The sequence below is a fragment of the Pseudomonas peli genome, from assembly GCF_900099645.1.
In the GTDB taxonomy this organism is placed as follows: domain Bacteria; phylum Pseudomonadota; class Gammaproteobacteria; order Pseudomonadales; family Pseudomonadaceae; genus Aquipseudomonas; species Aquipseudomonas peli.
Map to the genome: position 1 here is coordinate 528,236 of NZ_FMTL01000002.1, position 55,944 is coordinate 584,179.

General features: G+C 54.9%; 56 protein-coding genes, 2 tRNA genes and 2 pseudogenes (1 of these 60 running past the window's edge). 30 read left to right on the top strand and 30 right to left on the bottom strand.

Annotated features, from left to right (window positions below):
- On the bottom strand, positions 1-672 hold the 5' portion of the coding sequence (locus BLO50_RS11245) for an HD domain-containing phosphohydrolase (protein ID WP_090252595.1). 450 nt of this gene lie to the left of the window's left edge; 672 of the gene's 1,122 nt are visible here — the first part of the coding sequence; its start codon is at positions 670-672; its stop codon lies beyond the left edge, outside the window.
- Positions 673-963: 291 nt separating this feature from the next.
- Between BLO50_RS11245 and aspS the strand changes: the two genes are divergently transcribed.
- The 16 genes and pseudogenes from aspS (at position 964) to nadA (ending at position 14,244) form a co-directional block, all read left to right on the top strand.
- Positions 964-2,739 carry an aspartate--tRNA ligase gene (aspS, locus tag BLO50_RS11250; RefSeq protein ID WP_090252598.1) on the top strand — a complete coding sequence of 592 codons (1,776 nt, stop codon included), beginning with the start codon at positions 964-966 and terminating at the stop codon, positions 2,737-2,739.
- Positions 2,740-2,842: 103 nt separating this feature from the next.
- Positions 2,843-3,592 (top strand): YebC/PmpR family DNA-binding transcriptional regulator, encoded by a 750-nt coding sequence (locus BLO50_RS11255; RefSeq protein WP_090252601.1) that lies wholly within the window; start codon positions 2,843-2,845, stop codon positions 3,590-3,592.
- A gap of 242 nt (positions 3,593-3,834) precedes the next feature.
- Positions 3,835-4,359, top strand: a complete 525-nt coding sequence (gene ruvC, locus BLO50_RS11260; protein ID WP_090252604.1) for a crossover junction endodeoxyribonuclease RuvC — start codon at positions 3,835-3,837, stop codon at positions 4,357-4,359.
- Between the two features lie 23 nt (positions 4,360-4,382).
- Positions 4,383-4,988 (top strand): Holliday junction branch migration protein RuvA, encoded by a 606-nt coding sequence (gene ruvA / locus BLO50_RS11265; RefSeq protein WP_090252606.1) that lies wholly within the window; start codon positions 4,383-4,385, stop codon positions 4,986-4,988.
- On the top strand, positions 4,988-6,040 hold the full coding sequence (gene ruvB, locus BLO50_RS11270; protein WP_090252608.1) for a Holliday junction branch migration DNA helicase RuvB: 1,053 nt from the start codon (positions 4,988-4,990) through the stop codon (positions 6,038-6,040). Before ruvA ends, ruvB begins: the two co-directional genes overlap by 1 nt.
- Before the next feature lie 52 nt (positions 6,041-6,092).
- Positions 6,093-6,567, top strand: a pseudogene (gene ybgC, locus BLO50_RS11275) (tol-pal system-associated acyl-CoA thioesterase).
- Entirely contained in the window at positions 6,548-7,243 is a 696-nt protein-coding gene (tolQ, locus tag BLO50_RS11280) for a protein TolQ (RefSeq protein WP_090252616.1), read from the top strand. Before ybgC ends, tolQ begins: the two are co-directional and overlap by 20 nt.
- A 33-nt stretch (positions 7,244-7,276) precedes the next feature.
- A complete protein-coding gene (gene tolR / locus BLO50_RS11285) occupies positions 7,277-7,729 on the top strand; it encodes a protein TolR (protein ID WP_090252619.1) in 453 nt (150 codons plus the stop codon).
- A complete protein-coding gene (tolA, locus tag BLO50_RS11290; protein ID WP_090252621.1) occupies positions 7,729-8,679 on the top strand; it encodes a cell envelope integrity protein TolA in 951 nt (316 codons plus the stop codon). Before tolR ends, tolA begins: the two co-directional genes overlap by 1 nt.
- Positions 8,676-9,974: a Tol-Pal system beta propeller repeat protein TolB gene (gene tolB, locus BLO50_RS11295; protein WP_090252623.1), complete on the top strand. Its 1,299-nt coding sequence runs from the start codon at positions 8,676-8,678 to the stop codon at positions 9,972-9,974. The genes tolA and tolB overlap by 4 nt, the downstream gene beginning before the upstream one ends.
- A gap of 69 nt (positions 9,975-10,043) precedes the next feature.
- Positions 10,044-10,541, top strand: a complete 498-nt coding sequence (gene pal, locus BLO50_RS11300) for a peptidoglycan-associated lipoprotein Pal (RefSeq protein ID WP_090252626.1) — start codon at positions 10,044-10,046, stop codon at positions 10,539-10,541.
- 6 nt (positions 10,542-10,547) lie between these two features.
- Positions 10,548-11,369, top strand: a complete 822-nt coding sequence (gene ybgF / locus BLO50_RS11305) for a tol-pal system protein YbgF (RefSeq protein WP_090252628.1) — start codon at positions 10,548-10,550, stop codon at positions 11,367-11,369.
- A 192-nt stretch (positions 11,370-11,561) separates the two neighbouring features.
- Positions 11,562-12,209, top strand: a complete 648-nt coding sequence (gene queE / locus BLO50_RS11310; protein WP_090254077.1) for a 7-carboxy-7-deazaguanine synthase QueE — start codon at positions 11,562-11,564, stop codon at positions 12,207-12,209.
- 1 nt (position 12,210) lies between these two features.
- Positions 12,211-12,885, top strand: coding sequence for a 7-cyano-7-deazaguanine synthase QueC (queC, locus tag BLO50_RS11315; RefSeq protein WP_090252630.1), 675 nt, complete (start codon positions 12,211-12,213; stop codon positions 12,883-12,885).
- Between the two features lie 58 nt (positions 12,886-12,943).
- A tRNA-Lys gene (locus tag BLO50_RS11320) sits at positions 12,944-13,019 on the top strand.
- A gap of 166 nt (positions 13,020-13,185) precedes the next feature.
- Entirely contained in the window at positions 13,186-14,244 is a 1,059-nt protein-coding gene (gene nadA, locus BLO50_RS11325; RefSeq protein WP_090252632.1) for a quinolinate synthase NadA, read from the top strand.
- 60 nt (positions 14,245-14,304) lie between these two features.
- On the opposite strand, the gene BLO50_RS11330 is transcribed toward nadA, so the two are convergent.
- Positions 14,305-15,738, bottom strand: a complete 1,434-nt coding sequence (locus BLO50_RS11330) for a M48 family metalloprotease (protein WP_090252634.1) — start codon at positions 15,736-15,738, stop codon at positions 14,305-14,307.
- A gap of 106 nt (positions 15,739-15,844) precedes the next feature.
- Here BLO50_RS11330 and BLO50_RS11335 point away from each other — a divergent pair, with 106 nt between their 5' ends.
- Together BLO50_RS11335 and BLO50_RS11340 are read left to right on the top strand one after the other, a co-directional pair.
- Positions 15,845-16,096: a sulfurtransferase TusA family protein gene (locus BLO50_RS11335; protein ID WP_090252637.1), complete on the top strand. Its 252-nt coding sequence runs from the start codon at positions 15,845-15,847 to the stop codon at positions 16,094-16,096.
- 61 nt (positions 16,097-16,157) lie between these two features.
- Complete coding sequence (locus BLO50_RS11340; protein ID WP_090252639.1) at positions 16,158-17,222, top strand: AI-2E family transporter; 1,065 nt, start codon at positions 16,158-16,160, stop codon at positions 17,220-17,222.
- 52 nt (positions 17,223-17,274) lie between these two features.
- On the opposite strand, the gene BLO50_RS11345 is transcribed toward BLO50_RS11340, so the two are convergent.
- Positions 17,275-17,748 (bottom strand): peroxiredoxin, encoded by a 474-nt coding sequence (locus BLO50_RS11345; protein WP_090252642.1) that lies wholly within the window; start codon positions 17,746-17,748, stop codon positions 17,275-17,277.
- A gap of 14 nt (positions 17,749-17,762) precedes the next feature.
- Positions 17,763-18,320 (bottom strand): glycine cleavage system transcriptional repressor, encoded by a 558-nt coding sequence (locus tag BLO50_RS11350; RefSeq protein WP_090252644.1) that lies wholly within the window; start codon positions 18,318-18,320, stop codon positions 17,763-17,765.
- Between the two features lie 226 nt (positions 18,321-18,546).
- Here BLO50_RS11350 and dapA point away from each other — a divergent pair, with 226 nt between their 5' ends.
- From dapA to BLO50_RS11370, 4 genes are all read left to right on the top strand, one after another.
- Entirely contained in the window at positions 18,547-19,425 is an 879-nt protein-coding gene (gene dapA, locus BLO50_RS11355; protein WP_090252647.1) for a 4-hydroxy-tetrahydrodipicolinate synthase, read from the top strand.
- Positions 19,426-19,442: 17 nt separating this feature from the next.
- A complete protein-coding gene (bamC, locus tag BLO50_RS11360; protein ID WP_090252649.1) occupies positions 19,443-20,561 on the top strand; it encodes an outer membrane protein assembly factor BamC in 1,119 nt (372 codons plus the stop codon).
- Between the two features lie 87 nt (positions 20,562-20,648).
- Positions 20,649-21,518 (top strand): phosphoribosylaminoimidazolesuccinocarboxamide synthase, encoded by an 870-nt coding sequence (locus BLO50_RS11365; RefSeq protein ID WP_090252652.1) that lies wholly within the window; start codon positions 20,649-20,651, stop codon positions 21,516-21,518.
- Positions 21,519-21,714: 196 nt separating this feature from the next.
- Positions 21,715-21,804: transfer RNA gene (locus BLO50_RS11370), tRNA-Ser, on the top strand.
- A 97-nt stretch (positions 21,805-21,901) separates the two neighbouring features.
- Here BLO50_RS11370 and BLO50_RS11375 read toward each other — a convergent pair.
- Positions 21,902-22,186, bottom strand: coding sequence for a type II toxin-antitoxin system RelE/ParE family toxin (locus BLO50_RS11375; protein WP_090252654.1), 285 nt, complete (start codon positions 22,184-22,186; stop codon positions 21,902-21,904).
- Positions 22,186-22,461 (bottom strand): antitoxin of toxin-antitoxin stability system, encoded by a 276-nt coding sequence (locus BLO50_RS11380; RefSeq protein WP_090252658.1) that lies wholly within the window; start codon positions 22,459-22,461, stop codon positions 22,186-22,188. Before BLO50_RS11380 ends, BLO50_RS11375 begins: the two co-directional genes overlap by 1 nt.
- Positions 22,462-22,653: 192 nt before the next feature.
- Here BLO50_RS11380 and BLO50_RS11385 point away from each other — a divergent pair, with 192 nt between their 5' ends.
- Positions 22,654-22,944, top strand: a complete 291-nt coding sequence (locus tag BLO50_RS11385; RefSeq protein WP_167354453.1) for a carboxypeptidase-like regulatory domain-containing protein — start codon at positions 22,654-22,656, stop codon at positions 22,942-22,944.
- Positions 22,945-22,968: 24 nt separating this feature from the next.
- On the opposite strand, the gene BLO50_RS11390 is transcribed toward BLO50_RS11385, so the two are convergent.
- The 13 genes from BLO50_RS11390 to BLO50_RS11450 form a co-directional block, all read right to left on the bottom strand.
- Entirely contained in the window at positions 22,969-24,000 is a 1,032-nt protein-coding gene (locus tag BLO50_RS11390) for a phage integrase (protein ID WP_090252663.1), read from the bottom strand.
- Positions 24,000-25,277 (bottom strand): hypothetical protein, encoded by a 1,278-nt coding sequence (locus BLO50_RS11395; RefSeq protein ID WP_090252666.1) that lies wholly within the window; start codon positions 25,275-25,277, stop codon positions 24,000-24,002. Before BLO50_RS11395 ends, BLO50_RS11390 begins: the two co-directional genes overlap by 1 nt.
- Positions 25,278-25,419: 142 nt before the next feature.
- Positions 25,420-26,607 carry a zonular occludens toxin domain-containing protein gene (locus BLO50_RS11400; RefSeq protein WP_090252668.1) on the bottom strand — a complete coding sequence of 396 codons (1,188 nt, stop codon included), beginning with the start codon at positions 26,605-26,607 and terminating at the stop codon, positions 25,420-25,422.
- 12 nt (positions 26,608-26,619) lie between these two features.
- Positions 26,620-26,949 (bottom strand): DUF2523 domain-containing protein, encoded by a 330-nt coding sequence (locus tag BLO50_RS11405; RefSeq protein ID WP_090252671.1) that lies wholly within the window; start codon positions 26,947-26,949, stop codon positions 26,620-26,622.
- Positions 26,949-28,184 (bottom strand): virulence factor TspB C-terminal domain-related protein, encoded by a 1,236-nt coding sequence (locus tag BLO50_RS22055; RefSeq protein WP_186343914.1) that lies wholly within the window; start codon positions 28,182-28,184, stop codon positions 26,949-26,951. Before BLO50_RS22055 ends, BLO50_RS11405 begins: the two co-directional genes overlap by 1 nt.
- Before the next feature lie 132 nt (positions 28,185-28,316).
- A complete protein-coding gene (locus BLO50_RS11420; RefSeq protein ID WP_090252675.1) occupies positions 28,317-28,526 on the bottom strand; it encodes a major capsid protein in 210 nt (69 codons plus the stop codon).
- A gap of 17 nt (positions 28,527-28,543) precedes the next feature.
- Positions 28,544-28,753, bottom strand: coding sequence for a hypothetical protein (locus BLO50_RS11425; protein ID WP_090252678.1), 210 nt, complete (start codon positions 28,751-28,753; stop codon positions 28,544-28,546).
- A gap of 106 nt (positions 28,754-28,859) precedes the next feature.
- Complete coding sequence (locus tag BLO50_RS11430; protein WP_090252680.1) at positions 28,860-29,234, bottom strand: hypothetical protein; 375 nt, start codon at positions 29,232-29,234, stop codon at positions 28,860-28,862.
- A gap of 572 nt (positions 29,235-29,806) precedes the next feature.
- Positions 29,807-30,142, bottom strand: a complete 336-nt coding sequence (gene pflM / locus BLO50_RS11435) for a lysogeny maintenance protein PflM (RefSeq protein WP_090252683.1) — start codon at positions 30,140-30,142, stop codon at positions 29,807-29,809.
- A gap of 39 nt (positions 30,143-30,181) precedes the next feature.
- Positions 30,182-30,340 carry an Arc family DNA-binding protein gene (locus BLO50_RS11440; RefSeq protein ID WP_090252686.1) on the bottom strand — a complete coding sequence of 53 codons (159 nt, stop codon included), beginning with the start codon at positions 30,338-30,340 and terminating at the stop codon, positions 30,182-30,184.
- A complete protein-coding gene (locus tag BLO50_RS21825; protein ID WP_167354454.1) occupies positions 30,337-30,486 on the bottom strand; it encodes a hypothetical protein in 150 nt (49 codons plus the stop codon). Before BLO50_RS21825 ends, BLO50_RS11440 begins: the two co-directional genes overlap by 4 nt.
- Positions 30,483-30,704: a hypothetical protein gene (locus BLO50_RS11445; protein ID WP_090252688.1), complete on the bottom strand. Its 222-nt coding sequence runs from the start codon at positions 30,702-30,704 to the stop codon at positions 30,483-30,485. Before BLO50_RS11445 ends, BLO50_RS21825 begins: the two co-directional genes overlap by 4 nt.
- The gene (locus BLO50_RS11450; protein ID WP_090252690.1) at positions 30,701-30,916 is read right to left on the bottom strand and encodes a DNA-binding protein; all 216 of its coding nucleotides are present in this window, start codon (positions 30,914-30,916) and stop codon (positions 30,701-30,703) included. The genes BLO50_RS11445 and BLO50_RS11450 overlap by 4 nt, the downstream gene beginning before the upstream one ends.
- Positions 30,917-31,411: 495 nt before the next feature.
- On the opposite strand from BLO50_RS11450, the gene BLO50_RS21665 reads away from it, so the two are divergent.
- Positions 31,412-32,470, top strand: coding sequence for a hypothetical protein (locus BLO50_RS21665; RefSeq protein ID WP_143003815.1), 1,059 nt, complete (start codon positions 31,412-31,414; stop codon positions 32,468-32,470).
- A gap of 26 nt (positions 32,471-32,496) precedes the next feature.
- Positions 32,497-33,243, top strand: a complete 747-nt coding sequence (locus BLO50_RS11465) for a hypothetical protein (RefSeq protein ID WP_090252696.1) — start codon at positions 32,497-32,499, stop codon at positions 33,241-33,243.
- On the opposite strand, the gene BLO50_RS11470 is transcribed toward BLO50_RS11465, so the two are convergent.
- The 3 genes from BLO50_RS11470 to BLO50_RS22060 all read right to left on the bottom strand — a co-directional run bounded on the left by BLO50_RS11470 (position 33,244) and on the right by BLO50_RS22060 (position 36,396).
- Complete coding sequence (locus tag BLO50_RS11470; RefSeq protein WP_090252698.1) at positions 33,244-33,714, bottom strand: hypothetical protein; 471 nt, start codon at positions 33,712-33,714, stop codon at positions 33,244-33,246.
- Positions 33,715-34,975: 1,261 nt separating this feature from the next.
- A complete protein-coding gene (locus tag BLO50_RS11480; RefSeq protein ID WP_090252703.1) occupies positions 34,976-36,184 on the bottom strand; it encodes an Arm DNA-binding domain-containing protein in 1,209 nt (402 codons plus the stop codon).
- Positions 36,181-36,396, bottom strand: a complete 216-nt coding sequence (locus BLO50_RS22060; protein WP_244152876.1) for an excisionase family protein — start codon at positions 36,394-36,396, stop codon at positions 36,181-36,183. Before BLO50_RS22060 ends, BLO50_RS11480 begins: the two co-directional genes overlap by 4 nt.
- Positions 36,397-37,196: 800 nt before the next feature.
- Here BLO50_RS22060 and BLO50_RS11490 point away from each other — a divergent pair.
- Genes BLO50_RS11490 through BLO50_RS11500 form a run of 3 tightly spaced genes read left to right on the top strand, consistent with a single transcriptional unit; the run spans position 37,197 to position 43,175 of the window.
- Positions 37,197-39,689, top strand: coding sequence for a tellurite resistance TerB family protein (locus BLO50_RS11490; RefSeq protein ID WP_090252707.1), 2,493 nt, complete (start codon positions 37,197-37,199; stop codon positions 39,687-39,689).
- The gene (locus BLO50_RS11495; protein ID WP_090252711.1) at positions 39,686-40,981 is read left to right on the top strand and encodes an ATP-binding protein; all 1,296 of its coding nucleotides are present in this window, start codon (positions 39,686-39,688) and stop codon (positions 40,979-40,981) included. The genes BLO50_RS11490 and BLO50_RS11495 overlap by 4 nt, the downstream gene beginning before the upstream one ends.
- Positions 40,956-43,175: a DEAD/DEAH box helicase gene (locus tag BLO50_RS11500; protein WP_090254083.1), complete on the top strand. Its 2,220-nt coding sequence runs from the start codon at positions 40,956-40,958 to the stop codon at positions 43,173-43,175. The genes BLO50_RS11495 and BLO50_RS11500 overlap by 26 nt, the downstream gene beginning before the upstream one ends.
- 272 nt (positions 43,176-43,447) lie before the next feature.
- Here the strand turns inward: BLO50_RS11500 and BLO50_RS11505 are convergent, their stop codons facing one another.
- The 7 genes and pseudogenes from BLO50_RS11505 to BLO50_RS11535 form a co-directional block, all read right to left on the bottom strand.
- Positions 43,448-44,245, bottom strand: coding sequence for a hypothetical protein (locus BLO50_RS11505; RefSeq protein WP_143003816.1), 798 nt, complete (start codon positions 44,243-44,245; stop codon positions 43,448-43,450).
- A gap of 1,161 nt (positions 44,246-45,406) precedes the next feature.
- Positions 45,407-45,670, bottom strand: coding sequence for a hypothetical protein (locus tag BLO50_RS11510; protein ID WP_090252716.1), 264 nt, complete (start codon positions 45,668-45,670; stop codon positions 45,407-45,409).
- 143 nt (positions 45,671-45,813) lie between these two features.
- Positions 45,814-46,554, bottom strand: a complete 741-nt coding sequence (locus BLO50_RS11515) for a hypothetical protein (protein WP_143003817.1) — start codon at positions 46,552-46,554, stop codon at positions 45,814-45,816.
- A 502-nt stretch (positions 46,555-47,056) separates the two neighbouring features.
- On the bottom strand, positions 47,057-48,016 hold the full coding sequence (locus BLO50_RS11520) for a tyrosine-type recombinase/integrase (protein WP_090252720.1): 960 nt from the start codon (positions 48,014-48,016) through the stop codon (positions 47,057-47,059).
- 291 nt (positions 48,017-48,307) lie between these two features.
- Positions 48,308-48,676, bottom strand: coding sequence for a hypothetical protein (locus BLO50_RS11525; RefSeq protein WP_090252722.1), 369 nt, complete (start codon positions 48,674-48,676; stop codon positions 48,308-48,310).
- 415 nt (positions 48,677-49,091) lie between these two features.
- Positions 49,092-49,530: pseudogene (locus BLO50_RS11530) on the bottom strand (DDE-type integrase/transposase/recombinase); the annotation flags it as partial.
- An 8-nt stretch (positions 49,531-49,538) separates the two neighbouring features.
- Positions 49,539-51,107: a methyl-accepting chemotaxis protein gene (locus tag BLO50_RS11535; RefSeq protein ID WP_090252725.1), complete on the bottom strand. Its 1,569-nt coding sequence runs from the start codon at positions 51,105-51,107 to the stop codon at positions 49,539-49,541.
- 449 nt (positions 51,108-51,556) lie between these two features.
- On the opposite strand from BLO50_RS11535, the gene BLO50_RS11540 reads away from it, so the two are divergent.
- Together BLO50_RS11540 and BLO50_RS11545 are read left to right on the top strand one after the other, a co-directional pair.
- The gene (locus tag BLO50_RS11540; RefSeq protein ID WP_090252729.1) at positions 51,557-54,193 is read left to right on the top strand and encodes an EAL domain-containing protein; all 2,637 of its coding nucleotides are present in this window, start codon (positions 51,557-51,559) and stop codon (positions 54,191-54,193) included.
- Between the two features lie 101 nt (positions 54,194-54,294).
- Positions 54,295-54,915 (top strand): tyrosine-type recombinase/integrase, encoded by a 621-nt coding sequence (locus BLO50_RS11545; protein WP_090252732.1) that lies wholly within the window; start codon positions 54,295-54,297, stop codon positions 54,913-54,915.
- Positions 54,916-55,169: 254 nt separating this feature from the next.
- Here BLO50_RS11545 and BLO50_RS11550 read toward each other — a convergent pair whose 3' ends face one another.
- Positions 55,170-55,910, bottom strand: coding sequence for a substrate-binding periplasmic protein (locus BLO50_RS11550; RefSeq protein ID WP_090252734.1), 741 nt, complete (start codon positions 55,908-55,910; stop codon positions 55,170-55,172).
- Positions 55,911-55,944: the final 34 nt, after the last annotated feature.

The following is a 55,944-nucleotide window of genomic DNA, read 5'->3' on the forward strand; positions in this document are numbered from 1 at the left end:
TTCCGGTTTCCCGCCCATTTGGTTGATCGCCAGGGCCATGTCAAGCTGGCGCAGGCCGCGACCTTGCCAGAAGTGTGAGCGGCGTTCGCTGGCTTGCATCAGGTCGACAAAGAACAGCAGGTCAGCGTCGGGTTCGATGCCGTAGCGTCTAAGTAGGTCAGCGGCAGCTGGGTTGTCTGCAGCAACAACCTCAGGAGGTTTTGAGCTGGGGTCAAGCTCTTGCAGCAGTGCGCTGCGGATGCCGATTTGTTGACTTGTTGGCGCGATAGCCAGTGCGCTGAGAGAGCGGCTGAGTGCCTTGCTTTGAGCCGGACCAAGCTGTGGCGCTTGGCCCCCAAGTGCATGGCGGATCTGTTCTTTCAGGTGGTCGAGGGTCAGTAGCAGGATATCGCCGAGTAGGCTGTCGAAGTGCAACTGGCCTTCGCGCAGGCACGACAGCACATCTTCCATAGCCTGCGGCACACTCATCAGCGAATCCAGGCCGATATAGCCCAGGTTGCCCTTGAGGGTATGTACCAGGCGAAATAGCTCACGCAGGCGCTCGCGGCGGTCATCGGGGGCGTGCTCAAGCTCGATCAGTAATTGCTCGCAACGCTGGAATTGTTCGCTGGATTCCAGGCGAAAGTCAGCCAGCAAATCGCTGGGTATTTCAGCCAGGTTCGGTGTGGCCATAAGCCTCTCCACTTATCGACAGTTAAAGAGCTGCATGCCTGAGTATAGGAAGGGCTGACAAAAGCGCGTGGGGCGGCGGCTGCAAGTGGCGGCTTAACCATATATAATCCCGCGCTTTGCCGCTTTTGTCGGGCGAACAGTGGGCTGCGTATGCGCCGCTGATCGTTTCGCGCCCCTTAAAGGCAGCACAATTGCGGAAAATGGCGCCTGCGCCAGCCGGTTGACCGGCCCACGAGCGTCGCATTCATTGCGGCCCAACGAATTCAAGACTCAAGAGAAGCGACCACCACCATGATGCGCAGCCATTATTGCGGCCAACTGAACGAGAGCCTGGACGGCCAGGAAGTCACCCTTTGCGGTTGGGTACATCGCCGTCGTGACCATGGCGGGGTGATTTTCCTCGACATTCGTGACCGTGAAGGTCTGGCCCAGGTGGTATTCGACCCGGATCGCGCGGCGACCTTCGCCACCGCCGACAAGGTGCGCAGCGAATACGTGGTCAAGATCACCGGTAAGGTGCGTCTGCGTCCGGCCGGTGCCGGTAACGCCAACATGGCCTCCGGCGCTATCGAAGTGCTGGGTTATGAGCTGGAAGTGCTGAACGAAGCGGAAACCCCGCCGTTCCCGCTCAACGAATACACCGACGTGGGCGAAGAAACCCGCCTGCGCTACCGCTTTATCGACCTGCGTCGCCCGGAAATGGCGGCCAAGCTGAAACTGCGTTCGAGCATCACCAGCAGCATTCGTCGCTACCTGGACGACAACGGCTTCCTTGATGTGGAAACGCCGATCCTCACCCGTGCCACCCCTGAGGGCGCGCGTGATTATCTAGTGCCGAGCCGCACCCATGCCGGCAGCTTCTTCGCTCTGCCGCAATCGCCGCAGCTGTTCAAGCAACTGCTGATGGTTGCCGGCTTCGACCGTTACTACCAGATCGCCAAGTGCTTCCGCGACGAAGACCTGCGTGCTGACCGTCAGCCGGAATTCACCCAGATCGACATCGAAACCAGTTTCCTCGATGAAGCCGACATCATGGCCATCACCGAGAAGATGATTCGCCAGCTGTTCAAGGAAGTGCTTAACGTCGAGTTCGGCGAGCTGCCGCACATGACCCTGGCCGAAGCCATGCGCCGCTTTGGTTCTGACAAGCCAGACCTGCGCAACCCGCTGGAACTGGTGGATGTGGCCGACCAGCTGCAAGCAGTCGACTTCAAGGTGTTCAGCGGCCCGGCCAACGATCCGAAGTGCCGCGTGACCGCACTGCGCGTACCGGGCGGGGCGAGCATGCCGCGCAGCAAGATCGACGAGTACACCAAGTTTGTCGGCATCTACGGCGCCAAGGGCCTGGCTTACATCAAGGTCAATGAGCGCGCCAATGGTGCCGAAGGCCTGCAGTCGCCGATCGTCAAGAACATCCCGCTGGACAACATCAACGTGATCCTTGATCGCGTCGGTGCCGTGGATGGCGACATCGTGTTCTTCGGTGCCGACAAGGCCAAGATCGTCAGCGAGGCTCTGGGCGCGCTGCGCATCAAGCTGGGTCATGACCTCAACCTGCTGACCTGCGAGTGGGCGCCGCTGTGGGTCGTCGACTTCCCGATGTTCGAAGAGAACGACGACGGCAGCCTGACTGCCATGCACCACCCGTTCACTGCGCCAAAATGCAGCCCGGCTGAGCTGGAAGCCAATCCGGCGGCTGCGTTGTCGCGTGCTTACGACATGGTGCTCAACGGTACCGAGTTGGGCGGCGGTTCGATCCGTATCCACGACAAGTCCATGCAGCAGACCGTTTTCCGTGTGCTGGGCATCAGCGAAGACGAGCAGCAAGAGAAATTCGGCTTCCTCCTCGACGCCCTGAAATTCGGCGCGCCACCTCATGGCGGCTTGGCTTTCGGTCTTGATCGTCTGGTCATGCTGATGACCGGCGCCCAGTCGATTCGTGAAGTGATCGCCTTCCCGAAAACCCAAAGCGCGGCCTGCGTCATGACTCAGGCGCCGGGTGAGGTGGATAATAAGTCGCTGCGCGAATTGCACATTCGCCTGCGCGAGCAGCCGAAAGCGGAATAAAGCGTCACAAGAAGCCTGGTTTACCAGGCTTCTTCTTTATAGCGGCCTGAGAGACTCGAACTCTCCCGCCTCGAAATCGAATATGAAACAACCGGAGTGAGTTATGGCTGGTCATTCCAAGTGGGCCAACATCAAGCACCGCAAAGGGCGTCAGGACGCCAAGCGCGGCAAGATATTCACCAAGCTGATTCGTGAGTTAACAGTCGCTTCCAAGCATGGCGGTCCGATCCCGGCGGACAACCCGCGTCTGCGTCTGGCGGTGGACAAGGCGCTGACCAACAACATGTCGCGCGATGTAATCGACCGTGCCATCGCCCGTGGTGCCGGCAATAACGAAGCCGATAACGTGGTCGAGCTGAGCTACGAAGGCTACGCGCTTGGCGGCGTGGCGATCATCGTTGAAGCCATGACGGACAATCGTAATCGCACGGCGGCTGAAGTACGGCATGCCTTTACCAAGTGTGGTGGCAATCTGGGTACCGATGGTTCGGTGGCCTATATGTTTGATCGTAAGGGGCAAATCAGCTTTGCTGCAGGTGTGAGCGAAGATGCCTTGATGGAAGCCGCGCTGGAGGCCGGTGCCGATGACGTGGAAATGGCCGAAGACGGCTCGGCACTGGTGTCCACCAGCTTTTCTGATTTTCATGGGGTCAATGAGGCGCTCCGTGCGGCTGGCTTCAAGGCTGAAGAGGCAGAAATTGCCATGATCCCGTCGATCAGTGCACCGATTACCGACCTGGAAACTGCGCAGAAAGTCATCAAGCTGATCGACATGCTCGAAGACCTTGATGACGTGCAAGAGGTCTACCACAACGCTGAGATTCCTGACGAGATCATGGAGCAGCTTGGCTGAGTGTTTGTGGGTAGAGCAGAACCGGAGGTGTTCAGGTTGTTGGCCTGAGCACTCCGGTTTTTTTATGGCTGGTTGTCCAGGCTGCTAAGCGGCATGCCGCTGTGACCCGATATGAATGATGCGCGGTCATTTTTATAACCTGCGCCGGATGACGCGGGCTAAGGCGGGCTCTATACTCGCGAGCTGGATAAATAGACAGTGTGTCGGCCAAATTGGCAGGCGCCTTGAGTGGGCGGTAAGGCATGACCTTGATCCTTGGCATCGACCCCGGCTCGCGCATCACCGGTTACGGTGTGGTGCGTGATACTGGGCGCAACTGCGAATATGTCGCCTCGGGCTGCATTCGCACGGGCAATGGTTCGATGCCAGAGCGTCTCCAGGTCGTGTTTCGCGGTGTACGCGAGGTGATCGAAACCTACGGGCCAGTGACCATGGGCATCGAACAGGTGTTTATGGCGCGCAACCCGGATTCAGCGCTCAAGCTCGGTCAGGCGCGCGGTGTGGCCATCGTTGCGGGTATTGAGGCGGGGCTGGATATTGCCGAATACACCGCGACTCAGGTCAAACAGGCCATTGCCGGCACCGGTGGCGCGGATAAGGAGCAGGTGCAGATGATGGTCATGCACTTGCTCAAGCTGGTGCAGAAGCCACAGATCGATGCTTCTGACGCCTTGGCGATTGCCTTGTGTCATGCCCACCATCGGCAGAGTCTGATTCCCCATGGCCTGGTCGGTGCCAAGCGGCGCGCTGGTCGCCTTCGTTTGTAACGTCATTTTTAAGGAAAGTTGCGGTGATCGGACGTTTGCGTGGCACCTTGGCGGAAAAGCAGCCGCCGCATGTGATTATTGACATAAATGGTTTGGGTTATGAGCTGGAAGTGCCCATGACCACCCTGTACCGTTTGCCCGCAGTGGGCGAGCCGCTGACTCTGCACACCCATCTGGTGGTTCGCGAGGATGCGCATCTGCTGTATGGCTTTTTTGAGAAGCGCGAGCGTGAGTTGTTTCGCGAGCTGATTCGCCTCAATGGCGTCGGCCCGAAACTGGCTCTGGCCTTGATGTCCGGGCTGGAGGTCGATGAGTTGGTGCGTTGTGTGCAGGCGCAAGACACCTCGGTGCTGGTGAAGATTCCGGGTGTCGGTAAAAAAACCGCTGAGCGCCTGCTGGTTGAGCTAAAGGATCGCTTCAAAGCCTGGGAAACCGTGCCCGGCATGTCGCACCTGGTGGTGGAACCTCGTGGCGGCAGTGCAGTCTCAAGCGCGGAGAATGATGCGGTCAGCGCACTTATTTCACTCGGCTACAAACCCCAGGAAGCCAGTCGCGCCGTCTCAGCTATTAAGGAAGACGGTTTGAGCAGTGAAGATATGATTCGTCGAGCCCTGAAGGGAATGGTCTAGTGCTAGAAGCAGATCGCCTGATTACCGCAGCCCCGCGTGACCGTGATGAGCAGGTTGACCGTGCTATTCGCCCGCTGAAACTGGCCGAGTACATCGGTCAGCCGAGCGTGCGCGAGCAGATGGAGCTGTTTATCCAGGCCGCCCGTGGGCGCAGTGAAGCGCTTGATCACACCCTGATATTCGGCCCGCCCGGTCTGGGCAAGACCACCCTGGCCAATATCATTGCCCAGGAAATGAATGTTTCGATCAAGAGCACCTCCGGCCCCGTGCTGGAGCGGCCGGGTGATCTGGCGGCTTTGCTGACCAATCTTGAGCCGGGCGATGTGCTGTTTATCGATGAGATTCATCGGCTGTCGCCGATTGTCGAGGAAGTGCTGTACCCGGCAATGGAGGATTTTCAGCTCGACATCATGATCGGCGAAGGCCCTGCCGCGCGCTCAATCAAGCTCGATCTGCCGCCGTTTACCCTGGTCGGTGCGACCACGCGGGCTGGCATGCTGACCAATCCACTGCGCGACCGTTTTGGCATTGTGCAGCGTCTGGAGTTCTACAACACCGAAGACCTGGCGACCATCGTCATGCGCTCTGCGGGGATTCTCGGCTTGTCGATCGAGCCCCATGGCGCCTTCGAGATTGCCCGTCGCGCCCGCGGTACGCCGCGTATCGCCAACCGTCTGCTGCGCCGGGTGCGCGACTTTGCCGAAGTGCGCGCGCAGGGCGATATCACCCGCGAAATCGCCGACCTGGCGCTGAACCTGCTGGATGTCGATGAGCGTGGCTTCGACCACCAAGACCGACGTCTACTGCTGACCATGATCGAGAAGTTCGACGGTGGCCCGGTGGGTATCGATAACCTGGCCGCTGCCATCAGTGAAGAGCGCCACACCATCGAAGATGTGTTGGAACCCTATCTGATTCAGCAGGGCTATATCATGCGCACCCCACGTGGTCGCGTGGTGACCCGACATGCCTATCTGCACTTTGGCCTGAATGTACCCAAGCGCATGGGCGAACTTCCCACGGCTGACCTGTTCGGGGGTGATGATGATTAACAAAAAATACTTGTCGAAGACGATTGGCAAGATCAGGAGCTGGCACTAGAGTATGCGCGCGCAAAACGGAGTTACGCCGTTCACCCATCGCTGTCGGGTTTATTTCGAAGACACCGATGCAGGCGGCATCGTCTACTACGTCAATTACCTCAAATTTATGGAACGGGCTCGCACCGAGTGCCTGCGTGATCTGGGTTTTCTCCAGTCGACGTTGGCCGAGGAGGGCCTGTTGTTCGTTGTGCATTCGGCTGAAGCGCGCTACCACGCGCCAGCCAAGCTCGACGATGAGTTGCTGGTGAGCGCTGAAGTGAGTGAATTGAACCGTGCCAGCCTGCGTTTTCGTCAACAGGTTAGGCGAGCAACGGATGATGCTCTGCTTTGTGAAGGGCAGTTTATGGTGGCCTGTGTGCGCGCCGACAATTTGAAACCCCGGGCTATTCCCCAAGCTCTGCACACGGCCTTTGCCGGGCAGGGCGGCGCGGGTACATCTAGAGCAGGAGAGTAAGCGTGGAAGCCAACGCCGTTGACCACATGTCAATGTGGAGTCTGATCAGCAACGCCAGTCTGGTGGTGCAACTGGTAATGCTGACACTGGTGGCCGCATCGGTCATGTCCTGGGTCATGATTTTTCAGCGCACCGCGCTGCTGCGTGCAGCCAAGCGCGCCCTGGATAACTTCGAAGAGCGCTTCTGGTCGGGTATTGACCTGTCCAAACTATACCGCCAAGCGGGCAGCAACCCGGACCCGGACTCAGGTCTGGAGCAGATCTTTCGCGCTGGTTTTAAAGAATTCTCGCGCCTGCGTCAGCAGGCCGGTGTCGATCCGGATGCAGTGATGGACGCCGTAGCGCGTGCCATGCGTGTGGCCATCTCGCGTGAAGAAGAGAAGCTTGAGCAGAGCCTGCCGTTTCTCGCAACGGTTGGCTCCACCAGCCCGTACATCGGTCTGTTCGGTACCGTGTGGGGCATCATGAACTCCTTCCGTGGCCTGGCTCAGGTGCAGCAAGCGACGTTGGCTACTGTGGCGCCGGGTATTGCTGAGGCGCTGATTGCTACTGCTATTGGTTTGTTTGCCGCGATTCCTGCAGTTATTGCTTACAACCGTTTTGCTGCCCGTGGCGAAATGCTGATCGGTCGTTACTACACCTTCGCCGATGAGTTCCAGGCGATTCTGCACCGCAAAGTCCACACCAGCGACGACTAAGCCTTAGGCACTCTTTACGAAAGGTTTTAAGCCATGGCCAGAATTCGCAACAGACGCAAGCCCGTCGCCGAGATGAACGTGGTGCCTTACATCGATGTGATGTTGGTACTGCTGGTGATCTTTATGGTGACCGCGCCCATGCTCAACCAGGGTGTCAAGGTCGATCTGCCGAAAGTCAGCAGTGAAGCCCTGCCGCAAGATAACAACGCGCAGGTGTTGACCATCTCGATCAAGGCCGACAAGACCTATTACTGGAATATGGGCACTGAAGTCGATGTCGACACAGTTCAGGACAAAGCGCTGACGCTGGAAGAAATGACCCGCGCGGTGACGGCGATCATCAGCCAGAGCCGGGCCACCGGTAAGCAGGTTCAGGTGTTTGTGCGCGGCGACAAAACCGTTGATTACGGCACCATCATGGCAGCCATGGGCGGTTTGCAGCAGGCTGACGTGGGTAACGTCGGGCTGATCACTGAGGCCCCCTGATGCACGACCAGCGCGAACGCTCGCCTTCGGAAAGTCTGTTTTGGCCGGTTGTCTGGGCTGTGGGCCTGCACGTCATCATGTTTGCCATGTTGTTCGTCAGTTTTGCCTTTGCCCCGGATCTGCCGCCGGCCAAGCCGGTGGTACAAGCCACCCTGTACAAGCTGCAATCACAAAGCCAGGCCACCACTCAGACCAATCAGAAGATTGCAGGCGAAACCAAGAAAACCACCGCTCCTGTGTACGAAACCGAGCAGCTTGAACAGAAAAAGGCTGAGCAGGAAAAAGTAGCGGCCAAGGCTGCGGAACAAAAGAAAGCGCAAGAGGTTCAGAAAGCCCAAGAGGCCAAAAAAGCCGAGGCTGACAAAAAGGCTGCTGAGCAGAAGAAGCTCGCTGATGTAGCCAAGAAGAAAGCCGCGGATGAGGCGGCGAAGAAAAAAGCCGCTGAAGATGCTAAGAAAAAAGCGGCAGAAGAGGCGAAGAAGAAAGCCGCCGCTGAAGCTGCAAAGAAGAAAAAAGCGGATGACGCCAAGAAAAAGGCGGCAGAAGCGGCGCAGCGTAAAGCTGTAGAAGACAAGAAGGCTGCCGCACTGGCCGAGTTGCTGTCTGAGGATGTCGGGCGTCAGCAGGCAATCGCTGACACGGTCGGCGATGAAGTCGCTGGCAGCCTGGATGATTTGATTGTCATGCTGGTCAGTCAGCAATGGCGGCGCCCGCCATCTGCGCGTAATGGCATGAGTGTAGAAGTGCTGATTGAAATGCTGCCTGATGGCACCATTACTAATGCCAGCGTGACGCGCTCCAGTGGTGACTCGCCATTTGACAACTCTGCTGTACAGGCGGTGCGTAACGTGGGCCGTATTGCTGAAATGCAGCAACTGGACAGAGCCACTTTTGATCGCCTATACCGGCAGCGTCGCGCTGTCTTCAAACCGGAGGATTTAGGTCTGTGAATACCCTAATGCGTATTGTTCTGTTCGGTCTGACCTTATTGGTCGGTACTGCTCAGGCCGCTGATCCGCTGGTGATCAGCAGTGGTACTGACCGTGCCACCCCCATCGCCGTAGTGCCGTTTGGCTGGCAGGGCGGCAGTGTGTTACCCGAGGATATGGCTGACATCATCGGCAATGACCTGCGCAATTCCGGCGTATTCGAGCCGATCCCGCGGCAGAACATGATCAGCCTGCCGACTCAGGCGGCTGAAGTGATCTACCGCGATTGGCAAGCGTTGGGTGCGCAGTACGTACTGGTTGGCAACATTGTGCCGAACGCTGGTCGTCTGCAGATCCAGTTCGCCTTGTTCAACGTCACCACTCAGCAGCAGGTAATGACCGGCAGCGTGGGTGGCGGTGTCGATCAGCTGCGTGACATGGCGCACCACATCGCTGACCAGTCCTTCGAGAAGCTCACCGGCGTTAAGGGGGCATTCTCGACGCGTATGCTGTATGTAACAGCCGAGCGTTTTGCAGTTAACAACACCCGCTACACCCTGCAGCGTTCCGACTATGACGGCGCCCGTGCAGTGACTCTGTTGCAATCGCGCGAGCCGATTCTTTCGCCGTCGTTCGCTCCGGATGGTCGTCGTATTGCTTACGTCTCTTTCGAGCAGAAGCGTCCACGTATCTTCGTCCAGCACATCGATACCGGTCGCCGCGAGCAGATCACCAATTTTGAAGGCCTGAATGGCGCGCCAGCCTGGTCGCCGGATGGCAATCGGCTGGCGTTCGTGCTGTCGCGTGACGGCAATCCGGAAATCTATGTGATGGACATGGGCTCTCGCCAGTTGCGTCGTGTGACCAATCAGCCATCGATTGATACCGAACCATTCTGGGGTAAGGACGGTCAGACCCTTTACTTCACATCGGATCGCTCCGGCAAGCCACAGATCTACAAGACCAATATCAACGGCGGTTCGGCAGAGCGCGTGACCTTTATCGGTAACTACAACGCCAACCCGAAGCTGTCGGCGGATGAGAAGACTCTGGTGATGATCCATCGCCAGGACGGCTACACCGTATTCAAAGTGGCGGCACAAGACCTGCAGCGTGGCAATTTGCGTATTCTGTCCGATACCAGTCTGGATGAGTCGCCTACTGTCGCGCCCAACGGCACCATGGTAATCTACGCCACCCGCCAGCAGGGCCGGGGAGTCTTGGTATTAGCGTCCACCAATGGTCGCGTGAGGCTCCCTCTTCCTACCGCTCAAGGCGAAGTTCGAGAGCCTTCTTGGTCCCCTTACCTGAACTGATGCGGTGCTACACCTTTTTTGCTGTCTGAAATACTGCTTAACACACTGGGGTTCATTAGGAGTTACATGATGGAAATGCTGAAATTTGGTAAGTTTGCTGCCCTGAGCCTGGCTCTGGCCGTTGCAGTTGGTTGCTCCTCGAAAGGCGGCGACGCTGCTGGCGAAGGCGCTACCGATCCAAACGCTGGTTACGGTGCCAACACTGGCGCTGTTGATGGCAGCCTGAGCGAAGAAGCTGCTCTGCGCGCTATCACCACCTTCTACTTCGAATACGACAGCTCCGACCTGAAGCCAGAGGCCATGCGCGCTCTGGACGTGCACGCCAAAGACCTGCAAGGCAATGGCGCTCGCGTAGTTCTGGAAGGCCACGCTGACGAGCGCGGTACTCGTGAATACAACATGGCTCTGGGCGAGCGTCGCGCCAAAGCTGTGCAGCGTTACCTGGTACTGCAGGGCGTTTCGCCAGCTCAACTGGAACTGGTTTCCTACGGTGAAGAGCGCGCAATCGCCACTGGCAACGACGAGTCCTCCTGGGCTCAAAACCGTCGCGTCGAACTGCGTAAGTAATTCGATATGCGTACGTGCCGTCGTGCTTTAACCGTTTTGGCGCTCAGCCTGCCGCTTGCGGCGTGGGCTGAGGTTCCCGTGGTGGATAACAATGCCGGTTACGGCAGCAGTTACCCGCCTGCTGGTTACGGTACGTCCGGCACCTCCGTCGCGACAGGGGCTGCTGCCCCTGTCACGGCGCAGGGCATGCTGTTCAACCAGTTGCAGCAGATGCAGGAAGAGATCGCGCAGCTGCGCGGTACGCTGGAAGAGCAACAGAATGAAATTCAGCGTCTGAAACAAGAAAGCCTGGAGCGTTATCAGGATCTTGATCGACGTGTGAGTGGTGGTGCAGCAGGTGCTGCAGTCGGCCAGAATTCTTCAACTGCCGGTGCAATTAATGCCGGTGGTACGCCTACTCCGCCAGCGGCGGGGCAGGCACAAGCGCCGGCCAGTAATGAGCCGGCCGATCCAGCAAAGGAAAAGCTGTTCTACGAAGCGGCCTTTGATTTGATCAAAGCCAAGGACTTCGACAAGGCCAGTCAGGCCTTTGCCGCTTTTCTGCGCAAATACCCCAACAGTCAGTACGCCGGCAACGCGCAGTACTGGCTCGGCGAGGTGAATCTGGCCAAAGGTGATCTGCAGGGCGCAGGCCAGGCATTCGCTCGGGTCAGCCAGACTTACCCGAGCCACGCCAAGGTGCCGGACTCGTTGTTCAAGCTTGCCGACGTCGAGCAGCGCTTGGGTAACAGCGACAAGGCCAAAGGTATTCTGCAGCAGGTGATTGCTCAGTATCCGGGCAGCTCGGCAGCTCAGCTGGCGCAGCGTGATTTGCAGCGTTTGCCGTAACGTCGCAATTCGATTCAAGAAACCCGCGCCTGGCGCGGGTTTTTATTGGCACTTAGTCAGTGAATGGGCTGGTGCGTCGTCATGCTGTGCAACGTTAAAAATTTCACCCGGAAATTTTTTCGTATACAATCCGCGCCCCTTTTCCCGCAACGGAGGCGGACGGCCTGTTTAGCTGTCACGCCCGTGGCTGATATGCAAGATACCCTGCGCATTACCGAGATTTTCTACTCGCTGCAGGGCGAGACGCGCACCGCCGGCTTGCCGACCGTGTTCGTTCGCCTGACCGGCTGTCCTTTGCGTTGCCAATACTGCGACACCGCCTATGCCTTCAGTGGTGGCGAAATCATGTCGCTGGACGCCATTGCCCAGCAGGTGGCCGGCTACAAGCCGCGCTATATCTGCGTGACCGGTGGTGAGCCGCTGGCGCAACCCAACTGTATTCCTCTGCTCAAGCGTCTGTGTGATGCCGGTTATGAAGTGTCGCTGGAAACCAGCGGCGCGTTGGATGTGTCGGCGGTCGACCCGCGGGTGAGCAAAGTGCTCGACCTGAAAACCCCAGGCTCGGCCGAAGTGGCGCGCAATCGCTATGAGAATATTGACCTGCTGACGCCAAATGATCAGGTCAAGTTCGTCATCTGCTCGCGCGAGGACTATGACTGGGCTGTGAGCAAACTGATCCAGTACCGCCTGGCTGAGCGCGCCGGCGAGGTGCTGATGTCGCCGAGTCACCATGAGTTGGATGCACGCTCGCTGGCCGAGTGGATCATTGCCGACAACCTGCCAGTTCGCCTGCAGATGCAGCTGCACAAGATTCTCTGGAATGATGAGCCGGGACATTGATATGAGCGATAAGAAAGCGGTAATCCTGCTGTCAGGCGGTCTGGATTCGGCCACCGTAGTGGCGTTGGCTAAAGCCGATGGCTACAGCTGCTACACCATGAGTTTCGATTACGGCCAGCGTCACCGCTCTGAATTGCAGGCGGCCGAGCAGGTAGCTCGGCAACTGGGTGTGGTCGAGCACAAGGTGATCGGCCTGAACCTGAATGGCATGGGTGGCTCGGCGCTGACTGATTCCAGTATCGAGGTGCCGGAAAGCCCGACCGAAGGCATTCCGGTAACTTACGTGCCAGCGCGCAATACGGTTTTCCTGTCGCTTGCGTTGGGTTGGGCTGAGGTGTTGGGCGCTCGGGATATTTTTATCGGTGTAAACGCGGTGGATTATTCCGGTTACCCCGATTGCCGTCCGGAGTTTGTTGAGGCTTTCGAGCGTATGGCCAATCTGGCTACCAAGGCCGGTGTAGAAGGGCAGGGCTTTCGCATTCAGGCTCCACTGCAGGCCATGAGCAAGGCCGAGATCGTTCAGGCTGGCGTTCAGCAGGGCGTTGATTACGCGCTGACTGTCTCTTGCTACCAGGCTGATGATCAGGGCCGTGCCTGCGGTAAATGCGACAGCTGTCGTCTGCGTGCAGCGGGCTTTACTGCCGCAGGGTTGGTTGATCCCACTCGTTATTTCTAAAAATTTTTCCGCGAAGTGTTGAATTCCTGAATTAAATCAGTATCATGCGCCTCGCGTCGGGTCGTTAGCTCAGTTGGTAGAGCAGTTGGCTTTTAACCAATTGGTCGTAGGTTCGAATCCCACACGACCCACCATATTCCCTTCTTCGGAAGGTTAAAGAAGCCTGAAAGTTCTGATAAAAGAATTTTCAGGTTTTTTTTTATCTGTAATTTCCTGCCTGTGTCTGGCCGTAAGCTGTCTGCGCCGTGCCATGCAGGCGGTATACTCGCTGCACTGAAAGCATATTCAGAGCCTGATGACATGACCCAGATTCCCGAACGCCTGCTGGTACAAGCCCACCTCGATGCCAAGCAGCCCAAGCCGCTCACGCCTGAGCAAGAGGCTTTTTACCGCAGCGAAATCGCCGCAGAGCTGAAAAAGCAAAATGCCGTACTGGTCGCACACTATTACTGCGACCCGGTGTTGCAGGCGCTGGCCGAAGAAACGGGCGGCTGCGTTTCCGACTCGCTGGAGATGGCCCGCTTTGGCAATCAGCACCCGGCGCAGACTGTGTTGGTGGCCGGCGTAAAATTCATGGGCGAAACGGCGAAAATCCTTAATCCGGAAAAGCGCGTGCTGATGCCGACGCTTGAGGCGACTTGCTCGCTTGATCTGGGTTGTCCGGTGGAAGAGTTTTCGGCGTTCTGCGATCAGCACCCGCAGCGCACGGTAGTGGTGTATGCCAATACCTCGGCGGCGGTGAAGGCGCGGGCTGATTGGGTGGTGACCTCCAGTTGCGCGGTGGAGATTGTTGAGCACCTGATGGATAACGGCGAAAGCATCATCTGGGCACCCGATCAGCACCTGGGGCGTTATATCCAGAACAAAACCGGCGCCGACATGCTGCTGTGGGACGGTGCCTGCATCGTTCACGAAGAGTTCAAAGCCAAGCAGCTGGAAGATATGAAGGCGCTGTATCCGGATGCCGCCGTGCTGGTGCACCCCGAGTCGCCGACAGCGGTGATCGATCTGGCCGATGCAGTGGGTTCTACCAGTCAGCTGATCGCCGCTGCGCAGCGTCTGCCGAACAAGACCTTTATCGTCGCCACCGACGCCGGCATCTTCTACAAGATGCAGCAGCTCTGTCCGGACAAGGAGTTTGTTGCCGCGCCCACCGCCGGCAACGGCGCTGCTTGCCGTAGCTGCGCGCATTGTCCGTGGATGGCTATGAATACTCTGCAGCGCACCTTGGAGTGCTTGCGTGAGGGTAGTAACGAGATATTCGTCGACCCGGCATTGATCCCCAAAGCGATCAAGCCGCTCAAACGTATGCTCGACTTTACCCAGGCCGCGCGGCTCAAGCTGAGCGGGAATGCTTAAGCGAGCTGTATAAAAAAGCCAGGCATTTGCCTGGCTTTTTCGTTTCTAGGGCGCGCAGTGCTAGCGAAGCATCTGCTCGATGATGCGCTGTTCTTCCATCAGCTCGCGCTGCCTGGCGTCGATGCGTGAGGCGAGTTGGAAGTTATTGCTGGCGCGGCGCTTGGCAAAGTCGAGCTGTTCCAGGGCCTGGTTATAGTCGCCGACCAGGGCGAAGAATTCGCCACGGGCCTGGTGCAGGCCGATGGTATTGCCGCTCAGGCCGCGCACTTCGGCTACCTGATACCAGACATCCGGATCTTTGCCGCGACTTTTCAGCATGTCGTCGAGAGCGCGCTCGGCTTCCTGAGTGCGCACCTGCTTCATCAGCAGATCGATATGCGCCTGGTTGACGGGGTAATTGTTCGGATAAAGGGTCAGCAAGCGGGTGATCCGGCTTTGCGCGTCGCCTAGACGATTGGCAGCCATATCCAGTTCAACGTGCGCCAGGTTGTAGGTGACGTCGTTGGGGGATTTGGTGAGCAGAGGTTGCAACGCTTCGCGGGCTTCTTTGTGCTGTCCGCTCTTGATCAGCGCAATCGCCAAGCCATAGCGGGCAGCTTCCAGCTGCGGATTCTCATCGAGCATATTGCGAAAGCGTTTGGCGGCGACGCCTGGGGTTTCTTCGTAGATCAGCTGCACGCGTGCGCGCATCAGCTGGTAGCGCACGCTGTCAGTGATCCCTGACGCGTTGTACTGTTCGGCGCGGTTGCGGGTGTCGGCGATGCGCGATTCCGACACCGGGTGAGTGAGGAGGAACTCCGGCGGCTTGCGATCGTAGCGGTACTGGCGCATCAGACGCTCGAACATGCTGGGCATGGCGCGCGGATCGAAGCCGGCTTTTTCCAGGTTGACCAGGCCGATGCGGTCAGCTTCCTGCTCATTTTGTCGAGAGAAGCGTCGTTGTTCCTGCATCGCTGCTGCTTGGGTCGAGGCGATGGCGGCGATGCCCAGGTCGCCAGCGCCAGCCGCCGCTGCGACGATACCTGCGAGCAGTCCGGCCATCACCGGGATCTGCATGCGCTGCTGTGCTTCTAGCCCTCGAGCGAAGTGGCGTTGTGACAAGTGCGCCAGTTCGTGAGCCATAACCGAGGCGTACTCGGCTTCGGTCTGCGCATACAGAAACAGGCCGCCGTTGACCCCGACAATTCCACCGGGCGCGGCAAAGGCGTTGATCTGTGGGCTGTTGAGCAGAACGAACTCCAGGCGTCGATCCTGCAGTTGGCTGGTTTCGCTCAGGCGATAGACGCTGGTTTCGACGAAGTCCTTGAGCTGTGGGTCGTCGAGCTGGCTGACTTGGCTGCGAACCAGGCTCAGCCAGGCGCGGCCCAACTGGTGCTCTTGCTGTGGGGAAACAATGGCGGAACTGGCATCGCCAAGGGAGGGCAGGTCACTGGCCGTGGCGGGGGCTGCCAGCAGGCAGGCCAGCGTCAACAGGGTAGGGCGCAGAAGGCTCATGCACAAAGCTCGTGTCGAACAAAGGCGCTACTGTAGCTGGCTGGCGGCGGTGCTGGCCAGGGTTGTACGCCCTTGGGTATCCTTGCGGCCTTCCTGGAGTGGCTCAATGACTGATATGCAATGGCGTGCCGAGGACTTCGACGCGCAACTGGACGCCTGCGGGCTCAACTGCCCGCTACCTTTACTCAAAGCCAAGCTGGAGCTAAACCGCCTGGCCAGTGGCGCGGTGCTCAAGGTTGAGGCCACTGATGCTGGCTCGCAGCGGGATTTCCGTGCCTTCGCCAGCCTGGCCGGGCATAGTCTGTTGCGTGAAGAGGTCGATAGTGGTGTGTATCGCTATTGGCTGCGCAAGGCCTAGCAGCTGACAAGTGCGGTTCATAGGGATGCCTGTGAAGGCGCTGCTCAAGTAAGGAGTCACGATGTTCAAGGTGTTTCAGGATTGGTTGCATCGCTATTTTTCTGATGAGCAGGCGGTGGTGCTCGCGGTGTTGTTGGTGTTGGGCTTTGCCGCGATCCTGAACCTAGGCGGCATGTTGGCTCCAGTGCTGACCGGCTTGGTGCTGGCGTTTCTGATGCAGGGGTTGGTGAATGCCTTTGAGCGCCTACGCTTGCCGCAAGTGGTGGCAGTGTGGCTGGTGTTCACCCTGTTTTTAAGCATGCTGGGTCTGTTTCTGTTGGTATTGATGCCACTGCTTTGGCAGCAGTTGAGCACCTTGTTCAATGAACTGCCGCGCATGCTTGGCGAGTGGCAGTCGCTGTTTCTGCTGCTGCCGGAGCGATACCCGACGCTGATTACCGATGTGCAGGTGCTGCAGTTAATTGAGGGCGTACGGGGCGAGGTCGGCAAGTTTGGCCAGTGGGCACTGTCGTTTTCCTTATCAAGCTTGCCGATGCTGGTCAGCATCATGATCTACCTCGTGCTGGTGCCGATTCTGGTGTTCTTCTTCCTCAAGGATCGCGAGCTGATCAGTGCGTGGTTTCGTGGTTATCTGCCGCGTGAACGTGCGTTGATCACTCAAGTGGCAGAGGAGATGAACAAGCAGATTGCCAACTACATTCGCGGGAAGGTGATCGAAATCATTATCTGTGGCGTGGTCACCTACATCGCGTTTGCCTACTTAGGGCTTAACTACGCCGCGCTGCTGGCCTTGTTGGTCGGTCTGTCTGTGGTAGTGCCATATATCGGCGCTGTGGTTGTCACTGTGCCGGTGGCGCTGATCGGGCTGTTCCAGTGGGGGCTTGGTGACCAGTTCATTTACCTGATGGTGGTCTACGGGATCATTCAGGCGCTGGACGGCAACGTCCTGGTGCCGCTGCTGTTCTCCGAGGCGGTCAATCTGCACCCGGTGGCGATCATCTGCGCGGTGCTGCTGTTTGGCGGCATGTGGGGCTTCTGGGGCGTGTTCTTCGCCATCCCGTTGGCCACGCTATTCAAAGCCGTGATCGATGCCTGGCCACGTAGTGAGCAGATAACGGCCGATTAATCTGCAGGCAATAAAAAGCCGGTCAATTGACCGGCTTTTTTGCTCGCGCGATTCAGGCTTTATTCAGTGCCTGGGCCGCGGCCAGTACCGCATCGACATGCCCGGGTACCTTCACGCCACGCCATTCCTGGCGCAATACACCTTCTTTATCGATCAGGAAGGTGCTGCGGTCCACGCCCAGGTATTCCTTGCCGTAGAGCTTCTTCAGTTTGATCACATCGAACAGCTGGCAAACGGCTTCATCTTTGTCAGAGATCAGCTCGAAGGGGAATTCCTGCTTGCACTTGAAGTTCTCGTGGGACTTCAGGCTGTCGCGCGACACGCCGAAGATCAGCGTGTTGGCTGCCTGAAAGGCCGAGTATTGGTCGCGAAAACCCTGGCCCTCGGTGGTGCAGCCCGGCGTGCTGTCCTTCGGATAAAAGTAGATCACCACTTGCTGGCCTTTGAGTGCGGACAGCTTTACGGTCTGGCCGCTGGTGGCCTCTGCCTGAAAATCTGCAACCGGGGTGTCGAGTACTACGGCCATATCGTGCTGCTCCTTTATGGGTTCTGCGGACGCCAGGGTTCAATCAAAGCGTCCAGATTCAACGCATCGGCAAAGTCGAGAAACTGATCACGCAACCAGCTGATCTGCGTGCCGGCTGGCAAGGTCACGGTAAGGGTCGCGTTGAGCATGGTGCCGCCGGTCTGCGGGGCCTGGTAGGTGTCGCAGGTGAGGTTTTCCAGTTCGACGTGATGGTCGAGAAAGAACTGGCACAGCTCATTAAGGATGTCCGGGCGGTAGGCCGAGCTGACATACGCCACATAAGGCAGCGCCTGTGGGCGGCTTTCCGAGGCGGCGCTGCGAATCACGTTGACCGAGAAGCTGTGCTTCTTCGCCAGCGCCGGCAGGCTTGACTCCAAGCGAGCCAGTGCATCCCAGCTGCCGGATATCTGCAAGACCAGTGCGCTGTACTCGCCATGCCGACTGAGGCGAGTACTGACCACGGCGCAACGGTTCTCGTGACTGGTGCGGCAGAGCACGTTGGTCAGCTCCATGGCGTTGGGACCGAGGGCGCTGATAAGCAGGAATTGTTCGCGAACTGGGGGGGTGGACATGCAGCCTTCCTAAACAATAAGCGGTCGAGCTGTTTATACAGCACCGATCAAAGCCGGAAGGGTAGCGAAAAGCACCGCTCAGGGGAATGCTGGCAGGGCTTGGCGATGTGGAATGTGCCGCGTTTGCCTGAGAAAGATTGTATACGCGTTGCCGAGGTACTTCGCTTGTGCAAGGCAGGTGGCCCCAGTACCATTACCGCTCTCTTTTTCCGGCAGGAGCGGTTGCATGATTGCGGGCAGTATGGTGGCACTGGTTACGCCCATGGATGCACAAGGTGGTCTTGATTGGGACGGCCTGAGCAAACTGGTGGATTTCCACCTGCAAGAGGGCACCAACGCCATCGTCGCGGTCGGCACCACAGGTGAGTCCGCCACGCTTGACGTGGGTGAGCACGTAGAAGTGATCCGTCGTGTGGTCGATCAGGTAGCCGGACGTATTCCCGTCATCGCCGGTACCGGTGGCAACTCCACCCGAGAGTCAGTCGAACTGACCCGCGCTGCTAAAGATGTCGGTGCCGACGCTTGCCTGCTAGTCACCCCGTATTACAACAAGCCGACTCAGGAAGGCCTGTACCTGCACTTCCGCCATATCGCCGAATCGGTTGCCATCCCGCAGATTCTCTACAACGTGCCGGGCCGTACGGTCTGCGACATGCTGCCGGAGACGGTTGAGCGCCTGGCCAAGATCGACAACATCATTGGTATCAAGGAAGCCACTGGCGACCTGCAGCGCGGCCAGGAAGTACTGGATCGCGTAAGCAAGGACTTCCTCGTCTATTCCGGCGATGACGCTACTGCCGTCGAGCTGATGCTGATGGGCGGCAAGGGCAATATCTCGGTAACCGCCAACGTCGCCCCGCGCGCGATGAGCGATCTGTGCGCAGCAGCCATGCGCGGTGAAGCCGCCATTGCCCGCGCCATCAACGACCGCCTGATGCCGCTGCACAAGGCGCTGTTTATCGAATCCAACCCGATTCCGGTGAAATGGGCTCTGCATGAAATGGGTTTGATGCCAGACGGTATCCGTCTGCCACTGACCTGGCTCAGCCCACGTTGTCATGAACCGCTGCGTCAGGCCCTGCGCCAGTCCGGCGTATTGGTTTAATTGAGGAATTACTACGCATGAAGCGACTCACCGGACTCTCTGCCCTGGCCCTGATCATCGCTGGTACCAGCGGTTGCGGCTGGATCTATGGCGAAAACGGCTATTTCCGTGACCGTGGCAGCGACTACCTCGAAGCCCGTCAGACGGCCACGATGCAAATGCCGCCAAACGTCGACGCCAAACGTATCGACCCGCTGCTGCCCGTGCCGCAGCAGGTAGCTAGCACCACCGATACCGGCGAATTTATCGTGCCGCGCCCGCAAGCTCTGGCTGTGGCCGGTGATGCCAGCGAGTTCAGCCTGCAGAAGAGCGGCGAGTCGCGCTGGGTTGTGGCGCAGCGCGTACCGGCCGAAGTCTGGCCTGTTGCGCGTCAGTTCTTTGCTGACAACGGCTTCCAGATTGCAGAAGAGCGTCCGCAAACGGGCGAATTCAGCACCTCCTGGCAGCGTTTTGATGCCCTGTCTGAATCCATGGCCCGTCGTCTGAGCAGCCGCGTCTCTGGGGTGAATCCCGAGGCTGAAACCCGCGTGCGGGTGCGTATCGAGCCAGGCGTGCAGCGTAATACCAGCGAAATCTTCGTGGTCAGCGCCGAGCGTCCAGCTGGCAGCACGGCCGATGTCGCCTTCACCAACCGCAGCAGCAACCCAAGCTTGGATGCTGCGCTGCTCGATGAAATGCTCGTGACCCTGGCGCGCAGCGCCGAGCAGGGTGGTTCGGTCTCTCTGCTGGCCGCCCGTGATTACGATGCACCGAATCGCGTCAGCCTGTCCGAAGACGGTAACGGTAACCCGGTGCTGAGCCTGGGTGCTGATTTCGACCGCGCCTGGTCCGGTGTGGGGCGCTCCCTGGAAATGGCGGATGTACGCATCGACGACATCAACCGTAGCCTGGGCGTTTACTACATCAACCTCGCTGAGCGCGCGCAGAAGCCGGACGAAAAACCTGGCTTCTTCGGTAGCGTGTTTGGCAGCGCGCCGAGCAAGGAAGAGATCGACGCCCGAGCCGAACGCTATCAGGTACGCCTGACCGCCGTTGGCGACAGCGTGCAGGTCACCGTGGAAAAAGATCTCAACACTATTGCCCCCGCCGACGTGGCGCGCAAGGTGCTGGACCTGATCCAGGAAAACCTTGGCTGACAGCAGGCAACTGCTACACCGGCAATACCAATAGGCGAAACCCGGCGGGTTTCGCCTGTTTTGTTTACCAAAGGCGGAAATTCCGACATGAGCACAGCCACCACCCTGAGTTTGAAGAAAATCTATTCGGGCAAAGTCCGTGATCTATACGAGATCGACGACAAACGCATGCTGATGGTCGCCACCGACCGCCTTTCGGCATTCGACGTGATCCTCAACGAGCCGATCCCGGAAAAGGGCAAGATCCTCACCGCCATCTCCAACTTCTGGTTCGACAAGCTCAAGGATTTGGTGCCCAACCACTTCACCGGCGACAAGGTTGAAGACATCGTCCCCGCCGCCGAACTGCCTCTGGTGGAAGGCCGCGCAGTAGTCGCCAAGCGCCTCAAGCCAGTCGCGGTAGAAGCCATCGTGCGCGGCTATATCGTTGGCTCCGGTTGGAAGGAATACCAGAAGAGCGGCACCGTTTGCGGCATCCAACTGCCTGCGGGTCTTAAGGAAGCGGCCAAGCTGCCGCAACCGATCTTCACCCCCTCGACCAAGGCTGCCGTTGGCGACCACGACGAGAACATCAGTTTCGAACAGTGCGAAGCCATCATCGGCGCAGAGCTGGCCGCCAAAGTGCGCGATACCTCGATTGCCCTGTACAGCGCAGCGGTTGAATACGCAGCCACGCGCGGCATCATCATCGCCGACACCAAGTTCGAATTCGGCCTTGACGAAGACGGCACCCTGACCCTGATGGACGAAGCCCTGACCCCAGACTCCAGCCGTTTCTGGCCGGCGGACAGCTATGCAGAAGGCAAGAACCCGCCAAGCTTCGACAAGCAGTTCGTACGCGACTGGCTGGAATCCACCGGCTGGAACAAAGAGCCACCAGCCCCAGCAGTGCCCGCCGACGTCGCGCAAAAAACCGCCGACAAATACCGCGAAGCCCTGACGCGACTCACCGTCTAAGCCGCAGCAATACGCGCGTAAGCGCGACACAGAGGGGCGCTGCGGTGCCCCTTTTTGTGGGCGACTGTTTAGCTTCCCAGTAGCCAGATTTTGCAGCTGTTAACCGCCTTTGATCGCAAGCATCTGAAAGTATGTGAAAAATTTCAAAACTGGGGTTCGCCAAACGTATTTCAGCTGTTATCATGCGCGCCGCCACGGGAAGATGCCGGAGTGGCCGAACGGGACGGATTCGAAATCCGTTGTATCAGCGATGGTACCTAGGGTTCAAATCCCTATCTTCCCGCCATATAGATCGTCTAAGCCCCTGAAATTCCTAGAGTTTCGGGGGCTTTTTCGTTTCAGGCTGGGCAAGTGTCGAAGAAGTGTCGAAAGCTGGGGTAGGGTTAGCTTTGGAGCGGAGGCCACATTCTGGCGACGTGCACCAGGGCAAGAATCCAGACACCGTCACTCTCGGTCTGATAGATCAGGCGGTAGTTCTCGTGGGGTATCAGCTCGCGGGTGCCGACAACCGTTCCCAGTCGCCCTCTTTGCGGAAAGTCAGCAAGGGTCGACGCAGCCGCGCTGAATAGTTCATCCATGTGCACGGCAGCGACGGGGTTATCAGCGGCGATGTATTCCCAGATATCCAGACGATCCTGAAGAGCTTCGGGTGTCCAAATAACCTTCATTAATTCCCTTGAGCCTTAGCACGGCGAGCGGCGAATTCTGCTTCTACATCATCATTCGATCGACCACGGCCAGCCTCGACCGATACCCTGGCTGCAGCAACCTTACGTTGCACGAATTCATCATGCTCTTTGGCTTGCTGTTGCTGGCGGATGAAATTGCGCATGAGGTCACGCATCACTTGAGAGGCCGGCATGTGTGCAGCTTGAGCTGCTGCCATGAATCCTTCGCGTAGCTCGGGTTCCAACTTCAAATTGAAAACGGCTTCTTTGGCCATGGTGCGATACCTCTAAGTCAGTTCGTATCTACAACGTATATACGTTGTATGCATGCTAAACAATGCACGCCGTATAGGAAAGCACAGGTCATCGGTTATGGCTGAGGTATGAAGTCGAAAGTCTTTTCTAAGTGTGGACATGTGATGGCAAAGTGCTAATGATCAGCACTTTTTAAACCAAGGATGATTTGTATGAAGTCCCCGAAACACCTATTCCTGACCCTTCCTCTTATCGCTACGCTTGCCGGATGTATGAATATCAGTGGTGTAGTGCGAGACAAGCCAACAGGTAACCCTATTTCGTCGGCGTCAGTGACCATTAACAATGTGAGCGCCACGACTAATGCCATGGGTGCCTATAACCTGACAGGGCCGTTCATCCCTAGCCACGTAATTTTTGTGAATGCTCCCGGCTACAACATCTACACCAAAAGCGTAGGTAAAGAGCAGATTCACGATATCGAGCTTGTTCCTCGCCAGTGAATGCCTGATGGATGTGCTGGCTATTCAAGCTGGCACACCATGCATAGCAACTCCTTCTCCAAGCAGCTTCGTATAGTCAGATACAGGCCCTAATTTGATTGCATCCTGCAAATGATCAGGTGCCAGATGCGTGTAACGCATGGTCATTGCCAAGGTTGTATGGCCCAGGATCTTCTGCAGTGTGAGGATGTTGCCGCCGCTCATAACGAAGTGACTGGCGAATGTATGCCGCAGAACGTGGGATGACTGGCCAGCCGGTACAGGTAAGCGAGATTCAGCTAGAGCCTTATCAAAGCTGTTGAGGCAGTTGCTGAACTGACCGTGCTGTTTGAAGTGCCGGTGTATCTGCTGTTCTAGTTCCTGGGCGACCGGAATCGAGCGGACCCGCTTGCCTTTGGTGTTCACGAACGTAACCAGCTGGTTGCGTACCTTTTCAGGTGTCAGTGCCTGAGCCTCTCCCCATCGAGCGCCAGTAGCCAAACAGATTGCCGCGATCATCGCGACGTGAGGCGTCCGGCAATAGCTGTGGATTGTGGCAAACAGTTTTTCGATCTGCTGATCGGTCAGGTAGGCCAGTTCCTTTTCCTGCAGGCGAAGAGGGCGGACACGCGCCAGCGGGTTTGGATAATCAATGTCGCTGAGCTGAAACAACACGTTGAATACAGAGCGCAGGTAGCCCAGGCGATTGTTTAAGGTCTTGGGGTTGGCACCAGCCTTGAGCGCGTTGGTTCTGTACTCGGCGTACTCATTACCCGTCAGTTTGATAGCTATCGGATTGCCCAGGTCTTTTGCGAGCGTATCAAGCAAACGGCGGCGAGCCTCACCATCTGAAAGGGTATGCGCATGCAGTGTTGCCCATCGGTCGATCAGGTCACTCAGGCGGCGTCTGTCCTTGGGTTTTGGAGACCAAGCAGGGGCATCTATGACCTTGGCACGGCACGTTGCCTCGAAGCGTTGGGCCTCAGCTTTGGTCTTGAAGGTCTTACGAAAGCGTTTGCCCTTGATCGGTTCTACATCGACCTTCCAGCGTCCGTCAGGTTGTTGTTCGATAGCCATTAGACGGCACGTCCCCACCTGACGTTGCGCTCTTCCAGCAGGGTTTTGATGTGCTTGTAGATGTCGTATTCACTCATGTCTTTGGCAGCGTAGTGATCACGAATAACCGGCCAGCATTCCCAGGTTTGCAGCCGGTCAAACGCCTTTTTTGCACCCACCCGTTCCCTTGCCAGCAGGCTGACGAAGTTGCCCAGGAACAGTTCGACGTTTTTGCCTGAGAAGCCACGGGAGGTCTTGTAGTAGCGCTTGTATTCAGTGTCCTCGAGCAGGGAATCAACAGGTAGATCCACGCGCACATCCTCGCGAATGAGTGTCCAGATGGGGGAGAAGTAACCAGGGCGGTCGAGCAACTTGAATTGGCGTAGGCCATAGCGCCAAAGGCCATCCAGATGCCCGGCAAACGCTGCAAACGAACTGGTGTCGATGGCCTCACCGGTTCTCACATCGAGCGAGCCGCTAGCGAATTGCTGGATGATGGAGTGGTGATAGCGCAGTTCTACACGCCATACGGCTTGGTCTGGGTTGTAGTTGTCGGGGTCTTTTTCGTCGAAGCTGTCACGACGTTTCCAGACGCTTTCCCAGTAGTCGAGCTTGTCAGTTGCCTTGGCCTGTTCGGTCTTGTTGTAGATGCAGAGCTGAACACCGTTGGCCGAGCCAAACATGGAGGTTTCGCCACGTCCGTAGGTGCTGGACTTGGTAGCCCAGTTGATTTCGTTGATGCCGGTTATGTCACGCTGCACACGTGCTTTGCAGTGCATGCGAGCCACCAGATCGGTGGGAGGTGTCCAGCCCTGGAGGTCTAACGCAAGGTGGACGGCGCACTGATTGATTTCAACATGGGTCATGACCTCAGACGCATAGAAATCTAACCGATCCTGCAGGCGCTCAGGCGACAGGCTGTCGATTGCATGGGGTGACACTTCGATTTTCAGGTGTGGGCCGATGCAGTCCAGCTTGGCGTTGAAGTTCTTTACCAACAGGATGATGCCCAGATCAGCGTTTTGTAGCTTGTACTGGTAGCCCGAGTCACGGCCTACACGACCGGAGTGCCAGCGCTGACCCGCGAAGTCGACCAAGGTGCCTGGGTTCTCAAACAGCGCCATGATCTCCGGACGGATCATGCCCCGATACAACTGGCGCACCGTATCGACGCCACAGCGCAGCAAGCGCACTTTTGTCAGATCGGTGATCTTGGCAGTTTTCTGGTCGAAGAAGACGCGACCAGTTGCCGACTCTTTGAACTGGTGGTCTACCCGGATTTGATCTTTTACGGTCATTTTTACTACTCCAAATAGTGACGAATCGACACTGTGCAAACTTGTTTATCTGACGTGTTACAGGGACGTCAGCGCGCGCATTTGGCGCTGCGCTCGTGCCTCGCGCATGCGCTCAAATGCGCCGAGCGAAGGCGCTGACCGATCACCATAGGAATCGGCCTTTCTCGTAGGGAATACGGGTCACGGTGACGCCTTTGGGGGCCTCCTGGGGTTGTTGTGGCTGCTGCTGAGGTTGGTTGTTGGCCTGCTGCAGATCGGGGCGCGCGCCTGGGTCTGGACGGGCCGGATCGAATACGCCGCGCTCTACCGTGTTCTTGCAGTAGGCAAACGTGGTTTTGTGCCAGCTGCCTTGCTGGGTGAAGCACTCGCAGATGAAGGCTTTTTCCTGCGTTCTGATGACCCGGTAGCGCTTTGCGTTGCGGTCGATATAGCCCTCGTCCGAACTCATGACGCAGGAGAGCCGCGGGTAGCTTTGCGGCTTGGTTAGTTCGTCGTAGATCGGGGCCGAGCTGGGTACGTCGGGTATGCGAGGGACACGGGCAGCTAGGTATTCATCGAGGCTGAGTGCTTTTTTACCGGGCTTGCTGGTTACGGGGTTGATCAGCGAGCCGACCGAGGTTTTCACTTGATCGACCACGCCAGCCGAGGGCGCTTGCTCTTGGGGTGCCTGCAAGGCCGCAACCTGGGTTTCTAGCTTCTGCTGGTAGCGCTCATAGAAGCGGTAGGACATGTACACGGCGGCACTGATAACCAGCATGGCCATGATGAATTTGGTCGGCATCTTGGCTTGAAAGTGATGCTGACCTTGAGTGCTGGTGTAGACGCCGAAGTACTTCTTATCGAGTCGGATGGTCTTTTTGTCGGCATCCTTGAAGCTGCTTTTGACCTCGACTTTTTCAATGACGGCCTCTGACTCAAACCGCAGCAGTTGCTGTGATTTGAAGACGCGCCAGTAGTGCACATGACCATTACAGAGGCGGCGCAGGTGCACATCCAGATAGCGCGGGTCCTGGGTGATCAGGTGCACTTCATGGCCGCTATGGCGCATGGTTTCAAAGCGGGTGATGTGTTCAGGCGGACGCGCCCGAGGATCTCGACCACCAAACCAGCCTTGGGCCTCGTCCACGACAATGATGGAGTCGTTGGGCAGTTCAAACCACTTTTCGGGGTCGTCGAATTTGTACCAGGACGCTTTGAGCTGTTCTGGCTGCAGGCCGTTGATGTTGTGGAAGTAGACGGTGCGGCCTTCTGCATGGGCCTTCTGATCCACTTCCTTGATGGTGTTGAGTGTCTTGCCGTGTCCGGGTTTGCCGGTGCGGATATAGAGCATGGCTGCGCCTCCCTACGCTTCGATGGAGGTGCCGCCCGGCTTGCGCCAGACCTGATTACGTTTGCGATCCTGGGCCTTGTTGATGCCCGCGATGATTATTCGGGTGAAGACGGCTGCGAAGTAGATGTTTATGGCCACATCGATCTTGGCGAGGCCGAGTATCTGTTGGGCCTCTATAGCCGCGTTGCCCATGTTGGAGGTGATGTAGTCCTTGGCGGCGTTGATCAGGGCGTTGAAGCCGAAGTAGGTCACGAAGCCAAAGCCGATGGCACGCAGGACGGTCTTTACCAGTGGGCCGGCGATCATCCAGAGAAAACGGGCACCCCATAACCAGAGCGGCATTACTCACCTCCAAAGGAACGGCCGACATACACGGCGTAAAAGATCGAGGCCGCGATGACGATGAAGTAGCTCAGGTCGGCGGCGAAGTTGCAGAGCGGTTCGAAAGAGAGTTCGAAGACACGACCACCGGCAGTGGCGAGTGATACGGCCCGTGGTGGTGGGCAACCTGAGGGCAGGAAGCGGGCTTTTGTGCCTTCGTTGAAGAGGCTGGAGATATCAATCTCGCCGTCACCTTCGTCGAGTTGGGCTTCGTCACCCTTGCCGTTGATGAAGCCGGTGATGTCGCCTTCTTGTGAGGGGAAATCACCGGCAGTAGCAGCATCGCAACGGGCGCGTTTTTGCGTGTCGAGAATGGCGCATTGAATGGCATCGCCGGAGCAGGCCAAGGGCTGATCGCAGGCAAGACCGGAGGCGCTACCGCCGTCACTGTCACCGCCACCTGGGTTGGTGCCGCCGTTGCCCGGATTGGTGCCACCGTTGCCAGGGTTGGTGCCGCCATCCCCTGGATTAGTGCCACCGTCGCCAGGGTTGGTGCCGCCATCACCTGGGGTTCCACCATTACCCGGATCGGTGCCACCGTCGCCTGGGTCAGTACCACCATCACCCGGATCTGTGCCGCCATCGCCGGGATCAGTTCCACCGTCGCCGGGGTCGGTTGGCTGGGGAACCTCGGGGGGCTGGTTTTCGGATGTGGTGCAGGTTTCGCCGGTTAGCTTGGCGTTGTAGTCGCAGTAGGTAATGGAGCCGTCGGTTTCGCTTTCGTTGAAGCAAGAAGAAACCGACTGATGCTGAGCTTTACAGCCATCAATGCAGGCAAAGGCAGGCGGGGAAATGGCAGTACCCGGCGCGATGTTGAACTCTGCAGTCGAGTCACGCCGACCGAGGGGCCAGGTGTATGTGGATTCGGTGCCGGAAGCACAGGCCGCCATGGTATCGACGACAACGGCACCGGAGGACGGGCCACCTTGGCGAATGGGTTGATCGGGGTTGCTGTAAGGGTGATAGGAAAAGTTGTACTTACACAGATATGAATTGGTGTTTTGCAGCGCGCTATAACTACCCGCATAGGTCGGGTTGATCAGCACGATGGGCTGTTCAATCTTTGAGTAGTCAAAGCCCGCACAGGCAGCTTCCACGGATTTATAAAAGCCGTCGTGGTTACGGATCTTGAAAGGCTTTTCATTGGCTACGGCAAAAAGCGGAACCAGGGAGAGAATGAGCAGGAGATATTTCATGGTCAGACCCGCCCAAACAAAACGAGGCACAGCGCCACCACGGTGAGCAGGAGGACGAAGAGTTCGTAGTTCATTGAGTGGCCCTGAAAAGTAAGTCCCGCCGTAGCGGGACTTGGGTAAAACGCGCAGCGATTAGAGAGCGCGGCGCATGTACTTGAAGGCAGCAGCGGCGACGATGAGGATCAGCGCCAAACCGCCCAGCTCAACCACATCAGCCTTGGCGTCAGTCATGGCACCGCTGACCTCGGGGGCCAGGGCGGCGTAGGCTTGTTGCATGCTCAGCACACCAACGGCTGCAGCCGCACCGATGGAGCGTTTCAGGGTTTGCAGTTTGTTTTTCATGGGGTGTTACCTCGGTTTCAAAGGACTTTTTTCAGAACCAAGAAGCCGAACACCAGGGCAAACAGCATCATCGCCTCGCCCTTGAGTTCGCCCACCTGATCCCAACTGAGAGCAGTGCCGGAAAGGCTCTGCATTTCCTCGCTTGTGAGGTTGAGCAGCTGACCGGCGCAGATGGGTTCACCACCTGGGCCGGCCACCCATTCGCCCTCGCAGGCCAGAAAGTTCACAGGGGGCTCCGGCAATGTGGACACGCCCGGATCACACGCCAGCTAGTAGCCGGAGAGGTCTTGCGGCAGTGATTGCAGAAGATCCACACCACGGGAGCCGGCCTGCTTAGGACTTGGCCGGGTCAGCAGCTTGGGCCGCTGGTTTGGCTTGCTGCTGGGCGTTGGCTTGTGGAGCAGCAGCGCGGGCCGTTGGCTTGGGGCCTACCGCTTCAATGTGCAGGGCGAGATTCTTGCCCTTGTTCTGGCCACCACGGGCAACGTCGAAGGTGATGCGTACCAGTTGCAGGGGTTCGAACTGGGTACCAGCGGCGAAGATTTCTTCAGCTGCATCCTCTTCTGCTGACATGCCGATGATGGACAGACCGTGCTCGGTTTTGCCGTCCGGTTCATCGCCATAAAACACCTTGATGTACTTCTGGCCGTTTTCGCCGTCGAAGCGTTGAGTGCCGAGAAATGCAACTTCCATAGTTGAACGTGCCATCTTTTGTTTCCTCGCTTAGTTGCGCGTTAGTGCGCGGTTTTGCCTTATTGCAGGCCGAAGAGTCCCAAGCAGAGGAACTGGTAAAGTTCTTCATCTGCCCTGTATGCTGCGGCTTGCAAGGGGTTGCCTTGGGTTATTTATACGCGATAAATACAGCGATAAATCATGGATAGTTAAATGTCATAGTCACGATTCTTAATGGAATTAATAGTGACGCAATGACACTTTCAACTTTTCTCCTAATTAGTTCTGTTAATTAAAAACTGCCACACCAAGGGCCGCGCCCTTGTCATCCCGTTTCGCCACCTGCGCCCGCGACTGGTAAACCAGCCCCGGACACAGGCGGCGATCTACTGGGAGGGTCTGCCTTGATATGTATGGCGACAATTGCAGCGAGTAGGCCGCAGGTGAAGCCGTGGAGTTCGGCGCGGGTATATGCCAAACGTGGGTCGGCAGAACTGCGCGGGGCAGGGGTGCTGTCAAGGCGACCCAGGCAGTAGCCGATAGTCAGGGCTGCAATGGTTGTAATGAAAGCAACGAACCAAGGCCAATTTTCAAAAACAGTCATGCGCTCACCCCGTCAGCTCGAAAGGTTCGTGCAGTGGCACGAAAGGCACCGGTTTGCCGATGTTGGCCACAACGCTCCAATACTTGGGCGGGCGGTCGTTTGGCGTGTGTTTCGCGCAGGTAAAGGCCGGGGTGATTTCCCATTGGGAGAGCAAGGGCGTCCAGGCACCAGCGACGAGGCGCATCTTGAGTGCGCGCACGGGTCGGGCAAGCGCGGGGCGGCATTGGTCGCAGGGTGTGGACGGGCAGGGATCGGGCTTGGCCATCTCGGCCTTTGACCAGCAAACAGAGCAGTCGCAGTTCTCGGCGTGCTGCTGGTTGCTGTAGCTGAATGGCGTCATAGCTCATGCCCTCGCCTGGGTAACCGGAGCTGGCGTAGATCACTGGGAAACCTCCTGCTTTACCTGGGCAAAGCTCGCCTCAAGGCGAAGGACGATTTCAGCATTCAGGGAGCGGCGCGCCTCTTTGGCGGCTTGCTCGACCTGGGCGCGCAGTGCAGCAGGCATGCGCAGCTTGAATTGCGCGGCTGTGCGGCTCATAGGTTCGGCCTCACGAAGCGCACCAACCGGGTTTTGCCGACTTTTACGCTGGGGACACTGCCGCGCATGATCCAACCAGCGATCACTTCAACGGGAACGCCAACCAGGGCCGCGAAGGCTTTTTTGCTATAGAGGTCAGCGCTCATGCCACACCCCACAGCCGGTAAATGCGGAAGTTCTCGCGGGCCTGTTCCTGGGCGAGCAGGGAGGCCAGCGGGTCGTCTGCAACCACCTCAGCCACAGCCATATCTATAAAGAGGTGACATTCCTGGCGAGAGTCGCCACGGAAGCAACGGTGCCAGCGCTTCTGACGGGTTTTGCCGTGGTAGCTGGCTACTTGAACGACGCAAGGCCCATTGCTCATGCCGTCCACTCCTGTTCCAGCAGCCAGGAGCGCAGCAGAGTGCTATTCACCATGCGGCGCTTACCGAGCTTCACCGTAGGCACTACGCCTTTCATGGCCCAGGCACGTGCAGTGCCGTAGGTAAGGCCGTTGCGATCCGCCCAGGATTCGACGGTTTCAACGTCCTGTTGCGGGCCTATCAGCTTCGAAGGTTCCAGCTCTTCCAGTTCCATGCTCGTTCCGTCACTATTCGTGTCATTAGGACAAAACCCCTAACGACAAATTATTTGTCTTCGATAACAATCCTAATGACAAATTATTTGGCTATCAAATTATTTGTCATTATTTTTAGAGCTTTTTGGAATGATTGAAGAAAGGCTTAGAACTCTTGTGCGCCACCTCGGCCCCGCGAGGCTTGCTCAGGCAACGACAATCAAGAACCGTCGCAGGTGGCAGACCGTAGCCACCGAAATGAAGGTGAAGGCGAGAATTGAGGATATGGAAGAGCTGCTGAAAGCATTCCCTCAGTACGAGCTGTGGCTATGGAAGGGTGAGGTCGATCCCATAAAGGGCCAGGTTTCGCCTGGGTACGAAGAGGCCGATTCAAACTTGTCCAATCAAAACGCGGGATAGCGATCACAACGGAAGTGGCTAGGCGCTGGTATGCCCGATTTTGAATTTTATGATCTTGTTAGTCATAGGAATATGGACTTAAGGAATTGAGGAAATTGGAATATATAAGTGTTGCTATTAAGGCAATGGTTACCGTGTTTTTGACTTTGGTTATAAATAAGTTTCTTTCGATTTTCAGGAGAAGACAGCTTTATGTGACTGTGCACTCTGTTATAAATAATTTGAGCTATAAGGCTGGAGGTTATACTGTTTCTTTGGTGGTTGGTAATAAGGGTAAAGATAAAGAAAAAGCTGTCGAAATAGTCTTTCCAAAAAATAAAGTTTGTAAGGTTGTTTCAAGTGACTATTCGGGTGTTACTTCTGATGGCAGAAAGATAAAAATAGATCGAGTTTTGGCTGGCCAGAGAATAGAAACTATTGTTTATGTTTCAGGTGAGTTTGAACCTGGGCGAAAAAATAAACCGTTTGTTAAATCTGAAGATGCTAATGGTAAGTCTTTTTATGGGCGCGGTATGGAGCCAGTCGGCGCTGGGCCTATATTTTTATTTTTTTCAGTTTTCGGAGCGATTTTATCAATGGGATACTTCGTATATGACGGGAAAAGCCCATTTGATGGTTACTATAGTTTAAGGTATTGGTCTTTTTACAATGCTGGGTTCTCTGTTGATGACATCCAAGAGAATAAGTTTCTAAGTGGCTTGTATCCTTTTGATAAGGATTTGCCAATAAGCTTTCTCAGGGTGGAGAAAGCTAAGGGGAACAGATATTTGCATTTTTCTATCCAAAACAGAACGCCTGAAGTTTTGAAGGTTTCAGCGGAATATATGACTAGGGATAGTCGGCTTTATGTGCGGGAAAGGCTAGCGGCGTATAATATTTTCGACGAGAAAGAAAGTGATGCAGAGCTAAGAAGAATTGATGAAAAGTATAATGCGCTTGATTGGGATGAGCGTAGGTGGGGGCCGATTTACTTAAAAGCTGGAGAGACTAAAGGCATAAAAATGCCACGTCCAATAAGAGGCTCTGACTCCATCGAAGACTTTGCTGTTGAGTTTAGGGTTACAGGCGAGCGGCGTGGTCTTGACGAGAAATATAGATTCCATCCTGAAGAGTCTAAAGAGGCAAGAGAGGATATCGTTAGGTCGTTAAGGTAAAGCTAGAATTTTCGCAAGGAGGCTACATGAAATCAGATTGGGATGATGCACCGGACTATATACGCAACAACAAGAAGCAATCCCCGTGGCGTACGGTCGTCATCCTGGGCGTTGGCTCAGCGATTACATGGGGGCTGATCGCGTTATTTGCCAAGCCAATCGTTATCGACGTTAACCAGCTTAAGCAGGCCATCCGTGTTGGCGGCCATCCGGTTTTCAGCGAGCAGCCAGCCCAAACCTACAGCGAACCCCTGCAACCCATCCAACAGGCCTCGGCGCCTTTCGAACCCGCCCCACAGATTGCGCAATCGCCTAGCCAAGCTGATATTGAATGGTCAGAGCAGCAAGCCGCGCTAGTGGGAGAGCCTGGTCAGAACTCATTCAATGACGACAACTACACACCCAAGCAACCGGCCAACGTCTACACACCTACAACCTATAAGCAGGTTGCATCCGTCAGCACTAGCAGCGAAAGAAAATCGAAGCCTGTAAGGCGCGAGCAGACTGTTAAATGGATTAAGGGTTGGAATGGCGGTACGAACTACCTAGCAGAGTGGGTGGCCGTTAATAACTACATAGACAGCAGCAGCGTATGCGCCAACCACCGTAAAGGCTCAATCGACTACCGCGAATGCCGGAAAGCCGCCAAACAGCATTACCATGAAGAATGCAGAATATGGCGAGAGCGCTACGATAATGATCGAAAAGCTCGTAGTAGCCGGATGGAGCAGCGCTTTTGCTCTGCAGCGAGTAGTTTTAGCCCGATGGGGTAGCTAAAAGCCCCATGAAAAGGCAGGGCCGCAATACAGGATTGTGCTGCAGGCAAATAACATGCTGAGAAGATAGCCGCCCAAGGTGCCTGCACATCCAATAGCGAATCCGCTTGCAATGACACTGCCATTGTTGCTTTTTGAATAAATCAGAGAAGCAATTGCGCCAGCGCCTGCACCCATTAAACCCAGCGGAAAGTCGACACCAGGGCCGTGCACGTTAGCGTTTGAGTAATTAATTGACCTGATTACAGTCGCCGCTAAGGTCGCAACGGCGATCCCTGAGAGAAAGCCTTTTATAGGTTGGAATATCCTGCATAGCAATATGCAGGTTACTGCAAAAAAATAGGCGTATGAGGCGATCCATGTAGGCATGGCTTCACTGCTGTTAAGCAAGAAGGCTACTGCCGTTAGGTGTGTTATTCCGAGTGCGACTGGCATGTCGTATTGTTTTAGCAATCGTCCGCTGATCATTTGATAATTCCTTGGTCTTCAGTTGAAGTGTTGCCCTATGTATGGGGAAAGCATTTCTACAATGGTTAGCAGTATCAGTCCGATGGATAACATGAGAATCCAGCTAATCAAAACCATAAATTTGCTGCCGCCAAACTTTCGGTGCCACCACCAGCGCAAAGATACAAAGGCAAGGAATAGAAACGGAATAGTTGAAAGAGCAATAGCTAGGCCGGTGAGGCTGTTCGGTCGGGTAGAGGCTACGGCTATGATGATTAGACCGAACGCCATAAAGAATTTACGGCGGCGTTCAATCCATGGATTACGAAGTGGGATAGGGCGCATTTAACTACCGTATTTCGTTAAAAGACAAATTATTATGTTTTCTGATTTTTGATGTGGCTATAAGGCAGAGTATAAAGAATGCTATTGGTGAAAGCAGTAATAGTGCGAACCTGAGTAATAGCATTGCTGTGTTAGATCGCATGTCTGGATGAAACCAAAATGATATATCTAGTGCGCTTGTGCCTGCTACTTGGCTAAGTATTCCAGCTACGCCGGTTATTGCCAGTATTTGATATATGAGCTGTGTTGCTACGTATGCGTGAAGAAAGTGCGCGTGTTTAGCAAGTAATAGGTTGTTGCGTGCTGAAAATATTATAAATAACAAGGCTGCAATACTAGAGCCTAATCTAAAGTAGGCGGCCTCAAAAGGGATTACTGATAGGTAGATGTGGTGAATAAACGAAACACTACTTGCGCCTCTGAGTGATCCTTGTTCAGTCTTTAGTAGAAATATTACATCGGTTGCCAGCATGTAAGCGGCAATGGAGGCAAGCAAGAATAAAAGACTATTTATTCCAATGGACTTAGGTGCTGGCTCTAAATCGAGGGTTGCTGATGGCTTGAATGGGTCATGCACGAAATAGACTCTTTGAGCTTGCCGGTATGTCTGTAAACCGGTATGGGTATTGGTGGCCAGACGCTACTGTTAGGCGCCGGGGCTGTCTAGCGACTGTGTCGAAAAAGTGTCGAAAACACTGTGCCGAATTGGGCCGAAACGAGCTGGTGAGGGAAGCGAAAGGCCCGTATTGAGCGGGTTTGGCACGAACTGAAACGCTCACAGACGGGTTCAAATCCCTATCTTCCCGCCATATCGAAATACTCTAAGCCCCTGAAATCATTATAGATTCCAGGGGCTTTTTGTTTGCTGGGTTTGGTGTTTGGGCAAAATTTGGACAAAACCACTTCGCCTCAGTCCGCTCTAAACCGCTTCTAGCCATCAAAATCCCATCATCTTTGAGACTGAGTGGGCCATGCTTTTTGTGTCGCGCGGTATCCAGCGTCCATAGTGCTTCTTAACCATCGTTGTATCGGTATGCCCAAGCTGGCGGGCGACCCACTCCATGGGTACAAAACTAGATAAAGCCTGACTGGCAAATGTATGTCTGCTTTGATTGGGCCCCCGGTGAGCGATTCCACAACGTTTGAGGTGTGCTTCGAACCACACGTTAAGGGTTTGGCCACTCCAGGGGATTCCACTGACCGAGTTACGAAACAGAAACGTTATTTTCTCTTTCTTGCGGATTATGTTATCCCGTTGAACCACTTCGATTTCGATTGCCTCTTGCTGGCCAAGTGCAGCACTTATTTCCTGCAGGATCTCGAGTGCCGGAGCTATCAGTTCGAGGGTTCTTACTCGAGAACGTTCTTTGGGAACCTTATACTCCTGCGCAACGCGAGCGCGCCTGACATGAAGCGTGCCAGCCTCTAAATCGATATCTTCTACAGCCAGGGCGATTAGTTCTGACACTGACAGCCCTGCCCAGCAGTTGAAAACGATCATTCGTACATCGGGCATCCTTTTAGGGTCGCCTATCGCAAGGCGCTTTAGCTCATCCCGAGTAAACGGTAAGGCTGATTCTAAGTCGGCATCGCGCTCTATGTTGCTGATTCGTTCGAGTGGATTGGATGCGATCACTCCGTCCTCGAAAGCATTTGCCCATACGCCGCGAACGACTGTGAACACGTCATTAACCGTTTTGGGCGAAAGGCCGCTTTTGAGCAAATTTGCTTGGAGCAACTCAAGGTCACTCTTACTGATGTCCGATATCCGCCTTAGCCCCATTCGTGTCAGCAGATGCTTTGATTTGCATCGGTAATTTGTATAAGTACAGCTCGCTTTTTTCGCCTTTTGTACTTCTAGCCAAAGTTGTACTCCATCCTCGACTGTGCGTTTTTTGTCTGCCCCCTGGATACCTGAAAATTGTGCGGCTGACGGCGAGTCCGGAAAGTGGCGGGCATAGTCGAACCGCCCCTCTTTAATTTCGGCCAAGATGGCGCGCCGCTTGTTATCGGCATAGGCGATTGCTGCTTTGTTTATCTTGACGATTCCGCGCAGAGGTTCTCGGAATCGCTTGCCGTGCAGCATGAACGAAATGCGTAGCTGGTTCCCGATATGCTCTACGCCTTTAGGCAACTTTTCCGTCAAAATTTCCCCTCCATCCAGTTTTCAATGGCCCTTCGGTTAAAGACGATTCGCCGCGCTGGATCCCATCTCCAGTGCCGGCCCTCCAACCAGAGTCCATTGGTTCGATATTTTCTGGCGGCTTCTGTGCTGATACCGAATACCGGGCCCAGTAGCTCCTGCCGGAACCACTCTCCAGGGCAAACCACTTTTTGATCACTACCTGAGTTGCTCACTTTCGGATTTCTCCTTTCCCATCTATTTCCACTGATGCTGCAGCAATAAAAGGGGGAGGGGGGGGCTATTCGGCCCCATTTGGGGTACAGGTAGGTCAAGTCTGTCACTCAAGTAACAGCAGTTTGCCGTGCTTGTAGGTAATGCAAGTCGGTCCGTGGGTTTGCGGGCTGTGTCTGAATGCTGCCCCTTTCAACGCCGGTAATCGTCTTTGCACGCTTATCGTGCGGGCATTTCTGTAAGGTGTAGAGATTTCTCAATCCGGTGCTGTTTTGAGCCTGGATATCAGCAAGCGGAAATTAACTCCTTAAAGTCACTTTTGTGTTGATTGCCACTGATTGAGGCATACGCATTCAAAGTCATCAGTTGATTTCTATTTTGAGAGATTGCTGCGACCGGGCGCCAGAAAGTTACTTTTCAATGTCCGTATTTGGGCGAGGCGAGCTGACCTACTTATGGGGTGGTAACTACCTCCGGATGGGGTGACAGCACCTACGGATGGAGTGGTAACAAATGGGGCTACCTCCTTATGAGGTAGATCTACCTCATAAGGAGGTATGATTCACCTCATAAGGAGGTGAATCGCAAACTCTTGAAGGGCTCTGTTGGCGTGGGCTGTGGCCATCTATCCACAGGCCTTAACCGTTCTTTAACCATCATTAACCATAAAAGCTTCACACGCACACATCACCTATGTGCACACTCATTTTTCGGTCTTCGCCCTTGTCGGGTGAAAGCTGTTGGCTGATGCAGCCGAATTGCCGATACTACTGAATAGCCAGCACTGGATTTGGGGGGGGCGATGGCAAGGAAGCGCAGGCGCAACAGCAAGTCTGACGTATCAGGCGTGCTGGTTCTTGGAGCTATTTTTTGGGGGCTGATTGCCTCCGTTCCCAAAGATGTCTGGGTTGTGCTGGTCGGAATAGTTATATTTGGCGTAGGCGGTTGGTTGATCATTAAGGCCTGCAGCAATTTGTCCTTCGCACGTCCATCGCAGGCCAAACGGCAGCAACCTCGAAAGGTCGATCGATCGAGCGCCACCGATATACCATTGAATGCAGGCCTGACATTCTCGTTGGACGAGGTTTTCCCAGCAGGGGTGCCATCTTCCACGCCGGCTCAAGCATCGGCCTCGCTACAGAAACATGTTTCTGCAGAAGATGAGAGTTCCGAGTTCTTTACCGTAACCCTGGGTGCCGTCGAGCGGCCTTCCCACCGAATTCCGAGTGCGCCGGCGGACCTGGCTAGTGCCAAGGTGCGCTGGCTTTCCGCTAGCGAATCCATTGAGGTTGCCGGTGAGAAGATCTCTGGCGGCCTGATCTATATCGGTGAAGATCGAAGCAGCCGCTATGGATCTTCGGAACCCTCACTGATCAACCCGAAGCTGAAGGTCGCACGGGGCATCGTCGATATTGCTGAGCGTCTCACTTCCTACTGGCCCAGTTACGACAACATCACCCCTGAGGCTCGGCGCGCATACCTGCAATGGCTATCCAGTGGTCGGAAGGCTCCGCATGCCAACATTGGCTACGTGTTCCTGTTCTTCTATGGACTGGAGCGCAGGGCATTCGTCGATGCGAAGACGAATCAGGCTGCCGCCGCAGAGATTCCTAGCATCATTGCCGAGGTCGAAAGACTGCTCTCGATCTACGACGAGAATCATTCGTTTAATACCTACGCCAGTCGTTTCGTAGACGTCCTCCGTCAAGGCCAAGTGCTTGCTCGACGCTATCAAAAGGCGCCGCCGGCACCGTTGTCTTACGGCTATGAAATGCCCATAGAGCTACGTATTGGCCTGGGCCAGTTGGCTGCTGACAAGCAACCAATGCCGGCTGACTGGGCGTTGGCCTGGGTGCTGTCTGATCACAACATCGGGAAGCGGACACCGGTAACCCGCTGTAAAGAAGCGTTCGCCCAGTTGTTCTGCATGCGCTACGAGGAACGTTATGGCGCCGGTATGGTGCTCCCCCAGAACAAGACCCGGCTGAGACTCCAATACAACACCGCTTCTGCGGGACTACCACCCCAAGAGCTGGATGGCCTATCCGGTATTCCTGATGTCACTGCGACCAGCGCAGCCCGGAAGAAGCTGCAGCAGTTGGTTGACGAATGCACGGTGCAGTTGGAGCCCTACAGTCGTTATCTCGGCCGCAACCCTGGCACTCCTGATGCACTAGAAGGGCTGCTACAGCTGCCAGTTAACCTGTGGCCGCCAACTGCTCGAACAGCGCTCGACGAGCTCAAGCAACGCATCGGCGACGGCATGGTGGTCATGAGCTTCGGTGAGCTGGCAGGGCGACTGCAGGGTGCAGGTAGTCTGTCGCGAGACAAGGTCCTGACGCTCGCGCGGGCGCTGGAGTCATTGCACATTGGTATCGAGCCAGATGTGCTGGCAGGCAGTCGAATCCCCAAGGCAGAGGACAATGTGGCGCTCTTTGCGACCCAGGCTGAAGATGGTGATCTGCGATCTTCGCCGGCGTATAACGCCGCCTCTGTGACTTTGGATCTCGCCTGTGCTGTGGCGGCTGCCGATGGTGACACGTCGCCGCAGGAAATTATGCTGCTATCCCAGCATATCGACTCTTGGAGTCACTTGAGCGGTGCTCATCGGAAGCGCCTGAAGGCCCACCTGCGTCTGCAGCTTAACCAGCCACCAACCCTGCAAAGTCTGAAAAAGAAACTGGAACCCCTGGCCGAGCCGGCGAAGAGGGTTGTGGCGGCTTTTCTCGCTCACTTAGCGCAGGTCGACGGCGAGGTTAGCCCTGCAGAGGTGAAGTTGCTGGAGCGCGTCTACAAGACCCTGCAGCTGGATCCGCAGTCGCTATACAGCGACCTTCATGTGGCCGCCAGTTGCAGCCCCGTTGGCTCATCGCAGACAACGCCCTCCATACCCGGAGCAACTCCGTCCAAGCCCGGTGTCGGATTTGCTCTGGACCAGGAGCGCATCGCTCAGTTGCAGCGTGAAACGGAGCAGGTATCTGCGCTGCTGGCTCAGGTTTTCGTTGATGATAAGCCTGCTGAGCCCGATGAGGTCATTGTCGAAGAGACCGTCGAGGATACTTCCTCCATCTGTGGATTGGACGCCGATCACTCAGCCTTCCTGCGTGTACTCGTATCCCGTACCGAGTGGACTCGTGACGAGTTGGAGGCGGTTGCAAGCGATATGGAGCTCATGCTCGACGGAGCATTGGAGCAGATCAACGACATGGCCTTCGAGCATTTCGATATGCCAGTCACCGAGGGGGAAGACCCCTTCGAAATAAACCCTGAAATCATGGACAAACTACCGCTATGAGCAGCATCAGAGCCAAGGACCGCGATGCGGTCATCCAGTCCCTGCGCGCCGGCGTCGTTCCCCGTGCAGGCCAGCACTTGATTCAGGTGGGGCGTGTCGGTGAGCTGGAGGCGCTCATCCGTGATGTGGAGCGCCTCGCGGAAAGTGGTTCCGCGTTCCGCGTAGTGATCGGTGAATATGGTGCAGGCAAGACGTTCTTCCTCAACCTGGTTCGCTCTATTGCGATGGAGCGCAAGCTCGTCACCATGCATGCCGATCTGAACCCTGATCGTCGTCTCCATGCTACTGGCGGCCAGGCTCGCTCGTTGTATGCTGAATTGGCCAAGAATATGTCCACCCGGACTAAGCCTGATGGTGGCGCTCTGCAAGGAATAGTCGAGAAGTTCATTGCACAGGCCAAAACGGAAGCCAAAGCGTCTGGCAAAGACAGTGAGGCTGTGATTCGTGAGCATCTCGAGCAACTGACAGAGATGGTCAACGGCTATGACTTTGCTGATGTAATTGCGGCCTATTGCAAAGGCTTCGAAGAGGGTAACGAGCAGCTCAAGGCGGATGCTATCCGCTGGTTGCGCGGCGAGTTCACTACCAAGACAGATGCCCGAACCGCACTGGGTGTGCGGACCATCGTCGACGATGCGTCGGTCTACGATCAGCTCAAGTTGCTCGCGCGATTCGTTCGGTTGGCCGGCTTTAGTGGATTGATGGTATGTCTCGATGAGCTTGTGAACCTGTACAAGCTCTCCAACACCCAAGCTCGCAACGCTAACTACGAGCAGATTCTGCGTATCCTCAATGACTCCCTGCAGGGTTCCGCTGAGGGGCTTGGTTTTGTGTTGGGTGGTACTCCCGAGTTTCTCATGGATACTCGTCGTGGCCTCTACAGCTATCCGGCTCTGCAGTCGCGATTGGCGGAAAACAACTTCGCCAAGTCCGGGCTGGTAGATCTGTCTGGTCCTGTCATACGCCTTACCAGTCTGACGCCTGAGGATTTCTACGTGCTGCTGCAGAAGCTGCGTCATGTATACGCTGCAGGCGTGAGCGAGCGCTATTTGCTACCCGACGAAGCATTGCCGCTGTTTATGGCCCACTGCAACCAGCGGATGGGCGATGCTTACTTCCGGACCCCGCGGACGACCATCACTGCATTCATCAACCTACTAGCAGTGCTGGAGCAGAATCCGGAGGCTGATTGGCGCACCCTGCTGGGGGCCGTAGAGATTGCACAGGATCGAGGTGGTGAAACCGATGCCCAGCTAGATGCGGACGATGAGCTTGCCACCTTCCAGCTCTGAATCGGCTGGGTTCGCACTCCTTGAACCGCGAATCCAGCGCTGGATATGGTCCGAAGGCTGGACCTCCCTGCGCGATGCCCAAGAGCGCGCTATCCCTGTGCTCTTGGGTGCGGATCAGGATGTCATCATCGCGGCGGCTACAGCTGCCGGGAAAACCGAAGCTGCGTTTCTACCCATCCTTACCAATCTCCTGCAGGACACGGAAAAGCCTGGATCGGTGCTTTACATAAGCCCACTAAAGGCTCTCATCAATGACCAGTGGGATCGTTTGGAGAGACTTTGCGATGAGCTTGAGCTTCCAGTCATTGCATGGCATGGGGATATCTCAGCGAGCCGCAAACATCGTTTCCTCAAGTCCCCGGAAGGCATTCTGCTGATCACACCGGAGTCGCTCGAGGCTCTTTTCGTGAACAGGGGGACCAGTCTAGCGGGATTGTTTGCCAACCTGCGGTACTTGGTGGTAGATGAGCTCCATGCCTTTATTGGTAGTGAGCGAGGCAAGCAGCTGCAGTCACTCATGCATCGAGTGGAAACAATCATTGATCGCCCCCTGCCCAGGGTCGGTCTCTCTGCCACGCTGGGCGACATGATGCTGGCCGCTGCCTTTTTGCGTCCCAATGCCCCTCATCATGTGTCGGTGATTGAGTCCAAAGGGAGTGGCCAGATACTTAAGGTTCAGATTAGAGGGTATGTGGAGTCCAAGCAGGCGCTCCCGATACAGCCTGAAGATGATGAGGTTTTTTCTCCGGAGCATGCCATCGCAGAGCACCTCTTTCAGGTGCTAAGGGGCAGCAACAACCTGATCTTCCCCAACAGCCGAAGCCAGGTGGAATGGTTTGCCGACAATCTGCGGCATCGTTGCGAGCAGTATGGTGTACCGAACGAGTTCTGGCCGCACCACGGCAGCTTGGCGAAGGACATTCGAGAGGAGACCGAGAAAGCGCTTAAGGCTGGTGACCGTCCTGCCACCGCAGTTTGCACTACGACGTTGGAGCTTGGAGTAGATATTGGCAGCATCAAGACCGTGGCGCAGATCGGGCCACCGCCATCGGTTGCCAGCTTGCGACAGCGTTTGGGCCGATCCGGGCGCCGTCCGGGGGAAGCAGCCATTCTCCGCAGTTATTGCACGGAACGTCGGCTGGACGATGACTCGCCACTGTCGGATCAACTCCGCCAGGGCTTGGTGCAAAGTATCGCCATGATCCGGTTGTTGATGCAGGGCTGGTTCGAGCCCCCTCGCGTTCAAGGCCTTCATTTATCGACACTGGTTCAGCAGTGCCTCTCAGTGATAGCGCAGCGGGGGGGCGCAACAGCTGCGGAGCTTTGGAGCACCTTGATACGGAGTGGTCCGTTCGCCGGAGTGGAGCAGAGTAGCTTCCTAAGTTTGCTTCGCGCCCTCGGCGACCGCGATTTGATAACCCAGGAATCATCAGGACTCCTGCTGCCGGGCGTGGTTGGAGAACGCATGATCAACAACTACGACTTCTACAGTGCTTTCGTAAGCAATGAAGAGTTCCGCCTTGTGTGCGATGGCAGACCACTCGGAGCATTGCCGGTCTCCAGGCCACTGACTGTCGACCAGCGCATTATTTTTGCTGGGCGTCGCTGGCGAGTTACGAGCGTTGACACTGATGCCAAGGTCATCGCTGTGAGATCCGATCCTGGTGGCGCTCCTCCATCCTTCGATGGTCTTGGAGCCCGTGTGCATGATCGGGTCCGGCAAGAAATGAAGGCCGTATTACTGGAGACAGACATCTATCCCTATCTTGATACTACAGCACAGGAGCTTTTGGCTCAGGCGCGCAGTACCTTTTCGGATCTTGGATTGGCACAGTCGAGCATGGTCGAAAGCGGAGGCAAGACGTACCTCTTTACATGGCAAGGCGATTGGACGAACGATGCCTTGGCCATCTTGCTGACGTACACCGGACTAACCAGTGAAAACAGTGGCCTGGTCATCGAGGTCAAGGGGGGGCGGGCGTCGCTTGAAAACAAGTTGCGTGAGATCGCCGGGTGGGATGGCATCGATGAGTCCTCTGTTCTGGCTGATGTACAGAACATGGTTCAAGAGAAATGGGATTGGGTGCTTCCACCTATGTTACTTATGCAGTCGTATGCCACGATGCAACTGGATCTGGGTGGAGCCAAGGCACTGGCCTTGGCTCTGATGAGTCAACCAGAAGTGACATCTTAGTATTTAGCACTACTATGGTGGTATCTGCTCTCGGCCAATTCTGTTGTAAAAGACGGCTTAGAGAAAGCTGCTTTTCGATAGCTCAAAAATCGCTCGACCTCGGCGTTACTACTTATAAAATAAAACCTATCCGCCTTCTGAGCTAACCACATTTTAACGTCGCTAACATTCTTTCATAAGTAAAAATCGCAATGGCTTTTTTCATCAGAATCGGCCAGTAGCTGCCCTCCATATTAGTCAGCTACCGACCAATAGCGTGTAGTTGGATACGTCTAGAGATTCTGGGGCGATTCATAACGTACGTTCGACGCCAACTTGATCAGCACCTTGCCATCAGGTAATTCGATATAAATTCGTGATTTTGAGAAACGCAAAACGCAGTTTTCAGCCGAAAATGTTTTTTTGACTTTTTGCTTGCCCCATTGAGTTTTTAAGTCAACCCATCCATCCCATTCTACTGTTGGGACCTGCAGTGTTAGCAGTGCAGCCTGCGGCTTTCTACGCGCCTTCACGGACGTTTTTACCACCTGATTTTTAATGTTTTTCACTGGCGTGGTGGTTTTATCACTATCTTGCTGTTGGTCCGTTTCGAGTTGTTGACGCTGCTCTGACTCCTCACTGGCTAGTTGCAGACGTTCAATCTCTTCGAGCATAGGTTTGAACACGGCGCTCCATAGACGATCTTCGCCATCCCAAGATCCTGCGATTCGTACCGGCGCGGACTTCTTGTACCACTTGCTGAGTTGTTTCAACAGAAACCAGCGCGGAACATAAAGATGGCCCAACTTTTCTTGGATCATGCTGGCCGGTACGGTCAGGGTGTGAGTCTTTGTATGTTCGGTAGTATCAGCTGCTGAGCGTTGAGCATTGTTTTTTTGCTCCAGGTAGACCGCCTTAAACCTGACTTTACGGCTTAGCTCGCTAGATCCCGGCCCAGCAGCGTGGACCATAACCAGAGTTGAATTGTGGGCTTCAATGCCTGCGCACAGCTCGCGAAAAGCGCGCACTACTGAATCCTCGTTTTTTAGATAGCGGCGCAGGACGCCATCATTTGATTCTTGATCAGTCAATCGGATTCCCACCGAGACAAATGGCAGGACTATCTGCTGCCCGTATTTCCCCCAGACTAGAGGCAGCCTGATACGGGTTGAGGTAGGTGTCATGTACTGAATGAATTTTGCCCAGCGCATTTTTGAGTAGCCCCCCAGGGTTATGTTTCCTGCGATGGTGACGACTCATGATTTAGCATTGGAGGCTATTTGGCCCAGTTTTGGGTACAGATAGGTCAATCGCGCCTCTTACACAGATTTGCCATGCATGGCGTTGCGCAACAAAATCATGCACCGATTAGGTCAAAGCGCCGGACGTCGATGGTTGAAATGGGGCGGGAGTTGAACTTGCCTATGCGGCTAGGGTGTGTAGCTGCGTCTGAAGCAGTAGGCCTTGGCAGGCGGTACCAAAGGAAAAGGTGCAGAAGGTTGCTCGGTTTATGCAATGGATCATTGAACTGCTGGCTTGACAGGCCCCAAGATCGATAGAGGGGGGCAAAGGCGATATTCGATCTTAGAGTGGCCTCCCAGAGAGTCTTTCTGTCTGGTTCCGCTGGCCGTAAGCTGGGCAGGGCAGCATTTTTCAGAGAGGGGTATATCCTGAAGACATTATCAATCCATTGAGTTGGGTCATGGGGTCTGTATGGAACCTATTGGTTATTTTATTTTGGGTACGGTTTTGGCGATTGCTTTGATCGGAACCGGAGGTTTTTTATTCGCTAAGCTGCTTGAACGTAGACTAAATAGTCAAAAACCTTGAGCTACAACACTGCAGATATTTCAGGTGCTATAGGTACCTTTAAACAGTTTTCCTCACTGACTCTGGGGCATTGAGGAAAACTGCTTTTCATTAGCCCCGTGTCGTTCTATATAGATTTGTGTTGCACTGATTGCATGCATGGATTCGGCGTTCGTCATTACGTGTCTCAAGACCATACTGCCGGATGCTGCATGACCTGCAGTGCCAGCATTGAATGCGGCTCAATTGAGTTTTCCGAGCGTACTCTTCAATAGTAGGGAAGCGCAGCCAGGCTTCATGTTTGCGCTCCATTAGGTCGCCTGCGAGCCAATCGGCGAGAAGGGCGCAACCCACTATGAATATGATGAATGCAGCGATTACATACATGCATTTGGCTCCTTTGTTTTTGGTGTTTTTCTAGATTCAATATTCGCGTTCTGCACTTATTCTTCCTCTTCAGCCCACCTTTGGTGAATACGCCGGCTAGCTGCTACTTGTGCAGGTAACAGCGGTAAGAAGCCGTTATTCGTCGGGATGTGAGGGGCTGTCAGCCAGGCCAGGAAAAGATACTTTCCCGGGTTTATCAGGAATTGTGAGAGCGTAATGCCGAGTTTTTGCTGTATCTGAGCATCGATGTAAACCGATGACCAAGCATTCAGGTGAACCTGTTGGTCGGGGGTAAAAGTGATCTGTTCTTCGAGTGACATGGGCATGGCTCCGTTTGGGTTACGGTTCCAGTTTCCCCATTATTTTGAATATGCAAGCAGCCTGGGAAAACACTCCCAGGCTCGGACATTTCGATGCAAATTTGCCAATTTGCAGTGCCACAGACTGTCGTGACAGTTAGCGTTTACGGCTCAACGAAAAGTAGCTTTTGTCCCTGGTTTAGGATTGATCTAGCGGCAACCCCTTGCAGGCCAGGGTTATAGATGTAGAACCAGGATGGCAACGCCTTAGACATCTCAGTAATCAATCGGATGTCTTCTGCATTTGCAGGTGTTCCCCAGGCATCCAAGAAAATAGGGCCATAAGCCATACCGGTTTCCGGAATAAATGAAGGGACGGGCGCCAGGCTTGGGGAATGGTCAGCAATCAGATCGTATAGTTGGGCATAGGTCTGTATCAAACCACCCTCACCAAATGGTTGGCCGAGCACATGCCTAACCTTGGTCGAAAGTAACTTTTCCCGGCCATGCTCATCCTTGCTGTAAACATCCGCGCGCGCCTCTATATAGGCCTGTGAAGCGACAGCCACAGCATTCCTTGGAGTGGATGCCAGGCTTTCAGGCACCCATGCGGCGATTTGTATTCGCGCGGCAGGGCTCCCTGGAGTTAATCCACTCAACAGCAACATTGTTGGATCTCCGGATGCAATCAGCTGTGCAGCGCCGCTTACTGAGTGATCAAGATTGCGACCGCTAGACCCAGTCACTGCAAAGGTTTCTTCATGCTCGGTGCGTGACATGTCATAGGCAGGAATGCTCATCGCATCCGCTATTTGCAATGCCACTGATGGTGTACCGGTTCGAGGGAGCAGGCCGCAACCGTTCAGGACGGTTATGAAAACGGCAGTTAGGATAGTTCGGGACATGGCGCACCTAGGCTGACAAAGTATTAATGAAGGTAGAGAGAAGCGACTTTCAAGTGCGCAGGATTGGCCACAGAACGGTGCTGGTGAGCAGGCACACACATGTCCATGTCGCTAGCGGTAACCTCAGCAACTTCATGGATTCATGGAGCGGGATTAATAGCCGTCGGTGCTTGTAGCCTTTGAAGAGAAACACAGCCCAGGCAAGCGGTGCCGATTGGAAAGACAGGAGCAAGGCGAGTCGCCACAAGGCTATTTCAATCAATTGAGGTGCTGACGTGGATGGAGCATATTCCAAGTAGCCCAGACGAATTGTCATTGCGGATACCACGATCACAATCGACTGGCTGCTATAGAGCAGATGTCTCCAAAGCGCTGCGCGAACTTCTTCTGATGTTCTGTACATGATTGATGGCCTCAAGAAATAGGGCCTTCAGGTGAGCATGATTTCTCGGATATGCAACCCGCTCAAGAGTGCTGGTTTTGGTGCCATGACAAGATGTTTTCAGAGTTCGTACTGAATTTTAAATGAGGGTGAGTCGCTCGCGCGGTTTTGGCGGCGATCATACAGCCGGGTGGTACTGATGCTCGCGTGTCCAAGCCAGTGCTGGACTTGAGCAATATCTGCGTTGTTTTCTAACGCATTGGTAGCCGCAGTAACACGCAGGCCGTGTACGCCTAATCCAGCCACATCGATTCCGGCCTGCAGCGCGTAGTGGAATACAAGCTTATAGATGCCATCAGCGCTCAGGCTCCTGCCAGCTTTGCTGCCTCGAAGGCTTGTAAACATAAAGCAGCTTTTGTCTCTCTCGACGCAAGTACCTTCCAGGTACTGATTGATGCTGTTCTCTGCATCACCATGAAGAGGGATGTATCGCAATCGGCCACCTTTACCGTGGATTCGTAGATGCAGCAAACCATCCCGCTTCTGCAGGTCGCACACGCGTAGAGAAGCAACTTCTTGGCGGCGTAGGCCGTGATAAAGCAGCACCGCCAAAATGGCCCTGTCTCGTAAGCCTTTTGCTGATAGCAGGTTGGGGGCGTCGAGAAGTAACTTTGCTTGGGCGCGGCTCAAAGCAGGGGTCTTGCCCTCGTAGTATTCAGTACGTGGACGTTTGATCCCGTGGACAGGGTTGCGTGTGTAGCGCGGATCTCGTTCGATCAGGTAGTCGAATAAGCATGCCAAAGCTGCAAGTTTTCGCCTGCGTGTAGCAGCGCTTAAACATGCCTCTTCTAGTGCGGCGCGCCACATCAGTACATGCCCGCGAGAAATTTCACGTAGGTTCTCGACCGAGCGCGCTCCGACTAAAACAAAGAAGTCTTGGATATCGGAACGATAGGCGCGCCGTGTTTGCTGGTTGTCGAGGTTAGCGAGCCATTCTGAAACCAAACAAATAACGGAGGAGGGGGGCGCCTCAATCAACTCCTTATGATTTTTGACCTCAAGTCGCTTTTCTGACTGCATAACCGGTTATGCCCTTTTCGCTAAAGTGATTTTGCCGCGGGTCAAATCGATAACGGCAACAGCTCTTGATAACGTGTTTTATCAAGAATTTTGCGTTGCCGGTACGCTGTAAGCAGGCGCAGGTATCCAGCAACTCTCACCACAGGTGACCATAGGTTTTGAACTATGCAAGAGTGGTGCGACGTTGCGACCAAATTGCTAGATCGATGGATGAGCAAAGAAGGGTGCGTGGGGGCTTGTGTCTGTAAGCTCTGCTACGAACGGCGTAGCAGAGCTGTTCCAAGGGTTAGGTTAGAACTGGATTTTTTCTTTCAGTGATTCCATTTCATCCTGAACATGCTGAATGCGGCGGATAACAGCGAACTTGGGTTCAAACTCCAGAAAAACTGCTTTTTGATCGTCAGTCAGCTCAATACCGAACTCGTCAATCGAGTGTTCGAAGAGCACCTCATTAGCGTCGTTCACGTCGTCGAGAAAGCCAGTGTAGAGGTTGCCGTCAGCCATAACGGTTGTGTAACGCCAGTGGATGACGAGCTGGGCGCTATCAGACATTGTAGTGAAAACGCCAAAGTCCCCCGTATCGATTCCCCGGTTTTCGCACTGCCTGTTGCTGGCCTCGACAAAGCTGGCAGCGACGAAGTTCACCTCGAGATTTTTCATACTGTATCCCCTATATCGCGTGGTTTTTACGGCAAGCCGTCTGCTTGCTCGAAAACAATTTTGAACAAGGGGAAATCGAAAGAGGGGTCTATTACGCCCCACATCAGGGTCAGGCGTGAGTGATTCACTACTTTCTATACACCTGCGTTTGGTTCAACTGTTGCTCGGCCTTTCGAAGCTGAAGAGTACCGTGCGATATCCGTGGCGTGAGGTCGATGACGCGCCAAGCCGAGGTTTAATCATCTATAGCCAAGGTCGCTGAATGCGCCATGGAATTGCCCGTACATTTTTAGACGCTCAATTGCCGGCTATGGCTGATCGTGATGGGCTGGACTCGGCCAAGAGCAGTCATCCGGCATCTATAAAAGTTGGTGTTTCGCTTTCAGAATGGTATCTACAACCTTTGACGTTTACGTTGTCGACTCATGCCACCAAGCAAGTTGTTAGCTTTCAGGAAACTCTGCCAGTCACCGCTGCTGAACTGACTACCCTGGTCTGAGTGAGACATCACTTCCTGCTTGGGCTTGAGCAGCCAAACAGCCACCAGCAATGCATCAATAGCCAGATCGCTGGCCATCTGCGGCTTCACAGACCAGCCAATGACCTGCAGAGAAAACAGATCGAGCACAATCGCCAAAAATAACCAACCCTCATAGGTGTGGATGTAGGTTATGTCCTTGTCCCAGACTTTGTTGGGTTCGATGACATTGGATAGGTGCGTCAGATGATTCGGTGAAGCCACTTGAGACTTACAACCGTAGCGTCCAGATAGGCGACGGTACCTTTTCTGCGAGCGAAGCCCTTCAAAGCGCATCAATCGATGCAACACGATGGTTGCCGCACGCTTCTGGCAAACAGTGTTCTAGGTATTAAAGCGCTCCGTCAGGCCATGGAGATCTGACGCGGTTTTCTCTAACTCCTGCCCCCTATCACTAGCCTTGGAGGCATTCTCCAAGCTCTCATCAGCAGCCTCAGCTATGTGGTTGATCTGCCGTGAAATATCTTCAGCAACGTGAGCTTGCTCTTCTGCTGCCGCAGCCATTTGCTGGCTCATGGCACTTATGCGCTCCATGGCTGACTTTATTCCTTCAAGGGCTTGCTGTGTTTCACTGACACGCTGTACGCCTTGCTCAGCGTCCTCATTACCTTTGCGGGCGATCTCTACTGCGTTTACTGCGCTATTGCGCAAGGTGCTAATGATCTTCTGAATCGACTCAGTGGACTCTCTTGTTTTTTGCGCCAATGAGCGTACTTCGTCAGCAACAACAGCAAAACCACGGCCTTGCTCGCCGGCCCGCGCTGCCTCAATCGCAGCGTTTAGTGCGAGTAGATTTGTTTGATCAGCGATTGATTGGATCAAACTCGCTGCGGTATTGATGTAGTCCGTTTCGGTTGCAAGACTTTCGACTGCGCAAGTGACCTGATCCACTGTTACGGATAAGGCTTCTATAACTTTTAACGTTGTGTCCGCGACTTCACTCCCTTGTGCCACCAGACTAGAGGCGCTCTGTGCTTCCTCAGCTGTGAGCTGGATATTGGCGGCTACCTCGTTAATCGAGGCGGTCATTTCTGTCATGGCTGTTGCTGCCATATCGGCTTCAGCACGTTGTTCTGCCAACGCATGCCTGGTCTTGCTGGCAAGCGTTTGAGCATCCGCTGCACCCTGACTAGTCTGCTCGGCATAATCACCCAAGCGTGTAAGAACGGTTCGAATTCGTGCTGCTTCACTGATTAAAACCATACGCAGCTTGGCTGTAACGCCCTTATCTGTAGTGAATACCTTGGCGGCCAGTTCACTGTCGAAAGCATCCGGCACTTCACCCAGAGCAGCGTTGACACGATTCTGCAAACGCCTTACTGCCATAAGGCCCGCAGCTGGAGCACTAAAAAGCGGAACGATGGCCATCCAAAAGCTTGCTCCCATAGAGCTTATTAGAGCCGCACCGGCAAGGCCTATGGCAATAGGGGCAAAAAGTTGCCCAAGCAATGACCTAAAATGGTCTGCGGATGCTGAGCTGAGCTTGCCTTCGTTGATGCTGTCGTACAGCGCGCTTGCTCTGTTGACGCGCTCAGGGCTCGGTTTCGTTCGAACGGATTCGTACCCGATCAACTTACCGCTTTCAGTGATCGGCGTAACGTAGGCTTCAACCCAGTAGTGATCACCATTTTTACAGCGGTTCTTCACTATACCCATCCAGCACTTTCCGGCCTTGAGGCATTGCCACATGTGCTCATAGACAGAGGGTGGCATGTCGGGGTGCCTGACGATGTTGTGCGGGCTGCCAATCAGTTCTGCCCGAGTAAAGCCACTTATCGCCTCAAACTCATCATTGCAGTAGAGGATTTTTCCCGACGAGTCTGTTGCTGAAATCAGTCGTTGCGACTGATCAAAGCTTCGCTCGCGGCCTGTTAGGGGGAGGTTTTTACGCATTTTTCATAAGCCTTCTTGGTAGCGGCATAATGATATCATTTTCCAGCGAAGCCACTGGCTAGTGCCGGAAGACGCTGCTGTTCTTCTTTCGGTAATCGGCCGCGTATTGTAAAAAATTAGGCCGTATCCAAGCATTAGCGCAAGCAAAGACGTCGACCCAGAAGTCACAAGGCACACATTCTTAGTGCCAAACTGACCCTGCTACGTAGCGGAATGGCTTTCGCGTTCTTCACCTATTGCGGAACCTGGCTTGTAGAAAAGCTGAACCAGGTCGATACAGATTGCTACGTGCTGTTGCAGGGAGTAAGCGAAATGCTTCAAGAGATGGCCTGGAAAAGCTTTATGTGAGCTACTTTTACCTACTATTACCAGTCTGCGCGCGCGGTCAAATTAATACCGTTGCGCTTGCTAACCTTCGGCTGACATCGTTCTACACAGTGGAAGATTGAATGTTTATAGACCTTATCGAGAACATAACCCTACTGATCTCACTGTGCTGGCTACATGGGATGATCATGCGGTATCTGGACGGGTATGAGCGGCTGGGTAAAGTCTGCGCAGGCCTATTATTCGGCGCAGTTTGTATTGCCGGGATGAAAATCCCATTGGTGCTGACTGATGGGATAATTTTCGATGGTCGCACAGTAGTGCTAAGTATGGCCGCGTTCTTCGGCGGGCCACTGGTAGGCGCGATTGCAGGTTGCATGGCAGGTTTGTTTCGCCTTTGGCTAGGAGGTATAGGTGTTATCCCTGGGCTGCTCAATATATTGATGCCGATACTAATGGGGCTGGCATTTAGTTACATACATCGGCGGGGATGGGTACCCTTTAATATCGGCTCACTGCTGGTATTTGGAGTTGTGCTTCAAGGCTTGCAGGTGTTGAATCTGGCGCTACTACCAGTCGACCATTTTGCCTTGTTCCTTAAGCATGCACTATTGCCTCTCGTTGCAGTGCTGATACCCGCAACGCTGCTCCTAGGTCTGTTGTTAAGGGATGTTCAGCTACAGAGACAAGCCCGCGAGGCTTTGCGGCAGAGCGAGGCATATTTGCGTGCGATTACTGAAGCAGTACCTGATTTATCACTGGTGCTCGATGAGGATGGGCGCTACCTGAAAATCAAGACACCAGACAATGACCTGCTTTTTACTGGGGCTTCGGAGTTACTTGGAAAGCGCCTGCAAGATGTACTGCCGGCAAGCCAGGCAGATTTATTCCATAAATTTATAAGCCGTACTCTGGCCAGTGACCGCCCACAAACCATCGAATATGGTATGCAAACCCAGGTTGGTCATCGCACCTTCGAAGCGCGTGCGCGTCGCTTAGATACGCTTATTCAGGGCCGTCGTGCAGTGGTGCTTATGGCTCGGGATATAACTGACCGGATTGCTTATGATCTGGATCGAAGGGTTGCTGCTATCGCCTTCGAGTCCCAGCAAGGCATGATAATAACCGATGCTCAAACCAGGATTATCAAAGTCAATAAAGCGTTCTCGCGCATCACCGGTTATACCGAAACTGAAGTTTTAGGACAGCCGACCCGCATGCTTGGCTCTGGCCATCAAGGCCCTGAGTTCTACCAAGAGCTTTGGAAAACGCTCTCTGAAAACGGCTTCTGGGAGGGTGAGATCTGGAATCGCCGCAAGAACAATGAAGTGTTCCCAGAGTGGCTAACAATTAGCGCCGTACGTGATGAGCAAGGTCAGGTTATTAACTACGTGGCTTCCCTCACCGACATCACTGAGCGCAAAAGTGCCGAGCAGAAAATTCAGCATCTGGCCTTCTATGATCCACTGACTAATTTGCCCAATAGGCGCTTGTTGCGTGACCGTCTCCAACAGGCGATGGCCTTATGCGGCCGGAAAGGCATGTATGGCGCACTAATTTTTCTTGATCTGGATGACTTCAAAAACGTCAACGACCTTTATGGTCACCAAGTTGGCGACGAGTTGCTATGTCAGGTGGCCAAGCGCCTTACTGAAACGCTTCGAGAACAGGACACCGTGGCACGTCTTGGCGGGGATGAGTTTGTAATCCTGTTGGAGGGTTTGGAGTCCTGTGCCGAGGAGGCAGGCACCCAGGTTGAGCACATAGGTATCAAGTTATTGCAGGCGTTGCGTGAGCCTTATTTAGTCAGCGGTCATCGGTTCAACAATAGCGCCAGCTTGGGTATTGTGATGTTCAATGATGCTCACCACTCGGTGGATGAGTTGATGCAGCATGCGGACTTATCCATGTACAGCTCAAAAGCCTTGGGCAAGAACGCACTCAGTTTCTACGACCCGCAGATGCAGGCTGTGGTGAGCAAGCGCCTGCAACTCGAAGAAGATATTCGTCGCGGCCTAGCCGAAGAAGAGTTTGTCATTTACTTGCAGCCACAGGCTGGGGTGAATGGCTATCTCGAAGGTGCAGAGGCCCTTGTGCGATGGCAGCATCCCCAGCGTGGTGTTTTGGGGCCCGGCGTATTCATCGAGATCGCTGAACGCAGCGACCTTATTGAAGTGATGGATCTTGCAACCTTGCGCCAGGGCTGCGAGCTCCTTGTCCGCTGGTCAAACCAGCCGCAGCGAGCTGCTTTGAGCTTGTCAGTTAACATTAGCTCCAGACTGCTTTACAGGGATGACTTTATCGATCTGATTAAGCATTTGTTGGATGAAACCCAGGCCAACCCACTGCGCCTAAAGCTCGAAATAACTGAGTCACTGTTGCTCACTGACAAGGAGAAGGCAGTGATGCGCATGCAGTCACTACGGGAGATGGGCATTCGCTTTTCCATCGACGATTTCGGTACCGGTTATTCGTCCATGGCTTACCTTCAACAGTTGCCGCTCGATCAGTTGAAGATCGACCAGTCATTTGTGCGTGACTTACCTGAAAACACGAGCGGTCTGGCTATAGTTCGCGCCATCTTGGCTATGGCGCATAGTCTTAATCTCGAAGTCATTGCTGAGGGCGTAGAGACCTTGGCTCAGCGTGATGCCCTGAGTGATAGCGGATGTAAGCACTTTCAAGGTTATCTGTTTGGCAAGCCGGTTGCTGTGGCAGACTTCGAGATCATCTCTCTCTGCTCTGGAAGTCAGCACTGAATAGCCCCTGTTTCTGTAGACACCTGATGACCGCTATTGGCCGGTTAGCGACTACTGCTCTGGCTAGCCATGCTTGTCCTCCCACATGTGGAGAACTTGCCATGAACATCATTGCTACCTGCAGCTGCCGGCCCTGGAATAAAGGGAAGTTGGTCGGGCAGAAAACCCCGCTCCGGCTGAGAGATATCTGGGCCATCCGAGTAAGGCTTCAACTTGCAGAACGAACCCGTGATCTGGCTCTGTTCGATCTGGCAATCGACAGCAAGCTTCGAGCCTGCGACTTAACCAAGCTTCGTGTATGCGACGTTGCTCATGGCGAGCATGTGTCATCACGAGCGATGGTTATGCAGCAGAAAACGAAGCGGCCAGTGCAGTTCGAAATTACTGAGCAAACACGGTCTGCTCTCGCGGCCTGGATACACCAAGCCCAGCTCCGTAACCAGGACTGCCTTTTCCCGAGCAGGCTGCACACCTCAGACCATCTATCCACTCGTCAATACGCTCGTATCGTCAAGGGCTGGGTGAAAGCCATTGGTCTTGATCCGGCCATGTATGGCACTCACACAATGAGACGTACGAAGGCATCACTGATCTATCGCCGGACGAAGAACCTACGGGCGGTTCAATTGCTGCTCGGCCATACGAAGCTGGAGAGCACCGTTCGATATCTTGGGATTGAGGTCGACGACGCCTTGGAAATGGCGGAGCAGACCGAGGTTTGACCATGTATAGCGACGGTCGAAGTCAGGCCGTCGCTAACCGGCCAGATGCGGTCAGTCAGATCCCATCTTTATGCAAACACCTGACTGCCGCACCCATCTTCCTGGATAAAAATCCTGCTAAATCGTGACTATAAGGCGGGAAGTGAATTATTTTTAATCGCTGGTCGCGCTGGAGTTCAAATACCAGCTTGGCTCATCAAAATTTGTTCACTCCACCCCTTTTTGATTTTTCGCGATTATGCCCTCACCAGCACTTACAACCCATACTTCAGTAACAAATCCCGGTAAGTCGACCCTGATTTGACCTTTTCCAGCGCGCGCGTGAACTGACTCACCAGCGCATCCTCAGTCCCCAGAGTAAAGGCCAGATAGCCTTCGCCAGCTAAATCGGTGAGCTCAAAAAGCTTCTCAACTTGACTGAAATCCAAGCCGAAACGCTGGGTTGAATAGAGGAGCATGGTGGGATCTTCGGGCAGAAGGTCAAACCGGCCGTGGAAAAATTTGCGAATATTGGATTCATCATTGTTGGCAATATCCAGATTGGCGGCCAAACCCTGTTTACTCAGATAACGAAAGCGGCCGCCTTGCGCAGTAACGCCGATACGATACTTGCCCAGCTCGCTGACACTGTTTGCCTGCACAGCCTGGCGCGACTTGAGTCTATAGACGATTATCTTAAAGGGCACCAAAGGCCCGACCCAACGGTAGTCCAGTTCAGTTTCTTGATTGCGGTAGACGGTAAAGATCAGATTATTGGGCTGCGCCAGCACACAGCATTCAATTCTTGGCCAGGGTCGTAGCTTGATCGCTGCTTTGCTGCCCAGCTCGTTGAGCACCAGTTGTACGACCTCGACAGCAAAGCCAGCAGCTTGCCCCGAGCTGCTATCAAGGAACTGGTAAGGTGCTTCCTCCGGAGCGTAGACCCCAATCTCCGAAGCCCATAACCTGCCACTGAGCAATGCCAGTCCAAAGCAAATCAGAATCTTAATAGCCATTCAGATCAACCTGCTTCCAGTCCGCCTAAGGTGC

Bases quoted from the DNA above. Each gene is read 5' to 3' on its own strand.
- aspS (WP_090252598.1), top strand. From the start codon at position 964: ATGATGCGCAGCCATTATTGCGGCCAACTGAACGAGAGCCTGGACGGC.
- BLO50_RS11255 (WP_090252601.1), top strand. From the start codon at position 2,843: ATGGCTGGTCATTCCAAGTGGGCCAACATCAAGCACCGCAAAGGGCGT.
- ruvC (WP_090252604.1), top strand. From the start codon at position 3,835: ATGACCTTGATCCTTGGCATCGACCCCGGCTCGCGCATCACCGGTTAC.
- tolR (WP_090252619.1), top strand. From the start codon at position 7,277: ATGGCCAGAATTCGCAACAGACGCAAGCCCGTCGCCGAGATGAACGTG.
- tolA (WP_090252621.1), top strand. From the start codon at position 7,729: ATGCACGACCAGCGCGAACGCTCGCCTTCGGAAAGTCTGTTTTGGCCG.
- pal (WP_090252626.1), top strand. From the start codon at position 10,044: ATGGAAATGCTGAAATTTGGTAAGTTTGCTGCCCTGAGCCTGGCTCTG.
- ybgF (WP_090252628.1), top strand. From the start codon at position 10,548: ATGCGTACGTGCCGTCGTGCTTTAACCGTTTTGGCGCTCAGCCTGCCG.
- queE (WP_090254077.1), top strand. From the start codon at position 11,562: ATGCAAGATACCCTGCGCATTACCGAGATTTTCTACTCGCTGCAGGGC.
- queC (WP_090252630.1), top strand. From the start codon at position 12,211: ATGAGCGATAAGAAAGCGGTAATCCTGCTGTCAGGCGGTCTGGATTCG.
- nadA (WP_090252632.1), top strand. From the start codon at position 13,186: ATGACCCAGATTCCCGAACGCCTGCTGGTACAAGCCCACCTCGATGCC.
- BLO50_RS11330 (WP_090252634.1), bottom strand. From the start codon at position 15,738: ATGAGCCTTCTGCGCCCTACCCTGTTGACGCTGGCCTGCCTGCTGGCA.
- BLO50_RS11335 (WP_090252637.1), top strand. From the start codon at position 15,845: ATGACTGATATGCAATGGCGTGCCGAGGACTTCGACGCGCAACTGGAC.
- BLO50_RS11340 (WP_090252639.1), top strand. From the start codon at position 16,158: ATGTTCAAGGTGTTTCAGGATTGGTTGCATCGCTATTTTTCTGATGAG.
- BLO50_RS11345 (WP_090252642.1), bottom strand. From the start codon at position 17,748: ATGGCCGTAGTACTCGACACCCCGGTTGCAGATTTTCAGGCAGAGGCC.
- BLO50_RS11350 (WP_090252644.1), bottom strand. From the start codon at position 18,320: ATGTCCACCCCCCCAGTTCGCGAACAATTCCTGCTTATCAGCGCCCTC.
- dapA (WP_090252647.1), top strand. From the start codon at position 18,547: ATGATTGCGGGCAGTATGGTGGCACTGGTTACGCCCATGGATGCACAA.
- bamC (WP_090252649.1), top strand. From the start codon at position 19,443: ATGAAGCGACTCACCGGACTCTCTGCCCTGGCCCTGATCATCGCTGGT.
- BLO50_RS11365 (WP_090252652.1), top strand. From the start codon at position 20,649: ATGAGCACAGCCACCACCCTGAGTTTGAAGAAAATCTATTCGGGCAAA.
- BLO50_RS11375 (WP_090252654.1), bottom strand. From the start codon at position 22,186: ATGAAGGTTATTTGGACACCCGAAGCTCTTCAGGATCGTCTGGATATC.
- BLO50_RS11380 (WP_090252658.1), bottom strand. From the start codon at position 22,461: ATGGCCAAAGAAGCCGTTTTCAATTTGAAGTTGGAACCCGAGCTACGC.
- BLO50_RS11385 (WP_167354453.1), top strand. From the start codon at position 22,654: ATGAAGTCCCCGAAACACCTATTCCTGACCCTTCCTCTTATCGCTACG.
- BLO50_RS11390 (WP_090252663.1), bottom strand. From the start codon at position 24,000: ATGGCTATCGAACAACAACCTGACGGACGCTGGAAGGTCGATGTAGAA.
- BLO50_RS11395 (WP_090252666.1), bottom strand. From the start codon at position 25,277: ATGACCGTAAAAGATCAAATCCGGGTAGACCACCAGTTCAAAGAGTCG.
- BLO50_RS11400 (WP_090252668.1), bottom strand. From the start codon at position 26,607: ATGCTCTATATCCGCACCGGCAAACCCGGACACGGCAAGACACTCAAC.
- BLO50_RS11405 (WP_090252671.1), bottom strand. From the start codon at position 26,949: ATGCCGCTCTGGTTATGGGGTGCCCGTTTTCTCTGGATGATCGCCGGC.
- BLO50_RS22055 (WP_186343914.1), bottom strand. From the start codon at position 28,184: ATGAAATATCTCCTGCTCATTCTCTCCCTGGTTCCGCTTTTTGCCGTA.
- BLO50_RS11420 (WP_090252675.1), bottom strand. From the start codon at position 28,526: ATGAAAAACAAACTGCAAACCCTGAAACGCTCCATCGGTGCGGCTGCA.
- BLO50_RS11430 (WP_090252680.1), bottom strand. From the start codon at position 29,234: ATGGCACGTTCAACTATGGAAGTTGCATTTCTCGGCACTCAACGCTTC.
- pflM (WP_090252683.1), bottom strand. From the start codon at position 30,142: ATGACGCCATTCAGCTACAGCAACCAGCAGCACGCCGAGAACTGCGAC.
- BLO50_RS11440 (WP_090252686.1), bottom strand. From the start codon at position 30,340: ATGAGCCGCACAGCCGCGCAATTCAAGCTGCGCATGCCTGCTGCACTG.
- BLO50_RS21825 (WP_167354454.1), bottom strand. From the start codon at position 30,486: ATGAGCGCTGACCTCTATAGCAAAAAAGCCTTCGCGGCCCTGGTTGGC.
- BLO50_RS11445 (WP_090252688.1), bottom strand. From the start codon at position 30,704: ATGAGCAATGGGCCTTGCGTCGTTCAAGTAGCCAGCTACCACGGCAAA.
- BLO50_RS11450 (WP_090252690.1), bottom strand. From the start codon at position 30,916: ATGGAACTGGAAGAGCTGGAACCTTCGAAGCTGATAGGCCCGCAACAG.
- BLO50_RS11465 (WP_090252696.1), top strand. From the start codon at position 32,497: ATGAAATCAGATTGGGATGATGCACCGGACTATATACGCAACAACAAG.
- BLO50_RS11470 (WP_090252698.1), bottom strand. From the start codon at position 33,714: ATGATCAGCGGACGATTGCTAAAACAATACGACATGCCAGTCGCACTC.
- BLO50_RS11490 (WP_090252707.1), top strand. From the start codon at position 37,197: ATGGCAAGGAAGCGCAGGCGCAACAGCAAGTCTGACGTATCAGGCGTG.
- BLO50_RS11495 (WP_090252711.1), top strand. From the start codon at position 39,686: ATGAGCAGCATCAGAGCCAAGGACCGCGATGCGGTCATCCAGTCCCTG.
- BLO50_RS11500 (WP_090254083.1), top strand. From the start codon at position 40,956: ATGAGCTTGCCACCTTCCAGCTCTGAATCGGCTGGGTTCGCACTCCTT.
- BLO50_RS11510 (WP_090252716.1), bottom strand. From the start codon at position 45,670: ATGTCACTCGAAGAACAGATCACTTTTACCCCCGACCAACAGGTTCAC.
- BLO50_RS11515 (WP_143003817.1), bottom strand. From the start codon at position 46,554: ATGTCCCGAACTATCCTAACTGCCGTTTTCATAACCGTCCTGAACGGT.
- BLO50_RS11520 (WP_090252720.1), bottom strand. From the start codon at position 48,016: ATGCAGTCAGAAAAGCGACTTGAGGTCAAAAATCATAAGGAGTTGATT.
- BLO50_RS11525 (WP_090252722.1), bottom strand. From the start codon at position 48,676: ATGAAAAATCTCGAGGTGAACTTCGTCGCTGCCAGCTTTGTCGAGGCC.
- BLO50_RS11535 (WP_090252725.1), bottom strand. From the start codon at position 51,107: ATGCGTAAAAACCTCCCCCTAACAGGCCGCGAGCGAAGCTTTGATCAG.
- BLO50_RS11540 (WP_090252729.1), top strand. From the start codon at position 51,557: ATGTTTATAGACCTTATCGAGAACATAACCCTACTGATCTCACTGTGC.
- BLO50_RS11545 (WP_090252732.1), top strand. From the start codon at position 54,295: ATGAACATCATTGCTACCTGCAGCTGCCGGCCCTGGAATAAAGGGAAG.
- BLO50_RS11550 (WP_090252734.1), bottom strand. From the start codon at position 55,910: ATGGCTATTAAGATTCTGATTTGCTTTGGACTGGCATTGCTCAGTGGC.